This window comes from Haloparvum alkalitolerans (assembly GCF_050122995.1).
Taxonomy (GTDB): domain Archaea; phylum Halobacteriota; class Halobacteria; order Halobacteriales; family Haloferacaceae; genus Haloparvum; species Haloparvum alkalitolerans.
This window is the reverse complement of record NZ_JBNLIA010000004.1, coordinates 217,206-271,186: the sequence shown is the minus strand read 5'-3', so window position 1 is coordinate 271,186 and position 53,981 is coordinate 217,206. Positions and strand designations below refer to the sequence as shown.

The 53,981-nt window shown below is 70.7% G+C and carries 58 protein-coding genes and 1 pseudogene (2 of these 59 cut by a window edge); 37 read left to right on the top strand and 22 right to left on the bottom strand.

Annotation, left to right across the window (positions count from 1 at the left end; all coding sequences use genetic code 11):
* Positions 1–3,061, bottom strand: the 5' portion of a protein-coding gene (gene carB / locus ACQE3L_RS07025; RefSeq protein ID WP_426963057.1) for a carbamoyl-phosphate synthase large subunit. Its footprint begins 284 nt before the window's first position; only the first 3,061 of its 3,345 coding nucleotides appear in the window; the start codon lies at positions 3,059–3,061; its stop codon lies beyond the left edge, outside the window.
* A gap of 141 nt (positions 3,062–3,202) precedes the next feature.
* Positions 3,203–3,547, bottom strand: coding sequence for a DUF5802 family protein (locus ACQE3L_RS07020; protein WP_426963109.1), 345 nt, complete (start codon positions 3,545–3,547; stop codon positions 3,203–3,205).
* 166 nt (positions 3,548–3,713) lie between these two features.
* Between ACQE3L_RS07020 and ACQE3L_RS07015 the strand changes: the two genes are divergently transcribed.
* Positions 3,714–4,163 (top strand): universal stress protein, encoded by a 450-nt coding sequence (locus tag ACQE3L_RS07015; protein ID WP_426963056.1) that lies wholly within the window; start codon positions 3,714–3,716, stop codon positions 4,161–4,163.
* A gap of 45 nt (positions 4,164–4,208) precedes the next feature.
* Here the strand turns inward: ACQE3L_RS07015 and ACQE3L_RS07010 are convergent, their stop codons facing one another.
* The 3 genes from ACQE3L_RS07010 to ACQE3L_RS07000 all read right to left on the bottom strand — a co-directional run bounded on the left by ACQE3L_RS07010 (position 4,209) and on the right by ACQE3L_RS07000 (position 6,189).
* Entirely contained in the window at positions 4,209–4,856 is a 648-nt protein-coding gene (locus ACQE3L_RS07010) for a YqaA family protein (protein WP_426963055.1), read from the bottom strand.
* A gap of 104 nt (positions 4,857–4,960) precedes the next feature.
* The gene (locus ACQE3L_RS07005; protein WP_426963054.1) at positions 4,961–5,521 is read right to left on the bottom strand and encodes a hypothetical protein; all 561 of its coding nucleotides are present in this window, start codon (positions 5,519–5,521) and stop codon (positions 4,961–4,963) included.
* A 101-nt stretch (positions 5,522–5,622) separates the two neighbouring features.
* Entirely contained in the window at positions 5,623–6,189 is a 567-nt protein-coding gene (locus tag ACQE3L_RS07000; RefSeq protein ID WP_426963053.1) for a peptidylprolyl isomerase, read from the bottom strand.
* A gap of 132 nt (positions 6,190–6,321) precedes the next feature.
* Here ACQE3L_RS07000 and ACQE3L_RS06995 point away from each other — a divergent pair, with 132 nt between their 5' ends.
* The 4 genes from ACQE3L_RS06995 (at position 6,322) to ACQE3L_RS06980 (ending at position 10,160) form a co-directional block, all read left to right on the top strand.
* Positions 6,322–6,522 carry a XapX domain-containing protein gene (locus ACQE3L_RS06995; protein ID WP_426963052.1) on the top strand — a complete coding sequence of 67 codons (201 nt, stop codon included), beginning with the start codon at positions 6,322–6,324 and terminating at the stop codon, positions 6,520–6,522.
* 89 nt (positions 6,523–6,611) lie between these two features.
* Complete coding sequence (locus tag ACQE3L_RS06990) at positions 6,612–7,925, top strand: 5'-deoxyadenosine deaminase (RefSeq protein WP_426963051.1); 1,314 nt, start codon at positions 6,612–6,614, stop codon at positions 7,923–7,925.
* 82 nt (positions 7,926–8,007) lie between these two features.
* Positions 8,008–9,297, top strand: a complete 1,290-nt coding sequence (locus ACQE3L_RS06985; RefSeq protein ID WP_426963050.1) for a glucose-6-phosphate isomerase — start codon at positions 8,008–8,010, stop codon at positions 9,295–9,297.
* Positions 9,298–9,338: 41 nt separating this feature from the next.
* Positions 9,339–10,160 (top strand): CPBP family intramembrane glutamic endopeptidase, encoded by an 822-nt coding sequence (locus ACQE3L_RS06980; RefSeq protein WP_426963049.1) that lies wholly within the window; start codon positions 9,339–9,341, stop codon positions 10,158–10,160.
* A 27-nt stretch (positions 10,161–10,187) separates the two neighbouring features.
* Here ACQE3L_RS06980 and ACQE3L_RS06975 read toward each other — a convergent pair whose 3' ends face one another.
* Positions 10,188–10,808, bottom strand: a complete 621-nt coding sequence (locus ACQE3L_RS06975; RefSeq protein WP_426963048.1) for a DsbA family oxidoreductase — start codon at positions 10,806–10,808, stop codon at positions 10,188–10,190.
* A 129-nt stretch (positions 10,809–10,937) separates the two neighbouring features.
* Between ACQE3L_RS06975 and ACQE3L_RS06970 the strand changes: the two genes are divergently transcribed.
* From ACQE3L_RS06970 to ACQE3L_RS06960, 3 genes are read left to right on the top strand one after another with little or no spacing between them, the layout of a single operon-like run.
* On the top strand, positions 10,938–11,498 hold the full coding sequence (locus ACQE3L_RS06970) for a response regulator (protein WP_426963047.1): 561 nt from the start codon (positions 10,938–10,940) through the stop codon (positions 11,496–11,498).
* Positions 11,499–11,550: 52 nt separating this feature from the next.
* The gene (locus ACQE3L_RS06965; RefSeq protein ID WP_426963046.1) at positions 11,551–13,431 is read left to right on the top strand and encodes an ABC transporter substrate-binding protein; all 1,881 of its coding nucleotides are present in this window, start codon (positions 11,551–11,553) and stop codon (positions 13,429–13,431) included.
* Positions 13,428–14,276, top strand: a complete 849-nt coding sequence (locus ACQE3L_RS06960) for a phosphatase PAP2 family protein (protein ID WP_426963045.1) — start codon at positions 13,428–13,430, stop codon at positions 14,274–14,276. Before ACQE3L_RS06965 ends, ACQE3L_RS06960 begins: the two co-directional genes overlap by 4 nt.
* A 43-nt stretch (positions 14,277–14,319) precedes the next feature.
* On the opposite strand, the gene ACQE3L_RS06955 is transcribed toward ACQE3L_RS06960, so the two are convergent.
* Positions 14,320–14,745, bottom strand: coding sequence for a CopG family ribbon-helix-helix protein (locus tag ACQE3L_RS06955; protein ID WP_426963043.1), 426 nt, complete (start codon positions 14,743–14,745; stop codon positions 14,320–14,322).
* Positions 14,746–14,904: 159 nt separating this feature from the next.
* On the opposite strand from ACQE3L_RS06955, the gene ACQE3L_RS06950 reads away from it, so the two are divergent.
* The 4 genes from ACQE3L_RS06950 to ACQE3L_RS06935 all read left to right on the top strand — a co-directional run bounded on the left by ACQE3L_RS06950 (position 14,905) and on the right by ACQE3L_RS06935 (position 18,253).
* Positions 14,905–15,702 (top strand): basic amino acid ABC transporter substrate-binding protein, encoded by a 798-nt coding sequence (locus ACQE3L_RS06950; RefSeq protein ID WP_426963042.1) that lies wholly within the window; start codon positions 14,905–14,907, stop codon positions 15,700–15,702.
* Between the two features lie 3 nt (positions 15,703–15,705).
* The gene (locus ACQE3L_RS06945) at positions 15,706–16,515 is read left to right on the top strand and encodes an amino acid ABC transporter permease (protein ID WP_426963041.1); all 810 of its coding nucleotides are present in this window, start codon (positions 15,706–15,708) and stop codon (positions 16,513–16,515) included.
* 128 nt (positions 16,516–16,643) lie between these two features.
* Complete coding sequence (locus tag ACQE3L_RS06940) at positions 16,644–17,330, top strand: amino acid ABC transporter ATP-binding protein (RefSeq protein ID WP_426963108.1); 687 nt, start codon at positions 16,644–16,646, stop codon at positions 17,328–17,330.
* Positions 17,330–18,253, top strand: coding sequence for an amino acid ABC transporter permease (locus ACQE3L_RS06935; RefSeq protein WP_426963039.1), 924 nt, complete (start codon positions 17,330–17,332; stop codon positions 18,251–18,253). Before ACQE3L_RS06940 ends, ACQE3L_RS06935 begins: the two co-directional genes overlap by 1 nt.
* A 463-nt stretch (positions 18,254–18,716) precedes the next feature.
* On the opposite strand, the gene ACQE3L_RS06930 is transcribed toward ACQE3L_RS06935, so the two are convergent.
* Together ACQE3L_RS06930 and ACQE3L_RS06925 are read right to left on the bottom strand one after the other, a co-directional pair.
* A complete protein-coding gene (locus ACQE3L_RS06930; RefSeq protein ID WP_426963037.1) occupies positions 18,717–19,907 on the bottom strand; it encodes an amidohydrolase family protein in 1,191 nt (396 codons plus the stop codon).
* 100 nt (positions 19,908–20,007) lie between these two features.
* Positions 20,008–21,246, bottom strand: a complete 1,239-nt coding sequence (locus ACQE3L_RS06925) for a carboxylate--amine ligase (RefSeq protein WP_426963036.1) — start codon at positions 21,244–21,246, stop codon at positions 20,008–20,010.
* 120 nt (positions 21,247–21,366) lie between these two features.
* Between ACQE3L_RS06925 and ACQE3L_RS06920 the strand changes: the two genes are divergently transcribed.
* Positions 21,367–21,879 (top strand): DUF5813 family protein, encoded by a 513-nt coding sequence (locus ACQE3L_RS06920; protein ID WP_426963035.1) that lies wholly within the window; start codon positions 21,367–21,369, stop codon positions 21,877–21,879.
* A 386-nt stretch (positions 21,880–22,265) separates the two neighbouring features.
* On the opposite strand, the gene ACQE3L_RS06915 is transcribed toward ACQE3L_RS06920, so the two are convergent.
* Together ACQE3L_RS06915 and ACQE3L_RS06910 are read right to left on the bottom strand one after the other, a co-directional pair.
* A complete protein-coding gene (locus tag ACQE3L_RS06915; protein WP_426963034.1) occupies positions 22,266–22,496 on the bottom strand; it encodes an Lrp/AsnC family transcriptional regulator in 231 nt (76 codons plus the stop codon).
* On the bottom strand, positions 22,496–23,188 hold the full coding sequence (locus ACQE3L_RS06910) for a potassium channel family protein (protein WP_426963033.1): 693 nt from the start codon (positions 23,186–23,188) through the stop codon (positions 22,496–22,498). The genes ACQE3L_RS06915 and ACQE3L_RS06910 overlap by 1 nt, the downstream gene beginning before the upstream one ends.
* 115 nt (positions 23,189–23,303) lie before the next feature.
* Here ACQE3L_RS06910 and ACQE3L_RS06905 point away from each other — a divergent pair, with 115 nt between their 5' ends.
* Both ACQE3L_RS06905 and ACQE3L_RS06900 read left to right on the top strand, forming a co-directional pair.
* Positions 23,304–23,537 (top strand): Lrp/AsnC family transcriptional regulator, encoded by a 234-nt coding sequence (locus tag ACQE3L_RS06905; protein WP_426963032.1) that lies wholly within the window; start codon positions 23,304–23,306, stop codon positions 23,535–23,537.
* Positions 23,538–23,634: 97 nt separating this feature from the next.
* A complete protein-coding gene (locus tag ACQE3L_RS06900) occupies positions 23,635–23,955 on the top strand; it encodes a DUF7991 family protein (RefSeq protein WP_426963107.1) in 321 nt (106 codons plus the stop codon).
* Between the two features lie 25 nt (positions 23,956–23,980).
* Here ACQE3L_RS06900 and tmk read toward each other — a convergent pair whose 3' ends face one another.
* Positions 23,981–24,571 carry a dTMP kinase gene (gene tmk, locus ACQE3L_RS06895; RefSeq protein ID WP_426963031.1) on the bottom strand — a complete coding sequence of 197 codons (591 nt, stop codon included), beginning with the start codon at positions 24,569–24,571 and terminating at the stop codon, positions 23,981–23,983.
* A gap of 115 nt (positions 24,572–24,686) precedes the next feature.
* Here tmk and ACQE3L_RS06890 point away from each other — a divergent pair, with 115 nt between their 5' ends.
* The 7 genes from ACQE3L_RS06890 to thiM all read left to right on the top strand — a co-directional run bounded on the left by ACQE3L_RS06890 (position 24,687) and on the right by thiM (position 31,449).
* A complete protein-coding gene (locus ACQE3L_RS06890; protein WP_426963030.1) occupies positions 24,687–25,583 on the top strand; it encodes a complex I NDUFA9 subunit family protein in 897 nt (298 codons plus the stop codon).
* A gap of 296 nt (positions 25,584–25,879) precedes the next feature.
* Complete coding sequence (locus ACQE3L_RS06885) at positions 25,880–27,058, top strand: tubulin/FtsZ family protein (RefSeq protein ID WP_426963029.1); 1,179 nt, start codon at positions 25,880–25,882, stop codon at positions 27,056–27,058.
* Between the two features lie 18 nt (positions 27,059–27,076).
* Positions 27,077–27,736 (top strand): 2-phospho-L-lactate guanylyltransferase, encoded by a 660-nt coding sequence (gene cofC, locus ACQE3L_RS06880; RefSeq protein ID WP_426963028.1) that lies wholly within the window; start codon positions 27,077–27,079, stop codon positions 27,734–27,736.
* A 76-nt stretch (positions 27,737–27,812) separates the two neighbouring features.
* A complete protein-coding gene (gene cofG, locus ACQE3L_RS06875; RefSeq protein ID WP_426963027.1) occupies positions 27,813–28,991 on the top strand; it encodes a 7,8-didemethyl-8-hydroxy-5-deazariboflavin synthase subunit CofG in 1,179 nt (392 codons plus the stop codon).
* 46 nt (positions 28,992–29,037) lie between these two features.
* A complete protein-coding gene (locus ACQE3L_RS06870) occupies positions 29,038–29,895 on the top strand; it encodes a mechanosensitive ion channel family protein (protein WP_426963026.1) in 858 nt (285 codons plus the stop codon).
* A 71-nt stretch (positions 29,896–29,966) separates the two neighbouring features.
* Positions 29,967–30,623, top strand: a complete 657-nt coding sequence (thiE, locus tag ACQE3L_RS06865; RefSeq protein WP_426963025.1) for a thiamine phosphate synthase — start codon at positions 29,967–29,969, stop codon at positions 30,621–30,623.
* A complete protein-coding gene (thiM, locus tag ACQE3L_RS06860) occupies positions 30,616–31,449 on the top strand; it encodes a hydroxyethylthiazole kinase (RefSeq protein ID WP_426963024.1) in 834 nt (277 codons plus the stop codon). The genes thiE and thiM overlap by 8 nt, the downstream gene beginning before the upstream one ends.
* A gap of 146 nt (positions 31,450–31,595) precedes the next feature.
* On the opposite strand, the gene ACQE3L_RS06855 is transcribed toward thiM, so the two are convergent.
* Positions 31,596–32,324, bottom strand: a complete 729-nt coding sequence (locus ACQE3L_RS06855) for an SDR family oxidoreductase (protein WP_426963023.1) — start codon at positions 32,322–32,324, stop codon at positions 31,596–31,598.
* A gap of 102 nt (positions 32,325–32,426) precedes the next feature.
* On the opposite strand from ACQE3L_RS06855, the gene ACQE3L_RS06850 reads away from it, so the two are divergent.
* The 3 genes from ACQE3L_RS06850 to cruF are packed head-to-tail and all read left to right on the top strand — an operon-like array spanning position 32,427 to position 35,831.
* Positions 32,427–33,926, top strand: a complete 1,500-nt coding sequence (locus ACQE3L_RS06850) for a phytoene desaturase family protein (protein WP_426963022.1) — start codon at positions 32,427–32,429, stop codon at positions 33,924–33,926.
* 4 nt (positions 33,927–33,930) lie between these two features.
* The gene (locus ACQE3L_RS06845) at positions 33,931–34,911 is read left to right on the top strand and encodes a prenyltransferase (RefSeq protein WP_426963020.1); all 981 of its coding nucleotides are present in this window, start codon (positions 33,931–33,933) and stop codon (positions 34,909–34,911) included.
* Positions 34,908–35,831 (top strand): bisanhydrobacterioruberin hydratase, encoded by a 924-nt coding sequence (cruF, locus tag ACQE3L_RS06840; protein ID WP_426963018.1) that lies wholly within the window; start codon positions 34,908–34,910, stop codon positions 35,829–35,831. The genes ACQE3L_RS06845 and cruF overlap by 4 nt, the downstream gene beginning before the upstream one ends.
* A gap of 32 nt (positions 35,832–35,863) precedes the next feature.
* Here the strand turns inward: cruF and ACQE3L_RS06835 are convergent, their stop codons facing one another.
* The 7 genes from ACQE3L_RS06835 to purS form a co-directional block, all read right to left on the bottom strand.
* Entirely contained in the window at positions 35,864–36,439 is a 576-nt protein-coding gene (locus ACQE3L_RS06835) for a DUF7978 family protein (RefSeq protein ID WP_426963017.1), read from the bottom strand.
* Positions 36,440–36,502: 63 nt separating this feature from the next.
* Positions 36,503–37,114, bottom strand: coding sequence for a GNAT family N-acetyltransferase (locus ACQE3L_RS06830; protein ID WP_426963016.1), 612 nt, complete (start codon positions 37,112–37,114; stop codon positions 36,503–36,505).
* 130 nt (positions 37,115–37,244) lie between these two features.
* Positions 37,245–38,168 carry a DMT family transporter gene (locus tag ACQE3L_RS06825; RefSeq protein ID WP_426963015.1) on the bottom strand — a complete coding sequence of 308 codons (924 nt, stop codon included), beginning with the start codon at positions 38,166–38,168 and terminating at the stop codon, positions 37,245–37,247.
* 116 nt (positions 38,169–38,284) lie between these two features.
* Complete coding sequence (locus ACQE3L_RS06820; RefSeq protein WP_426963014.1) at positions 38,285–38,779, bottom strand: CBS domain-containing protein; 495 nt, start codon at positions 38,777–38,779, stop codon at positions 38,285–38,287.
* A 72-nt stretch (positions 38,780–38,851) separates the two neighbouring features.
* Positions 38,852–40,621, bottom strand: a complete 1,770-nt coding sequence (ilvD, locus tag ACQE3L_RS06815; protein WP_426963013.1) for a dihydroxy-acid dehydratase — start codon at positions 40,619–40,621, stop codon at positions 38,852–38,854.
* Between the two features lie 81 nt (positions 40,622–40,702).
* Positions 40,703–41,380, bottom strand: coding sequence for a phosphoribosylformylglycinamidine synthase I (purQ, locus tag ACQE3L_RS06810; RefSeq protein ID WP_426963012.1), 678 nt, complete (start codon positions 41,378–41,380; stop codon positions 40,703–40,705).
* 61 nt (positions 41,381–41,441) lie between these two features.
* Complete coding sequence (gene purS / locus ACQE3L_RS06805) at positions 41,442–41,693, bottom strand: phosphoribosylformylglycinamidine synthase subunit PurS (protein ID WP_058366000.1); 252 nt, start codon at positions 41,691–41,693, stop codon at positions 41,442–41,444.
* A 211-nt stretch (positions 41,694–41,904) separates the two neighbouring features.
* Here purS and ACQE3L_RS06800 point away from each other — a divergent pair, with 211 nt between their 5' ends.
* The 4 genes from ACQE3L_RS06800 to ACQE3L_RS06785 all read left to right on the top strand — a co-directional run bounded on the left by ACQE3L_RS06800 (position 41,905) and on the right by ACQE3L_RS06785 (position 44,599).
* Positions 41,905–42,879 carry a formyltetrahydrofolate deformylase gene (locus ACQE3L_RS06800; RefSeq protein ID WP_426963011.1) on the top strand — a complete coding sequence of 325 codons (975 nt, stop codon included), beginning with the start codon at positions 41,905–41,907 and terminating at the stop codon, positions 42,877–42,879.
* A 55-nt stretch (positions 42,880–42,934) separates the two neighbouring features.
* Positions 42,935–43,090 (top strand): hypothetical protein, encoded by a 156-nt coding sequence (locus ACQE3L_RS06795; RefSeq protein WP_426963010.1) that lies wholly within the window; start codon positions 42,935–42,937, stop codon positions 43,088–43,090.
* Between the two features lie 64 nt (positions 43,091–43,154).
* Positions 43,155–43,592, top strand: a complete 438-nt coding sequence (locus ACQE3L_RS06790; RefSeq protein WP_426963009.1) for an NYN domain-containing protein — start codon at positions 43,155–43,157, stop codon at positions 43,590–43,592.
* Between the two features lie 86 nt (positions 43,593–43,678).
* Complete coding sequence (locus ACQE3L_RS06785; RefSeq protein WP_426963008.1) at positions 43,679–44,599, top strand: sodium:calcium antiporter; 921 nt, start codon at positions 43,679–43,681, stop codon at positions 44,597–44,599.
* Between the two features lie 38 nt (positions 44,600–44,637).
* Here ACQE3L_RS06785 and ACQE3L_RS06780 read toward each other — a convergent pair whose 3' ends face one another.
* On the bottom strand, positions 44,638–45,894 hold the full coding sequence (locus ACQE3L_RS06780) for a tRNA (N(6)-L-threonylcarbamoyladenosine(37)-C(2))-methylthiotransferase (RefSeq protein ID WP_426963007.1): 1,257 nt from the start codon (positions 45,892–45,894) through the stop codon (positions 44,638–44,640).
* 176 nt (positions 45,895–46,070) lie between these two features.
* Between ACQE3L_RS06780 and ACQE3L_RS06775 the strand changes: the two genes are divergently transcribed.
* Complete coding sequence (locus ACQE3L_RS06775; RefSeq protein WP_426963006.1) at positions 46,071–46,256, top strand: DUF5786 family protein; 186 nt, start codon at positions 46,071–46,073, stop codon at positions 46,254–46,256.
* Between the two features lie 609 nt (positions 46,257–46,865).
* A complete protein-coding gene (locus ACQE3L_RS06770) occupies positions 46,866–47,534 on the top strand; it encodes a phosphate ABC transporter permease (RefSeq protein WP_426963005.1) in 669 nt (222 codons plus the stop codon).
* 45 nt (positions 47,535–47,579) lie between these two features.
* Here the strand turns inward: ACQE3L_RS06770 and ACQE3L_RS06765 are convergent, their stop codons facing one another.
* Positions 47,580–48,437, bottom strand: a complete 858-nt coding sequence (locus ACQE3L_RS06765) for a 3-hydroxyacyl-CoA dehydrogenase family protein (RefSeq protein WP_426963003.1) — start codon at positions 48,435–48,437, stop codon at positions 47,580–47,582.
* 194 nt (positions 48,438–48,631) lie between these two features.
* Here ACQE3L_RS06765 and ACQE3L_RS06760 point away from each other — a divergent pair.
* From ACQE3L_RS06760 to ACQE3L_RS06735, 6 genes and pseudogenes are all read left to right on the top strand, one after another.
* Positions 48,632–49,249 (top strand): annotated as a pseudogene (locus ACQE3L_RS06760) (DUF7409 domain-containing protein); the annotation flags it as partial.
* 187 nt (positions 49,250–49,436) lie between these two features.
* Entirely contained in the window at positions 49,437–50,258 is an 822-nt protein-coding gene (locus tag ACQE3L_RS06755; RefSeq protein WP_426963002.1) for a class I fructose-bisphosphate aldolase, read from the top strand.
* Positions 50,258–51,175, top strand: a complete 918-nt coding sequence (locus ACQE3L_RS06750; RefSeq protein WP_426963001.1) for a class 1 fructose-bisphosphatase — start codon at positions 50,258–50,260, stop codon at positions 51,173–51,175. Before ACQE3L_RS06755 ends, ACQE3L_RS06750 begins: the two co-directional genes overlap by 1 nt.
* Before the next feature lie 90 nt (positions 51,176–51,265).
* Positions 51,266–53,065: an acyl-CoA carboxylase subunit beta gene (locus ACQE3L_RS06745; RefSeq protein ID WP_426963000.1), complete on the top strand. Its 1,800-nt coding sequence runs from the start codon at positions 51,266–51,268 to the stop codon at positions 53,063–53,065.
* Between the two features lie 54 nt (positions 53,066–53,119).
* Complete coding sequence (locus tag ACQE3L_RS06740; RefSeq protein WP_426962999.1) at positions 53,120–53,647, top strand: peroxiredoxin family protein; 528 nt, start codon at positions 53,120–53,122, stop codon at positions 53,645–53,647.
* 50 nt (positions 53,648–53,697) lie between these two features.
* Positions 53,698–53,981 carry the 5' portion of a DUF5785 family protein gene (locus ACQE3L_RS06735; protein ID WP_058366132.1) on the top strand. The gene runs 34 nt beyond the window's last position, so the window shows 284 of its 318 coding nt (coding positions 1–284); the start codon lies at positions 53,698–53,700; its stop codon lies beyond the right edge, outside the window.

Below are 53,981 nucleotides of genomic sequence, written 5' to 3'. Positions count from 1 at the left end.
CCGGGAACTCCTCGGCGGAGAGATCGACGACCGCGGTCCCCGACTCGGGGATGGGCTTGCCGGTCGCGTCCTGCGCTTTCCCGTACGCCTTGCCGAAGGAGGTCGCGGTGCCCATCACCTCGCCGGTGGACTTCATCTCCGGGCCGAGCCGCGGGTCCGAGCCGGGCAGGCGGTCGAACGGGAGGACGACCTCCTTCACGCTCAGGTGCTCGGGGATCTGCTCGTCGGCGTCGATGTCCGCGAGCGACTCGCCGGCCATCACGCGCGCGGCGAGCTTGGCGATGGGGACGCCCGTCGCCTTCGAGACGAACGGGACCGTGCGCGAGGAGCGCGGGTTCGCCTCCAGCACGTACACCTCGGCCTCCTCGGCCGGGTCGTGGACGCCCGTCACCGCGAGCTGGACGTTCAGCAGGCCGACCGTGTCGAGCGCGGTCGCGATGTCCTCGGTCACCTCGCGCACGCGGCCGAGGGTCTCCTCCGAGAGCGAGCGCGGCGGGATGACGCACGCGGAGTCGCCGGAGTGGACGCCCGCGCTCTCGACGTGCTCCATCACGCCGCCGAGCAGCACGTCCTCGCCGTCCGAGACCGCGTCCACGTCGAGCTCCACCGCGTCCGCGAGGAACTGGTCGACGAGGATGGGCTTGTCCGGCGAGACGCGCACCGCCTCGTCGATGTACGTCTCCAGTTCCGCGTCGTCCTCGACGACGCGCATCGCGCGCCCGCCGAGCACGTAGGAGGGGCGCACGAGGACCGGATAGCCGACCTCGTGGGCCAGCTCCAGCGCCTCCTCGCGGCTGGTCGCGGTGCCGCCGACGGGCTGGGCGATGCCCAGCTCGTCCATCAGGGCGTTGAACCGGTCGCGGTCCTCCGCGAGGTCCATCGCTTCGACAGAGGTGCCCATGACCTCGCAGTCGAGCCCGCGGCGGTCGAGTTCGGCCTCCAGGGGTTCGCCGACGTTGACGGAGGTCTGGCCGCCGAATTGGACCATCACGCCGTCGGCGCCCGTGGACTCGACCACGTCCGCGACCTCCTCGGCGGTGATCGGCTCGAAGAACAGGCCGTCCGAGGTGTCGTAGTCGGTCGACACCGTCTCGGGGTTGTTGTTGATCACGTGGGCGTCGATGCCCATCTCGCGGAGCGCGCGGACGGCGTGGACCGCGCAGTAGTCGAACTCCACGCCCTGCCCGATGCGGATCGGGCCGCCGCCGACCACCACGACGCTCTCCACGTCGGGGTCGATGCGGAGCTCGTCGTGGTACGCCGAGCCCGCGCTCGCGCCGCCGTCGCCCGCGAGGTACTCCGGCAGCCGCGAGGAGTAGTAGTACGGGGTCGTCGCCTCGAACTCGCCGGCGCAGGTGTCGACCTGCTTGTAGCTGCGGTCCGGCACCGCGGCCTCCACGTCGTCGACGGTCGTGGCCCCCTCGCTGCCCGCTCCGCCCTCGCCGCCGGCCGCCGCGGCGGCGGTCGCTGCGCCGGTCGCCACCTCCGCGGCGGAGCTCTCGCCAGTCGTCGCGCTCGCGGCGACCTCGGCGTCGGTGAACCCGGCCTCCGCGGCCGTCACAAGGTCGCCCTCCGCGGCCGCCTCGGAGGCGTCCGCGACGGTCTCGAACCGCTCGACGTACCACTCCTTGATCCCCGTCAGGTCGACCACCTCGTCGACCGAGAAACCGCGGTCGAACGCCTCGAAGATGGCGTACGGGCGGTCCGGCGTCGGCGTCTCCAGGTAGTCGGTCGCCAGCTCCTCGTCGCTCACCTCGTCCCACTCGACCGCGGGGTCGTACTCCGAGGAGCGCAGCGCCTTCAGCAGGCTCTCCTCGAAGGTGCGGCCGATGGACATCGCCTCGCCGGTCGACTTCATCGCGGTGCCCAGCTCGAAGTCCACGTCGTCGAACTTGTCGATGGGCCAGCGCGGCACCTTCGTGACGACGTAGTCGATGGCGGGCTCGAAGGCCGCGGTCGTCTCCCCGGTGATCTCGTTGTCGATCTCGTGGAGGCGCTTGCCGAGCGCGACCTTCGCGGTGACGCGGGCGATGGGGTAGCCGGTCGCCTTCGACGCGAGCGCGGAGGAGCGCGAGACGCGCGGGTTCACCTCGACGACGCGGTACTCGCCGCCGGGGGTGCCGTCGTCGCGCCACGCGAACTGGATGTTACAGCCGCCCTGAATGCCGAGTTCGCGGATGACGCCGAGCGCGGCGTCGCGCATCTCCTGGTGGCCGTCGTCGGGGATCACCTGCGACGGGGTCACGACCGTCGACTCGCCGGTGTGGATCCCCATCGGGTCGAGGTTCTCCATGTTGCAGATGATGATACAGGAGTCGTCGGCGTCCCGCATCACCTCGTACTCCAGCTCGACCCAGCCTGCGATGGACTCGGTGATCAGCACCTCGCCGTTCCGCGAGAGGCGCAGCCCCTTGCGGACGCGCTCGACGAGCTCGTCGAACTCCTCGACGACCCCGGAGCCGGAGCCGCCGAGCGTGTAGGTCGTCCGCGCGATGACGGGGAGCCCGCCGACCTCGTCGACCGCGGCCTGCACGCGCTCGCGGAACGCCGCCTCGTCGAAGTCGGTGACGGACTCGCCCTCGGAAAGCGAGATGGTCGTGGACGCGGGGACGGGCTGGCCGATGTTCTCCATCCGCTGGCGGAAGAGGTCGCGGTCCTCCGTCGCGTAGATGGTGTCCAGCGGCGTGCCCATGATCTCCACGTCGTGTTCCTCCAGGATGCCCTGCTCGGCGAGTTCGGCGGTGACGTTGAGTCCGGTCTGGCCGCCGAGACCGGCGATCACGCCGTCGGGCTGCTCCTCGCGGATGATCTCCGCGATGGCCTCGGGCGTGATGGGCTCGATGTAGACGCGGTCGGCCATCTCCGGGTCCGTCATGATCGTCGCGGGGTTGGAGTTGACCAGAACGACTCGGGCCCCCTCCTCCTGGAGGGCGCGACACGCCTGCGCGCCGGAGTAGTCGAACTCCGCGGCCTGTCCGATCTGGATCGGTCCGCTTCCGATGAGGAGGATCGTGCGGTCCTCGGACGCCGTACCGTCCTGAGACCCCTTCGAGTCGGTCATCACCTCTCCGTGGTGCGCACATCGTAATAAGGTCGGCGAAAGAGTGCGAATCTCGCAGGAAGATTTCGAATTTCGCAAGGCATGGTGTGACGTAGCACGCTCGGCGCGGTAGCGAGGCGGCCGCGAGGCTGAACGCGGCGGTCAGGCGTTGGTCGCGGGCTCGTACCCCTCCCAGCGGAGGATGTCGGCTGCGCGGTCGGCGTCCGCGAGCAGGACGCTTCGCGCGGCCGGGAGGTCGTCGTCGGCAAGCTCCTGTGGGACCGCGAGCGTCCCGGTCGGCACGTCGTCGTCGCCCGCGACCGGGATGTGGCTCCGGTCGAGCTTCATCACGAGCGGCGCGTCGAGGCGCTCCACGCCCTCGCCGGTGGCGTAGAGCTGTTCGTTGACGCGCTCGTGGTCCGCACGGCGGATGACCGCGCGGTCGCCGTCGTGCGGTTCCACGTACAACTTGCCGAGGTAGTAGCCGCTTGAGAAGCGTTCGAACATGCTGTGCATGTGAGTGTCTACCACGGGTGGGTATAAGCCTTGTCGACAACCCTTATACCGACGTACGAGGCGACCGGTTCCGGACCGCGGGGCCGCCGCGACGGGAGCGATGCGGCCGGGGCGTCCGCCGCGTCATTTATGCGGCTACCGGATGAGTCGAGGAACGATGTACGACAGCATCCTCCTGCCGACCGACGGAAGCGAGGGCGTCGAGCGCGCGACCGAGCACGCCATCGAGACCGCCGAGCGCTACGACGCGACGCTCCACGTGCTGTACGTCGTGGACAGCGACGTGGTGAACGCCTACTCCGGCGACGAGTTCGTCCACGAGTTCGAGGGCGTCGAACAGACGCTGGAGGACACCGGGCTGGAGGCCGTCGGCGACATCGCCGAGCGCGCGGCGTCGGCCGGCGTCGACGAGGTCGTCACCGAGGTCGTTCACGGCGACCCGCACGAGGAGATCCTCCGCTACATCGACGACGAGGACATCGGCCTGACGGTGATGGGGTCGAAGGAGCGCTCCGGCGACTACCGCCGGATGCTCGGCTCCGTCACGGAGCGCGTCGCTCGCGGGTCGAGCAGGCCGGTGACCATCGTGAAGACGAGCGTCGCGTAGCGCGGTCCGCCCCATCGAGACGGTCGCGCGATCCTCGGTCGCGCCTTAGAACACCGCGAGCGCGCCGCCGACGAGCAGGATGGTGACCACGAGGCGACCGAGGCTCCCGAAGAACGTCGCGACCGCGAACTTCCGATAGTCGCGCTCCAGCACCGCGAACGCGTAGATGGAGATCGTGTCGGGGAAGAAGGGGACGCACAGCGCGAGCGCCAGTCCGGCGTAGCCGTACCGGCGCGCGACCGTCACCGTGCGCTTCTGTGACCACTCCACCACGTCGAACCGCGACCGCTCCAGCCACCGGATCACCGGGCCCGCGCGCTTGGCCTCCTGGCCGAGGTGGAACGCGAACAGGCTCCCGAGCGCCTTGCCGGTCGCGCTCACGAGCATTATCAGCCCCAGCACCGCCCAGTAGGGGATCCCGAGGTCCAGCGGCGCCGCCAGCACCACCTCGCTGGGGCCGGGCAGCGCGAAAGCGATCAGGAAGGAGTAGACGAAGATGACCCCGAGCCCGCCCCAGCCGGTTGCCGACTCGACGGCGCTCTGTGACACCGAGACGATCGTCGACCAGATCGTCTCGAACGCCGCGGCCGACAGAAGGGACTCGAGCGCCACAGCGCCTGCGAGACCGTCGAGCGCGGCTATCGTCCGGAGGGCGTCGAGCGTCGCAGCCGGGAGGAGGGTACCCACACCCATTCGCCTCGGCGTTCCCGGCGTGCGGTGTTAAACCTGTTCGATTCGGTCACGCGACGCGCTCGCCCGTCCGCAACCCGCGTCAGCCGGCGGAGCGGTTCCGGTGCTCAACAGGCCGCGTACGTCGCATCGAGCGTCCCGGCGTTCTCGTTGACGACCACCTCGAAGTGCCCGTGGCACTCGCTGGTCACGACGGTCAGCGTCGCGGCCGCGTCGCCGAGCTCGGCCCGTACCGGAAACTCCCGGACACCGTCGTACCGGTCGGCGAGCGTCTCGAACGCGTACGCGACCGTCGTCGCCTCCGGGGGCACCGCGACGGACTCGTCGAACAGGGGCTCGTCCCCGGAGGCTTCCCCGTCGGGCGGTCTCACGACGACGCGGACCTCGTGTGTCTCGTCGTCCCGGTTGTCCAGCCGGAGGCGTTTGTCGTAGTCGGGTTCGTTTGCCGCCTCGTGCCACGGCGCGGCGTCGTCGCTCCCTCCGCTCTCGTCGGTCCCCCCTTCGGCCGACGGCTCCGCGGCGGTCCTCGCGTCCTCCGCGGTCCGCGTACGGGTCGGCGTCGCGGTCGGCCGGTCCGTCCGGTCCGAGCGTCCGTCGATGTCCGCGCAGCCGGCGAGGGAGGCGACGCCGACCGCGGCTGCTGCGAGCACGCGCCGTCTGGAGGGCATACGCCGGCGTTCGTCGGGTCGATAAAGGGCCTTGTGGGTGGGGAGACGGTCGGGGCCCTGATCGGCGACGTGACGGAGAGAGAAACGGCTGCTTCGGCGCCCTACTCGTCGACCGCGACGGACTCGATCTCGACGTCGCGCTGCGGCTTGTCGCGGCGGTCGGTCGGGAGCGAGCCGATCTCCTCGACGACGTCCATTCCGTCGATGACCTGCCCGAAGACGGCGTGCTTGCCGTCGAGGTGCGGCGTCGCGTCCAGCGTGATGAAGAACTGCGAGCCGTTGGTGTTCGGGCCGGAGTTCGCCATCGAGAGGATCCCCGGGCCGTCGTGGGTGAGGTCGTCGTGGAACTCGTCGTCGAACTGGTAGCCGGGGCCGCCGCGACCGGTCTCCTCGGGGTCGCCGCCCTGGATCATGAAGTCGTCGATGACGCGGTGGAAGACGATGCCCTCGTACAGCGAGTCGCCGCGGACCTCGCCCGTCTCGGGGTCCTCCCAGGTGTTCGTGTCGACCGCGGGCTCGGCGTCCGCGGCGGGGTCGTGACGCGCGAGGCCGAGGAAGTTCTCGACCGTACGCGGCGCGCGGTCCTGGAACAGCTCGACCGTGATGTCGCCGTAGTTCGTCGACAGCGTGACCTGTGGGTTGTCGGGGTTGGAAACCTCTCGTGCCATGAGCGACGGGAGGCGGGCCGGGCGGAAAACCCTGCCCATCGCGGGTCGCGTGCGGTCGATCGTCTCGCGGTTTTCACACGGAGCCGACCGAACGCGGAGCCCTTTTGTCCGCGGGCGGGCGATGGGCGGGAAATGGCTTCCACAGCGACGCTGACGGTTCTCGCGACGCTCACGGGGCTGGCCGTGGGGTTCCTGTTCGCCTTCCTCCGCGTGCCGATCCCGGCCCCGCCGGAGCTGCCCGGTATCATGGGGATCGTCGGGATCTACCTGGGCTACAAGCTCGTCATGCGGCTGGACGTGGGGTTCGACCTGCTGGAGTCGCTCGGTCTCTGAGCGGCGGCCGCGAACGGAGGTCCGGTTTCGGACCGCGGCGACCGCGAACGGACACCCTCTTGTAGCCCCGCGGTCTCGAACGGACGGACATGTTGATCGCAGGCACCGTGGTCGCGGACGCGGACACGGTCATCGAGGACGGCGCGGTCGTGACGGAGGGATCGCGGATCGCCGCCGTCGGGGAGCGGGCGGACCTCGCCGAGACGTATCCGGACCACGAGCGGCGCGAGGCCGACATCGTCGCGCCGGGACTGGTGGGCGGGCACGTCCACTCGGTGCAGTCGCTCGGGCGCGGCATCGCCGACGACACCGCCCTGCTCGACTGGCTGTTCGAGGCGGTCCTGCCGATGGAGGCGGCGATGGACGCCGACGCGACGCGGGCGGCCGCGGAGCTGGGCTACCTGGAGTGTCTGGAGTCCGGCACCACGACCGTCCTCGACCACCTCTCGGTCCACCACGCCGAGGAGGCGTTCGAGGCCGCCGTCGAGACCGGGATCCGCGGTCGGCTCGGGAAGGTCCTGATGGACCACGACTCGCCGGAGGGGCTCGAACAGGACGCCGAGGCGGCGCTCGCGGAGAGCGAGGCGCTGATCCGGGAGTACCACGGCGCGGCCGACGGGCGCGTGCGCTACGCGATGACGCCGCGGTTCGCGGTCTCCTGCACCGAGGAGTGCCTCCGCGGCTGCCGGGAGATCGCGGACCGGCACGACGGCGTCACGATCCACACCCACGCCAGCGAGAACGAGGACGAGATCGCGGTCGTCGAGCGCGACACCGGGATGCGCAACGTCCTGTGGCTCGACGAGGTCGGCCTGACCGGGCCGGACGTGACGCTCGCCCACTGCGTCCACACCGACGAGGCCGAGCGCGAGGTGCTCGCGGACACGGACACAGTCGTCACGCACTGTCCCTCCTCGAACATGAAACTCGCCTCGGGGATCGCGCCGGTGCAGGACTACCTCGACCGCGGGATCACGGTCGCGCTCGGCAACGACGGCCCGCCCTGTAACAACACGCTCGACCCATTCACCGAGATGCGGCAGGCGAGCCTGCTCGGGAAGGTCGACGCGCGGGAGCCGACCCGGCTTCCGGCTTCGACCGTCCTCCGGATGGCGACCGAGGCGGGCGCCCGCGCGGCCGGCTTCGAGCGCATCGGCGCGCTCCGCGAGGGGTACCGCGCCGACCTGATCGGCCTCACCACGGACCTGACGCGTGCGACGCCGCTTCACGACCCGCTCTCCCACCTCGTGTACGCCGCCCACGGCGACGACGTGACGTTCACGATGGTCGACGGCGAGGTCCGCTACGCGGACGGCGAGCACGTCGGCATCGACGCGGCCGCGGTCCGCGAGCGCGCGACCCGCCACGCCCGGCGCATCGGCGAGGAAGCGGGCGTGCTCTGAGGGCGCCGCACCCGCTGCCGGCGATCCGGACCCCGGCCCCGCGACAGCAACCGATAAGTCGCGCTCGGCCGCCGGTTGAGGCATGCAAGTAGACCTCGGCAACGCCCTCGGCACGACGCCCGGGCTCTCGGAGGGGACGCTCGACCGACTCGACGACCGCGTGGCCGACGCCCACGAGCGGATCGCGGCCGGCCGCGCGGACCGCGAGTTCGGCTACGCGAGCCTCGCGCTCCCGGAGACCGCGGACCCGGACGCGATCCGTGCCGCAGTCGAGCCGTTCGGCCGTCCCGCGGCCGTGATCAACGTCGGCATCGGCGGGAGCGCGCTCGGGGCGGCGACCCTCTCGAACGCGCTCGACTCGCCGACGGACGCCTACTTCCTCGACAACGTCGACCCGGAGCACGTCGACGGGCTGCTGGCCGACCTCCCGCTCGAGGACGCCGTCGTCAACGTCGTCTCCAACTCCGGCACGACCGCGGAGACGCTGGCGAACTTCCTCGTCGTGCGCGAGGCGATGGCCGACGCGGGCGTCGACTGGACCGAGCGCACGTTCGTCACCACCGGGCCGGAGGGGAACCTCCGCCGCCTGGCCGAGAGACACGACCTCCCGGCGCTGGACGTGCCCGCGGGCGTTCCCGGTCGGTTCTCCGCGCTCTCGACGGTGGGACTCGCCTGCGCCGCGCTACAGGGCCACGACATCGAGGCGGTACTGGCCGGCGGCCGCGACGCGATGGGCGGGCTGTCGGGGTCGCTGTTCGAGACGCCGGGATACGCCTACGGCGCGGCGACGTACGCGCTCGCGGAGCGCGGCGCGGCGACGAACGCGGTGATGCCCTACGCCGAGTCGCTGGAGACGTTCGCCGAGTGGTTCGCCCAGCTGTGGGCCGAGAGCCTCGGCAAGGACGGAGTCGGCCAGACGCCGGCCCGCGCGCTCGGCGCGACGGACCAGCACTCCCAGCTCCAGCTCTACCGCGCCGGCCCGCCGGACAAGCTCGTGACGATGGTCCGGCCGCGCGATCGCTCGGACCGCGCCATCCCCGAGACGGACCTCGAGGGGCTCTCGTACCTCGGCGGGGCCTCGCTCGGGGAGCTGCTGGACGCCGAGTTCGAGGCGACGGAGGCGAGCCTCGCGGCCGCGGACGTGCCCAACGTCCGCGTCGAGATCGACCGCGTCGACGAGCGCTCGCTGGGCGAACTGCTGTACGGGATGGAGGCGGCCTGCGTGCTCTACGGCGAACTGGCGAGCGTGGAGACGTTCACCCAGCCCGCGGTCGAGTGGGGGAAGAAAGCGGCCCGCGGCCTGCTCGGCGGCGGCGACTTCCCGGAGGCCGACGCGGTCGCCGAGAAGCGGGAACTGCTGGTCGGGGAGTAGTTCCGGAGCGCCTATACGCCGCCTCGCCCAACCGAGGGGCAATGACGCAGGCGGACGAAGGCCCCGACGCGGCCCCCGGGACGGCGTCGAGCGACGCCGCGACCGACGCGCGAGTCGGGGGTCCGGAGTCGGAGGAACTCGTCACCGACCCCGCCGCGGCCGCGTTCCGGCTCGGGCAGGCCGTCCTCGTCGTGCTGGGGGCGTTCTTCGCCGCGGTCGCGGTGACCGGCTGGGGAACCGACGCGCTCGTCGGCCTCGGCCTCCTGACGCCGGAGACGTCCCTGCACACGATCGCCCAGACGGTCCTGCAGTTCCTCGGGTTCGGGATCGGCGTCGCCGGCTTCCTCGCGCTCGCCGACGAGCCGGGGCTGATCAGGGTCCGCGCGCTCGACCGGCGGGACGCGCTGTTGATCGGCGGCGGGGTCGTCGTGCTGCTTGTCCTCCAGTTCGCGCTGCTGTACGCGCTCCAGGTTCTCGGCCTGTCGACGGGAGAGAACCGGGCGATGCTGCCCGGCCGCGAGGACCCGACCTACTTCCTCTACATGGTGGTCGTCTCGGTGCTCGTCGTCGGCCCGGCCGAGGAGCTGCTGTTCCGGGGCGTCGTGCAGGGGCTGCTCCGGCGGGCGTTCGCCGCGTGGCCGGCGATCCTCATCGCCGGCACCGTCTTCGGCCTGATCCACTTCCCGTCGGTGCAGGGGGGCACGGTCGAGGCGCTGCTGTACGGCGTCGTCGCGACGCTGCTCGGCTGTCTGCTGGGGTACCTTTACGAACGCAGCGGGAACCTCGCCGTGCCGTCGCTCGCGCACGGGCTCTACAACGCGACGCTGTTCGGGATCCAGTACGCGGCGGCCGTCGGGGTCTGAGCCCGTTCTCGAAGCGCCCGGGGCGCGTCAGGCGCCCTCGACCAGCCGCTCCAGATGCTCCGGCGGGACGGCGCCGCTCGCGGCGTACTCGTCGTAGACCCACGTCGGGACGCCGGTGACGCCGGCGCGCTTCGACTCCTCGAAGGCCGCCGCCAGCCGGTCGTGCCACTCCTCGTCGGCGACCGCCTCGCGGATCTCCTCGGGGTCGAGGCCGACGTCCGCGGCCACGTCGACGATCACGTCGGGGTCACCGATGTCGCGACCGTCCTTCCAGAGGGCGTCCAGCAGCGCCTCGTCGAACGCCCGCCAGGACTCGGGATGGGTCTCGCGGACGTACAGCGACGCCTGCTGGGTGTTCCACGAGTCCACGTCCTTGCGGAGCTCCTGGGCCATCTCGGCGTCGTAGCGGTCCTGGAGCTTCCGGACGTTCTGGCGCGCCTGTTCGTAATACTCCTCGTCCTTCCCGTCGTCGGCGGCCGCGTCGATCTCGCCGTCGGGGCCGCGCTCGCGCCCGCGGAGGTCGAAGGGGTGCCACTCCAGCTCGAGCGGCTCCTCGCGCTCCTCCTGGTAGCGGTCGAGCGCGACGCGACCGAGGTAACAGAACGGACAGACGTAGTCGGAGTAGACTTCGAGGGTGGTCTCGCTCACGTTCGATCAAGGGGGTCGACGCCCGAAAAGGCGTTCGTGGTCGGCGCGCCGCGCGCACGACCGCGCGGGAGTCGGCGAACGGCCACCTCCTTTTTGAGGATGGGGTCCCGATGATGTTCGATGAGGAACATGAGTTCCACACGCGACCCCGTCGTGCTGGCGGTCGACGACGATACGGAGGTGCTCGAGACGTACCGCCTCTGGCTCCGTGACGGGTTCGAGGTGCGGACCGCCCCGGACGGGGAGACCGCACTGGAGACGCTCGGCGACGACGTCGACGTGGTCCTGCTCGACCGCATGATGCCCGGCCTCTCCGGCGGCGAGGTTCTCGACCGGATTCGGGAGCGGGAGGTGGACCCGGCCGTCGTGATGTTGACCGCGCTGGATCCCGACTTCGACGTGGTCGAGATGCCGTTCGACGCGTACCTCACCAAGCCGACGACGCGGGAGGAGCTCCGCGGCGCCGTCGAGACGCTGATCGAGCGCGAGAACTACAGCGCGAAGCTCCGTGCGTACTGCTCGCTCGTCGAGCGCCGGGCGACCCTGGAGGCGAACAAGTCCGACGCCGAGCTACGCGACCACGAGGGGTACGCGAGGCTGCAGAACCGGATCGACCGGTTGGAGTCCGAGCTCGGCGAGGACCTGGAGCTGGACCACGAGGGGTTCGTGGCGGTCGCACAGGAGCTGTAGCCCCGTTTGGACCGCAGGACTGTTATACGACCGCGGCGGAGTTACGGGGAGAATGACGCCCTCCCCCGCCACGACCCGTCGGGCGGTGATCGCCGGCTCGCTCGCCGGACTCGGCACCGCGAGCGCCGGCTGTCTCGGCCGCGTGCGCAACATCGCCGGGCGTGACGGGAGCACGCAGATGACCCTCGATGTGTACACGACGCCCGCGGACGCGGACCCGCACGGGATCCGCGTCGCCCGCCACCTCGAGGAGCACCTGCGCGCGGTCGGCATCGACACCCGCGTGAACACGATGGCGGAGGCGGACCTCTACCGTCGTGTCCTCATAAACCAGGACTTCGACATTTACGTCGGACAGTTCCCCGCACAGCAGCGGATCGACCCGGACGCGCTCTATCCCTTCTGTCACTCCGAGTTCAACCCGGAACCGGGGTGGCAGAACCCCTTCGGCGTCACCGACCTCACCATCGACGACCTCCTCGAGGAACAGCGCGGCGCGGCGTCCGACGACAGGCCGGCCGTCGTCGACGATCTGCAGCGCGAGATCGCCCGTCAACAGCCGTTCGTGACGGTCGCGTTCCCGGACGCCCTCACCGCGGTCCAGCGAGGGCGCTTCGAGGGCTGGCGACGCGGCGGGCGGGTCGCGAAGCCGATGCGGCTTCTCTCCCTCTCGCTGTCGGGGGACGACGAAGGGGCGGACGGGACGGACGACGGTGACGCGACCGGGGGCGACGGGTCGGATCGGCCCACGGAGACGACCGCGGAGGCGACCGCGGACGGCGGGGCCGCGGCGGACGCGACGCTCCGGCTCGTGACGACCGATCCCCGCGTGGCGGAGAACAGGAACCCGATCGCTGCGGAGTACCGCCGGCACGGCACGTTCACCGAACTGCTGTACGACTCCCTGATCCGGACGCGCGGGGACGAGCGGATCCCGTGGCTTGCGCGGGACGTGTCGTGGCTCGACGAGGAAACCGTGCGGGTCTCGCTCCGGGAAGCGACCTGGCACGACGGCGAGCCGGTTACCGCCGCGGACGTCGCCTTCACCTACGCGTTCCTCTCGGACACCTCGATGGGGAACGCGGAGGCGCCGATCCCCGCGCCGCGCTTCCGCGGTCGGTCGACGCTCGTCAGGACGACCGATGCCGTCGACGACCGGACCGTCGACGTGACGTTCGCGGACGCCAACCCCCGGGTCGGCCTGCGGGCGCTGACGGTCCCGATCCTGCCGGAGCACGTCTGGAGCGAGCGGACGAACGTCGCCGCCATCGCGGGGATCGAAGTCGACGAGCAGACGACCGACGCGCTCGTGTGGGACAACCCCGACCCGGTCGGGAGCGGTCCGCTCCGGTTCGTCGAAGCGTCGCCCGGCGAGCGTGTCGTCTTCGCGCGCAGCGACGACCACTTCCTCGACCGCGATCCCGACGGCGTTCCGGCGGACCTGCGGGGGAAGCCGGCGTTCGACGAACTGCTGTTGAACCTCGTTCCGTCCGACATCGCGGCGGTCGAACACGTCGCCGACCGCCGCGCCGACGCCACCGTCTCGAACCTCGGCCCGGAGGCGGTGCCGCGGATCGGACGCGAGCCTGACGCGACGCTGGTGAGCCGGCAGTCGGCCGCGTTCTACCACGTCGGGTTCAACGTCCGCAGCGAGCCGCTGTCGAACCCCCGCTTCCGCCGCGCGGTCGCCGGCCTGATCGACAAGGCCCACGTCGTCGACGAGGCGTTTCAGGGGTACGCACAGCCCGCCGCCTCGCCGCTCGCGAACGCCGACGAGTGGCTCGCCGACGACCTCCGGTTCGACGGACGCGACCCGGAGACCCCCTTCTTCGGGACGGACGGCGCTCTCGACGTGGAGGCGGCCCGGGAGGCGTTCCGCGAGGCGGGGTACCGCTACGGCGACGAGGGCGCGCTGCTCGTGAGGGAGCCGTGATCGAACGCTCCGCGGTGCTGCTGTCGGTCGTGGCCTACCTCGCCATCTCGACCGTGTCGCTGTGTCTGATCGTCGGCGTCGCGACCATCGGGCCGGGCCGGCTCTACCGGCTCCGGCACGACGCACTTCCCCGGATCCGAGAGGTCAGGCCGCAGATCCTCCTTCTGGTGGCGGTACTCCTCGTCAGCGCGGTCGCCCGCGAACGCCTCCAGGTCGTCTCGCAGCTCTACGGCCTCTACCTCACCGGCGCCATCTTCGCGTTCGAGGGGGAGTTCGTCGCGTGGCTGCAGGCGACGTTCGCGACGCCGCTTCGCACCCTCTACTTCTCGTGGGTGTACGTCTACGGCTACGTGTTCCTGCTCGTGTTTCCGTTCGTCGCCTACGGCGTCCTCGACGAGTCGACCACGCTCAAGCGGCTGATGACGGCGTACGCGCTCAACTACGCCATCGGGCTGGTCTGTTACACCGTCGTCTACGCTCACGGGCCGCGCAACATCATGCCCGACATGGTGCAGCCGCTGCTGTTCACGTTCAACCCGGACGTGCTGGCGCTCACGAGCGAGATCAACGAGAACACGAACGTCTTCCCGTCGCTGCACACCTCGCTGGCGGTCACGGTCGCGCTGTTCGCGCTGCTGACGCGCCGCGAGTACCCGGGGTGGGCGGCGATCGCCACGCCGCTGGCGCTCTCCGTGGTGATCGCGACGATGTACCTCGGGATCCACTGGCTCGTGGACGTGATCGCCGGGACCGCGCTGGCGGTGGGCTGCGTGGTCGCCTCCTACCGGTTCGTCGCGCCCGCGGCCGGCGAGACGACGGAGGACACGGCGTCGGTCGTGGAGTGACGGGACGGCGTCACGTGGCCGTCTCACTCCCGACGCTCGGTGATCACTCCGCGCCGACCGGTCCGAACTCGTCGACGGGCATCACGCTGTAGTCGACCGAGAGGGTGTCCTTCGTCGCGCGGATCCGGCCGACGAACGAGGAGATGTCCTCGAGCCGGCCCTCCAGCACGAACAGCTCCATGCAGTAGTGCGTGCCGACGTGGCTGTGGAAGTTGGCCGCCACGAGCGACTCGTGTTCGTGGCGGAGGTGCATCATCCGCTCCTCCACGCTCGTCGTCTCGTAGTCGAAAAGCACCGTGACGACGGCCATCAGCTCGCGGTCCTCCAGCTTCGCGTCCTCGAACTCCCCGAGCAGGTTGCGGGAGGCCTCGCGGACCACTTCGCTGCGGCCGGTGTAGCCGTGGTCCTCCGCGAACCCGTCCAGCCGCTCCAGCAGTTCCTCCGGCATCGAGACGCTGACGACGGTCATGTATTAACATCTTCGGCAAATGTTGTTAATCCTTGTGGTCTATACGCTCTCGAGACGCCAGCTGTTCACAAGACCGCGGACGGTGGGGCGGTGTCGGCGACGATTGCCGGACGCGTCCGGGAGGAAACCTTGAAACCGGTGCTCGCCAACGTGAACAGTATGTCACGCCGCACGCAGACGGACATGAGCCGCCGGACGTACCTGCAGATCACCGGCGCGTCGGCCGCGACCGGACTGACCGCCACCGCCGGCTGTATCGGCGGGGGTTCCGCCGGAACGATCACGCCGGGGACCGCCCCCGGGTTCGCCCCGTTCGAGATGAAGCAGGACGGCGAGCTCGTCGGGTTCGACGTGGACCTCATCGAGGCCGTCGTCGGGGAGACCGACTACGAGCTGGGCTCGTGGGAGGAGTTCGAGTTCGACTCGCTCATCCCCGCGCTGACGAACGAGCGGATCGACGTGATCGCGGCCGCGATGACGATCACCGAGGACCGCCAGGAGACGATCTCCTTTTCGGACCCCTACTGGGAGTCCGACCAGTCCGTCCTGGTCGTCGAGGACGGCGACTTCCAGCCCTCCGGCTGGGAGGACTTCGAGGGCCGCACCGTCGGCGCGCAGTCCGGGACGACCGGCGCCGACCAGGTGCAGTCGAACCTCATCGATCCGGGGATCATCTCCGAGGACGACTACTCCTCGTACGACAACTACGTGTTCGCGGTCGAGGACCTCGAGAACGGCAACATCGACGCGGTCGTCATCGACCTTCCCGTCGCCGAGACGTTCGAGTCCCAGCGCGACGTGACGATCGCCTTCATCGAGGAGACAGGCGAGCAGTTCGGGTTCGGCGTCCGGCAGGACGACGACGACGTGCGCGAGGCGCTCAACAGCGGGCTCGCGACCGTCCGCGAGGACGGCACCTACGAGGAGATCACCAACCGCTGGTTCGGTCAGGAGTAGGCGATGAGCGCCACGTCGACGCTCGCGCTCGTCGCGGCCGACAGCCCCGCGTCCGCCGGGACCGTCGCGGCGGCGCTCACGGCGCTCGTGGACGGCGCCGCGGCGCCGCCGCTGCAGATCGGCGAACTCGAGGACTGGGCGTTCGTCCTCAGAAACGCCGACTACCTCCTCGTCGGCGCGCTGATGACGGTCGGGCTGACGGTCGCGTCGATCCTGCTCGGCTTCCTCGTCGGCTTCCCGGCGGGCGCGGTCGAGACGTACGGGGAGGGGCTCCCGAAGCGGCTCGTCGAGAGCGTCGGCGTCGTCCTGCGCGGGACGCCGATCGTGGTGATCCTCGTGTTCATGTACTTCGTGCTGGGAGTGCCGTCGATCGACCTCGGCGTCGTGACGCTCTCGGGCGCGGTGATGTCGGGGATCCTCGGACTCGGGCTCCGCAGCGCCGCCTACCAGTCGCAGATCTTCCGCGCGACGCTCGGCAGCGTCGACGACGGCCAGCTGGAGGCGGCGCGCGCGGTCGGCATGTCGCAGTTCGAGGCGATCCGCCACGTCGCCGTGCCGCAGGCGCTTCGCCGCTCCGTGCCCGGGTTCCAGAACGAGTTCACCATCGTCCTGAAGGACACGAGCATCGTCTTCGCCATCGGGCTGGCCGAGCTGTTGACGCGCAGCTACGACCTGTTCGTCGAGCGGACGACCGCGGTGCTCGAGGTCATCATCTTCATCAGTGCCATCTACTTCGTCCTCACGTTCACGACGAACCGCGCGCTCGACTACCTCGGCGACTACTACGCGATCCCCGGAGGTGAGTCGGCGTGAGCGACGCTGACGCCGACGCGTCCGGGGCCGACGCGGCCGACGCGACCGACGCGAAGGTCGGCGATGCCGACGCCGGCGACGACTACCTCCGCGTCGCGGACGTCTCGAAGTGGTACGGCGACGAGCAGGTGCTCGACGGCGTCTCCTTCGAGATGGCCCGCGGCGACGTGACCGTCCTGATCGGCCCCTCCGGGTCCGGTAAGTCGACGATGCTGCGCTGCGTCAACCGCCTCGCGGAGGCGCAGGAGGGCGCCATCTTCCTCGACGGCGAGGAGGTGACCGCGCCCGACGTGGACGTCGACGAACTGCGGCGGGAGGTCGGGATGGTGTTCCAGGACTTCAACCTGTTCGCGCACCTCACCGCGCTCGACAACGTCGCGCTCGGGCCCCGCCGCGTGCTCGACCTCTCCGAAGCGGAGGCGGAGGAGCGCGCGCACGCCCAACTCGAGCGCGTCGGCCTCGCCGACCAGACGGACTCCTACCCCGCGGAGCTGTCCGGGGGACAGAAGCAGCGCGTCGGCATCGCCCGCGCGCTGGCGATGGAGCCGAAGCTGATGCTGTTCGACGAGCCCACGAGCGCGCTCGACCCCGAGCTCATCGGGGAGGTGCTGGAGGTGATGCACGACCTGGTCGCGGACGGGATGACGATGCTCGTGGTGACCCACGAGATGAGCTTCGCGCGCGCGGTCGCCGACGAGATCGTCTTCCTCGATAACGGCCGCGTCGTGGAGCGCGGTCCGCCCGAACAGCTGTTCGAGAACCCCGAGATGGAGCGGACCGCCCGCTTCCTCGACCGCATCGCGAGCCACGACTGATGGCCGACACCACCCGCCCCGCGGACGTGAGCGAACCGGGAGAGGGGGTCCCCTCCGCGGGCCGCGTCCTCTTCGTCGCGGCCGGCGTCGTCTTCTGGGGCTGGCTCCTCGCGACTTGGGTGAACCGCTGGCTGGGCGGTCCCGTGGTTCCCGTCGGGGAGCCGTTCGTCGCCCCCGGAACCGTCGAGAGCGCGCTCGCTGTGGTCCCCCTGCTGTCGGCGTACGCCGGCGACCTGGCGTTCGTGACGAGCATCTCGCCGGAGGTCGCCCGCGGGCTGTGGCTCACGGTCGTGATCACGGTCGTCAGCCTCGCGGTCGGCTTCTTCATCGCCGTCCCGCTGGCGGTCGCGCGCGTCTACGGCCGCGTCACGGCGTACGTCTCGCTCGCGTACACCGAACTGCTGCGCGGGACGCCGCTCCTGGCGCAGCTGTTCGTGCTCCACTTCGGGCTGGACATGGGACAGTACGTCCCGGACGCGCTCTCGGGCGTGTTCGCGCGCAACGTCGTCTGGGTCGCGATCCTCGGGTTCGTGCTCAACGGCGCCGCCTACCAGGCGGAGTACATCCGCGGCGCCATCGAGAGCGTCGAGGAGGGGCAGCTGACGGCCGGCCGCGCCATCGGGCTTTCGAAGGCCGAGACGATCTACTACGTGGTGCTCCCGCAGGGGCTCCGCTACGCGATCCCCTCCTGGACCAACGAGTTCGTCTACCTGATCAAGTACTCCTCGCTGGCGGCGTTCATCACCGTCCCCGAGCTCTACTACCGGGCGTTCGAGATCGCCTCGGACACGTTCCGCTACCCGATGATCTTCGCGGTGACCGGCCTCGCGTACCTCTGTCTGGTGTTGACGGCCTCCGAGCTGATGGCCCGCGTCGAGGACCTGGTCGCGATCCCCGGCGTCGGCGGCGATAGAGAACGGTGAGAGGTGGGTGGCCGAGCACCGGAGTTTGACCGCTCGGTCGACGTCGGGTTTTGCGTGATCAAGCGTGCTGCTTCGCTTATCGGTACCAGCCAGACAGCCTTCGACCGGCCTCGTCCTTTCAGTCCACCAGGACGTGGTTTGCGGAACAGGTCGTTGCGAGCAGTTGCTCGGTGGGTCTCTGTTCCGGCTGTCGAGTCAAGCGTAGCCTCACGCCTCCCCAGCCTCAGCCGGCCGCGGCCTCCGCGGTGCTCCGGCCACGGCCGGGTTTCCCTCGCGCGCGTCGGGGTCACGCGCGCCAAGTGTGGGACAGCCGGCGAGGCGACGTGTCGAAGAACGAGCGATCACGCTGCACTCACGGCGGGAGTTGCGCCTCATCTGTGAAAAACGTCCGTTCGGCGGCGGTGCGGTGCTGTTGCGGTGCGGTGCTGTTGCGGTTGGCGCGCGCCGCGGCGACCGCGACGACCTACCAGGCGTATTCTTCCCGCGGGTCGACCGCGTCCCGCTCGCGGTCGAAGACGTGCTCGCCGTCGACGAACACGTGCTGGGTGCGGCTGCCGTTCTCGTGGAAGACGCCGTCCCAGACGGCCACGTCCGCGTCCGTCCCCTCCTCGAGGGTGCCGACGCGGTCGTCGATGCCGAGGATCTCGGCCGGAACGCGGGTGACGGCCTCCAGGGCCGCGCTCTCGGGGAACCCCTCTCGGACCGCGAGTCCGACGCACACGTCGAGGTGGTGCTGCGGGACGACGGGCGCGTCGGTCTGGATGGCCACGTCGACGCCGGCCTCGTGGAGGATCGCGGGCGTCTCGAAGGTGATGTTCCGGAGCTCGTACTTCGCACCGGAGTAGAGCGACGGGCCGACGACCGCGGGGACGTCGCGCTCGGCGAACTCCTCGGCGACCAGGTGGCCCTCGGTGGCGTGCTCGATGGAGAGGTTCTCGACCCCGAACTCCTCGGCGATCCGGAAGACGGTCATGATGTCGTCCGAGCGGTGGGCGTGGACGCGGAGCGGGAGCCCCTCGGTGAGCACGCGGGCGAGGTTCTCCATGCCGAGGTCGCGCTCGAACGGTTCGCCCTCGTTGCGGGCGTGTTCGCGGCGGTCGACGTAGTCCTCCGCGTCCATCAGCGCCTGCCGAAGCGTCGCGGCGACGCCCGGTCGCGTCGCGGGCTGGCGGCCCTGCTCCTCGCCGTGGAAGCGCTTCGGGTTCTCGCCCATCGCGGCCTTCATGCCGTCCTCGCGGATCAGCATCCCGTCGGCGGTGCGGCCGTACGTCTTCATCGAGCAGATGACGCCGCCGACGACGTTGCCCGACCCCATCCGCGCGGAGACGGCGGTGACGCCGTTCTGGAAGGCGTGTTTGAGCTCCTCGTCGCGCGGGTGGAAGCCGTCGAGCGCGGAGACGTGCGGCGTTACCGCGTCGGTTCCCTCGTTGATGTCGCCGTCCTCCGGTTCGCCCCACTCGGCCATGCCGGCGTGGCTGTGCGCGTCGACCAGTCCGGGCGTGACGTGGGCGCCGGCCACGTCGATCTCGGTCGCGTCCGCGGGCGCGTCCACGTCGCCGACCGCCGCGACCTCGCCGTCCGCGATCAGGAGGTCGCCCTCGACCGTCCCGGTCTCGGTCGCCGTGTGGATCAGCCCGTTCGTCAGGAGATACATACCCGACACTGCCGGGCGGGGACACAAAACGTTCCGGTCGGGGCCGGCACGGCCGGTTCCGGTTCGACCCGAGGGGCCGGACCCGCGCCCCGCGACCGCCTCAGCAGGAGCAGTAGTACTCGCGGTCGGTGAACTCCGTCTCGATGAGCTTCGCGGCCGGGTCGGGGTCGGAGGGACGGTAGACGCCGGTCGTGAGCGTCCCGGACTCCTCGAACCCGCCGGACAAAAGCGATGCCCAGTCGGTCGTCGAGAGGACGTCCCAGAAGGCGTCGTCCGTGGCCAGCAGCGAGAGGTAGTCGCGCAGGTAGACCCAGCGCGCGTCCTCGATCCCCTCGGACTCGTAGGTCGCGTCGGTGACCGCCGCGTACGCCGCCATCGGGAGGTTCGCGCCCGCTGCGACGGGCATGGAGATCCACTTCCACGGGCGCGTGTTCACGTCGAGCAGGAGGTACTCCTCGCGGTCGGCGTCGTAGACGAACTCGGCCTCGCTGATGCCGTAGTAGTCCGCCTCGTCGAGGACCGACAGCGCCCGGTCGCGCAGTGTCGGGTCCTCGACGCGCTCGACCAGACACGAGGTGCCGAACGACCGCGGGAAGCGGACGCGGGCGTTGCCGACGACCGCCAGCGCGTCCTCGACGCCCGAGGGCGGGACGTACGACGCCAGCGATCGGTCCTCGCCGGTCGCGACGTTCACGCGCTTCTGGGCCATCACCTCGACTCCTTCGGCCTCGGCGGCCTCGACCACGTCCGCGAACTCCTCGCGGTCCGCGACCTCGATCACGTTCGTGCCGAACGCCTCCTCGAACTCGCGTTTGAGCGCCGGCTTGACGACGAGCGGGAAGCCGAGCGCCTCGGCGGCCTCGTCGACGCTCGTCTCGGAGAGGCGGTGCGTCTCCGGATACGGAACGCCCAGCTCCTCGCACGTCGCGTAGAGCCGGGACTTGTTCAGAACCGCGTCGAGCACGTCGGAGTCGGCGAACGGGAGCCGCACTCCCTCGGGCTCCGCGGCCGCGTACGACAGCGCCCACTCGTCCATGCAGCCGAACGCGACGACCTCACGGCCGACCGCGTCGACCACCGCCTCCACGTCCTCGCGGAAGCCCTCGAGGTCGTCCAGTGGGAACGTCACCTCGCCGGCGAAGTCGATCGCGTCCGACGGCGGCGCGACGCCGTCGCCGTTCCTGTCCAGCGCGATCACGGGCACGCCGTGCTCCGAGAGCGCCCGGGCGACGCTCAGACCGGTGATGTGCGCGTTGCTGACGAGCGCCGGCGGTCGGTCGAAGGTGACTCCCTCCAACTCGTCGCGGAGGGCCGCCGTCGAAAGAAACTCCTCTGCCATGGCCCAACTTGGCCGTCGCCGCCCAAAAGCGCACCAGATCCGGACACCCCTGCCACCGTCGGTGACGGCCGACGAGTCGCGGCGCGACGCCCTTTTGAGCGCCGACGCCCTTCCTGAGGTATGAGCGACACGACAGGTGCGCCCGACCGGGCCCGACGGGCCTTCTCCGACCACGGCTCCTTCGAGGCGGCCGGCGAAGGCGACCGCTACGTCTCCACGAGCACCGCGTTCGACGGCGCCGTGACGCCGGCCGCGGCCGAGGACGGCCGGATCCGCTTCGACGTGACCGTCACCGTGCCGACGCTCGGCGCGGCCGCGGCCGATCACGTCGCGGACGTCGTCGAGGACGGCTGGTTCGACACCTTCGCGCAGCGGGTCGCCGATGTGGGCGGGGTCACTCGCAAGTCGCGCGAGTTCGACGTGGACGTGACGCGGCACGAGGAGACGGTCGTCGTGGAGACGTCGCTGGTCGACATCAACGAGGGGCGCGGCGTCGACGACGCGGCGGCCGTCATCGACTTCGTCGAGGGGACCTACGTGCAGGGGATCGTTCCGGGCTACGAGTACGAGGGCCCGGCCGCGTCGCTGCTGTCGAAGGCGCGCCGTCAGGGACAGGCCGGCGGCGCGCCGTAAGACGGGGAGCGCGTTTCCGCACGAGTGCGCGGACGGACGTGGGAGCTCACAGCTGACGGAATGGCGAACAGGCGGCGGGACGCCCCGCGTCTCCGCGGCGCGGCGGCTCCGGGTCGGGTCGCCGCACGACCGCCTCGTTCGACCCGGGCGAACGGTCAGAGCACGCGCCGTCTGGCGCGGCATGGGTCAAAAGGGTACGCCGACCCGTCGCCCCCGGGTACAGAGCGCGTCCGCGCTCGGGCGAGGCGCATTTGGGCGAGACGCGTTCGGGCGAGGCGCATTTGGGCGAGACGCGTTCGGGCGAGGCGCATTTGGGCGAGACGCGTTCGGGCGAGGCGCATTTGGGCGAGACGCGTTCGGGCGAGCCACGCTCGGGCGAGGCGCGATCAGTCCATCGCGATGTACGTCTGCGTGTTCTCGACGCCGCTGATGCCCTGAATGCCGGTCGCGGCCACCTCCTTGACCGCGCCCGGCGAGTCCACGTTCACCTTCACGACGAAGTCCACGTCGCCCGCGACGACGTGGACCTCCTCGACGCCGTCGAGGTCGCTCATCGACGCCTTCAGCCGGTCCGCCTCGCCGGTGTTCACCTTCACCATCACGTAGGCGACGACCATCAGGCCTCACCTCCCGTCACCGAGGTGACCGCGTCCGCGTCGCCGACGAGGAGCTGGCGCACCTCGTCCAGCACGGAGAAGTCCGCGAGGACGGCCACGCGGTCGCCCACCTCCAGCGAGTCGTCCGCGAGGGGCACGCCGAGCGGGTCGTCGCCCTTCCCGAACGCGAGGATCCGCGCCTCGGCGGGGAGCGCGACCTCCGAGAGCGTGTAGCCGGCCATCGGCGACTGGTCGGTGACGGTGAACAGGAGCACCTGCAGGCTCTGGGCGATGTCGGCGATCGCCTGCACGTTGCCGCCGAGCAGGGCGTTCTTCGCGCCGATGGCGCCGAGCCGCTCGGGATAGACGATCTCGTCGACGTCCGATGCGTACTTCTGGTAGATCTCCTCGCGGTAGTCCTCGTCGATGCGCATCACGGTCCGACAGCCGTGATGTTTCCCGATCATGCAGGCGGCGAAGTTGACGTTGAGGTCGCCCGTGAGCGCGCCGAGCGCGTCCGCATCGTCGATTCCCGCGCTCTCCAGCGTGTCCTCGCGGGCGCCGTCGCCGACGACCACCTCGAAGCCCGCCGACTCCGCCCGCTCGGCGGTCTCGGGGTCGAACTCGACGACGGTGACCTCGTGGTCCTCCTCGCGCAGGACTCGCGCGGTACGGAGGCCGACCCGCCCGGCTCCGACGATGACGTACTTCATGGAGTATGGTAACGACCCCCTCGACAATAACCGTGTCCCCGGTGAGCCGGGGTTCCGCCGACACGGTGTCCCCGACGGGGGGAACGCTTTTGAGCATTGTGAGAGAAGAGCACGCATGGTTCACGCGTACGTGCTGGTCAAGGCGGACGTGGGCGCGGCCGCCGACCTCGTGGAGACGATCCGCGGGGTCGACGCGGTCGCGGAGGCGCACGTCGTCGCGGGCGACTGGGACCTGATCGCCGAGGTCGACGCGCCGGAGGTGTACGACGTGCTCTCGACGGTCTCGGAGCAGGTCGGGCGCCTCGACGGCGTCGTGGACACGAAGACGTACGTCTCCATGGAGGAGTAGCCCGGCTTCGCGGCCGGCGCGGGGCCGGACCGAGTCGCACGAAGGAACGGCGCGACGAAGCCGACAGGGGGAAATGCGCCGCGCCCGTAACGCGCTCATGGCCTCGGTGCTTCAGGTCGTCCTCCTCGTCGGACTCGTGGCGGCGCACACGCTGGCCGCCGCGGTGATGACCCGCTTCTTCCGGCTGCAGCTGGAGACCGACTGGGGGACGGCGATATACGCCGTGACGCTCGTTCCGATCGTCTTGCTCGTGTCCACGCTGGTCTTCACGGGGCCGTTCGGGATCGGCGTCGATCTGGGGAGTTCGGGCGCGGTCTTCGCGGTCCTCGTGTTCATCCCGGGCGCGCTGGGCGCGGCCGTGGACTTCCTCTACGTCGAACCGCCGGAGGAGTACGAACTGCCCGACGTGGAGTCGTAGTCCCGCAGTTTCGGCGGCCCTGCGCCTACCCGTCCGCGAGCGCGTCGGCGACCACGCGCTCGACGCGGTCGATCACCTCCTCGGGCGACCGCGTGGCGTCGACGCGAACGAACCGACCCGGCTCCGCCTTGATCAGTCGCTCGTAGTTGGCCTGCACCGTCGAGAGGTACTCGCGCTGCTCGAACTTGTTCGTCGCGCCCGACCGCTCGGCCGCGCGCTTCGCGTCGAGATCGAGGTAGATCGTCAGGTCCGGCTTCCGAGAGAACGCCTGATGGATGCCGCGGACGTACTCCAGCGGGCGTTCGATCCCCGACTCCGCGAGCGACGCCGCCTGGTACGCGAACCGCGAGTCGGAGTAGCGGTCGGAGATCACCAGCTTCCCATCCGCGATCGCCGGACGGACCGTCTCCGAGAGATGGGCCGCGTGGTCGGCGGTGTAGAGGAACAGCTCCGCGAGGGGGTCGGCCGCGTCGTCCTCGATCGAGCGGTAGACCGCCTCACCGTACCAGGTGTCCGTCGGCTCGCGGGTGAACACCGCCTCCGGGTGCGAGGCGTGAAGCGCCTCCCACACGGTGGTCTTGCCGCTCCCGTCGAGCCCCTCCAGCGTGATCAGCATATCCGTCTCTCGCGGGGCGGCCCCCATAATCGGGTCGGTTCGGCGGTCGCTTGCGGGTCGGTTCGGCGGCCGTCCCCGCGGTAGGTTTACGGCGAGTCCGCCCCAACGCGAGTGCATGCAGGTGCTCGTAGCCGGCGGCACGGGATTCATCGGGTCGTACCTCTGTCGCGAACTCCTCGACCGGGGCCACGAGGTGACCGCGCTGGCGCGCTCGGCGGAGGGTGCGCCCGAGGGCGTCGACGTCGCGGTCGGTGACGTGACCGACCCGGAGACACTCGACGAGGCGGTCGCCGGCCACGACGCGGTGGTGAACCTCGTCGCCCTCTCGCCGCTGTTCGAGCCGTCGGGCGGCAACGAGATGCACGACCGCGTCCACCGCGCCGGGACGGAGAACCTCCTCCGCGCCGCCGAGGAGGCGGGCGCCGACCGCTTCCTCCAGATGAGCGCGCTGGGGGCGGACCCGGACGGCGACACCGCCTACATCCGCGCGAAGGGGGCGGCCGAGACCGCCGTCCGCGCGAGCGACCTCGACTGGACGATCTTCCGGCCGTCCGTGGTGTTCGGCGACGGCGGCGAGTTCGTCTCGTTCACCACGCGGCTGAAGGAGCTGTTCGCGCCCGGCGTTCCGGTGTATCCGCTGCCGGGCGGCGGCCGCACCCGGTTCCAGCCCATCCACGTGGAGGACCTCGCCCCGATGCTCGCGGACGGCGTCGAGAAGGACGAACACGTCGGCGAGACGTACGAGGTGGGCGGCCCGGAGGAGTTGACGCTCCGCGAGATCACGGACCTCGTCTACGAGGCCGAGGGAACGGGGATCAGCATCCTCCCGCTCCCGATGCCGATGGCCAAACTCGGCCTGACGGTTCTCGGCGCGATCCCCGGGTTCCCGATGGGTCCCGATCAGTACCGGTCGCTGAAGTTCGATAACACGACCGACGACAACGACATCGGGGCCTTCGGCGTCGACGAGGACGACCTCACGACGCTCGGCGAGTACCTCGGCGTCGCGTAGCGGTCGCGCCCGGTCCGCGACCGCTCGTCGACCGCCCGTCGCCGAGCGACCACGCCGCGCGCCCGTCAGACAACGACCGTGATCGGGGCGTGATCCGCCCGAGACGGGGGGTCTCTGGGATGCCATACCGTCCTCGGTCCCCGTCAACGCCTCCCTACTGCCACTCTCACGCCGTGATAATCGGGCCTTTCCGGGCGTCTAGACGGCCATATTGCCCGAATACGCCGATTTGAGCCATCACAAGGTTTATATCCGCGATCCTACTGTGCTTCCTTCAAAGACCATCAGGGGACATCATGAAACTGGCAATGATCGGATTCGGACAGGCGGGGGGCAAAATCGTCGACAAGTTCCTGGAGTACGACAAGCGGACCGGTTCCGAGATCGTCCGCGCCGCGGCCGCGGTCAACACCGCGAAGGCGGACCTCATGGGCCTCGAGCACATCCCGGAGGACCAGCGCGTACTTATCGGCCAGTCGCGGGTGAAGGGCCACGGCGTCGGCGCGGACAACGAACTCGGCGCGGAGATCGCCGAGGAGGACATCGACGAGGTGCAGGGCGCCATCGACTCGATCCCGGTCCACGAGGTGGACGCGTTCCTCGTCGTCGCCGGGCTCGGCGGCGGGACCGGTTCCGGCGGCGCGCCGGTACTGGCCAAGCACCTCAAGCGCATCTACACCGAGCCGGTGTACGGACTCGGCGTGCTCCCCGGTAGCGACGAGGGGGGCATCTACACGCTCAACGCGGCGCGCTCGTTCCAGACGTTCGTCCGTGAGGTGGACAACCTCATGGTGTTCGACAACGACGCGTGGCGGAAGACGGGCGAGTCCGTGCAGGGCGGCTACGAGGAGATCAACGAGGAGATCGTCCGGCGGTTCGGCATCCTGTTCGGCGCCGGCGAGATCCAGCAGGGGCAGGAGGTCGCCGAGTCCGTCGTCGACTCCTCCGAGATCATCAACACCCTCTCCGGCGGCGGCGTCTCCACCGTCGGCTTCGCGGAGGAGGAAGTCGAGGAACAGAGCTCCAGCGGGCTTCTCTCGCGGCTTCGCGGCGGGGAGGGGGACGAGGAACTCGACACGGCGCACACCACCAACCGAATCACCAGCCTCGTGCGCAAGGCCGCGCTCGGCCGGCTCACCCTCCCGTGTGAGATCGAGGGCGCCGAGCGGGCGCTGCTCGTGATGGCTGGCCCGCCGCAGTACCTCAACCGGAAGGGGATCGAGCGCGGCCGGAAGTGGCTCGAGGAGCAGACCGGCTCGATGGAGGTCCGCGGCGGGGACTACCCCTACCGCGGCGCGGGCTTCGTCGCGGCGGTCATCCTGCTCGCGGGCGTGACCAACGTCCCGCGCATCAAGGAGCTCCAGCAGGTCGCCATCGAGGCCCAGGACAACCTCGAGGAGATCCGCGAGGAGAGCGACGACAACCTCGAGACCCTCGTCAACGACGACGAGGACGAACTCGAGTCGCTGTTCTAAGGCCCGGGTTCCCCGCCCGTGGACGTTTTCCTCCCGTTTTCGACCGACCGCCCCAAGAGCCGGCTGGCCGACACGCTGACGCCGACCGAGCGTGAGTCGTTCGCCCACGCGATGCTGGCGGACGTGCTCGACGCGGTGGCGGCCGCGGGCGGCGATCCCCACCTCCTCGCCACGGCGCCGCTCGACCGCGACCGCGTACCCTCACCGGCTGGCGCCGACGTATCGGTCACGGTCGACGACCGCGCACTCACGCCGGCGGTGAACGCGGTGCTGCCGGACGCTCCCGGCGACGGTCCGGTCGCGGTCGTCGTCAGCGACCTCGCGCTGGCGACGCCCGACGCGGTCGAACGCCTGTTCGACGCGGCGCCCGACGGCGGCGTGGCGATGGCGCCCGGTCGCGGCGGCGGGACGAACGCGCTCGTCGTCGCCGACCCCGCCTTTCGGGTCGACTACCACGGCGCCTCCTGTCGCGACCACCGGCGGATCGCCGGCGAGGCCGGCGCGGACCTGCGGGAGGTCGACTCCCGTCGGCTCGCGACGGACGTCGACGAGCGCACGGACCTGGCCGAGGTGCTGCTCCACGGGGAAGGCGCCGCCCGCGACTGGCTCGTCGACGCGGGGTTCGAACTCAGGATCGACGGCGGCCGCGTCGGCGTGGATCGCGCCGACGACCGGTAGCCGACCGACCTCGGTCCGCTCGCCCGCGCGTGCCGGGACTGATACGCTTTTGAGGGTCGCCCGACGAGGTGGGGGCGTGTTCGAGGGCGTCGACGCGTACGACATCGATATCTCGGTCGACGGGGAGGCCGTCGAGCGGTTGCTGGCGGTCGGCCCCGGCGACGTCGAGGCCGCCGACGCGCTCACCTTCTCGCGGAACGTCTTCATCCCGCTGACGACGGCCTGCCGGTACACCTGCACGTACTGCACCTACTACGACGTCCCCGGCGAGGCGAGCCTGATGAGCCCGGAGGAGGTCCGCGAGCAGTGCCGGATCGGCGCCGACGCCGGCTGCACGGAGGCGCTTTTCACCTTCGGCGACGACCCCGACGACCGCTACACCGCGATCCACGACCAGCTGGACGCGTGGGGGTTCGACTCGATCCACGACTACCTCTACCGCGCCTGCGAGATCGCCCTGGAGGAGGGGCTGCTCCCCCACTCGAACCCCGGCGACTGCACCGAGGAGCAGTTCGCCGACCTCCGCGAGGTGAACGCCTCGATGGGCGTGATGCTGGAGACGACCGCGGACGTCGCCGCCCACAGCGGCGGCCGCCGGAAGACGCCGGGCCAACGCCTCAACACGATCCGGGCGGCGGGCCGGCAGGGGATCCCCTTCACGACCGGAATCTTGGTGGGGATCGGCGAGACGCCCCGCGACCGCGCGGAGAGCCTGCTGGCGATCCGCGACCTCCACGAGCGCTACGGGCACGTACAGGAGGTGATCGTGCAGAACGTCGTGCCGAACGAGCGATCGGACTTCGCGAAGCCCGACCTCGACACGATGCGACGGACGGTCGCGATGGCACGGGCGGCGCTCCCGGAGGCGGTGTCGGTGCAGGTGCCGCCGAACCTCTCGCCGGCCGCGGAGCTGGTCGACTGCGGCATCGACGACCTCGGCGGCGTCTCCCCCGTGACGGACGACTACATCAACCCCGAGTACGAGTGGCCGGCGATCCACGAGCTTCGGGACGTGGCCGACGCCGGCGGCGTGCCGCTCCACGAGCGGCTCCCGACCTACGACCGCTACCTCCCGGCGGACCTGCGACGGGACGAGGCCGACACGGCTCCCTCGCCTGCGGCCGCGGGTCGGGACGAGTGGGTCCCCGGATCGGTTCGCGATCGGATCGAGCGCGACGACCCGCACGGCCGCCGACTCCGCGCGGTCGCCGCCCGCGACGCACCGCTCCCGGTCCGTCCGAGACCGACCGACTGATGTCGCTGCCACCAGACTCTTTATAAATGCGTCCTACCCTCTCGGTATGGTGTCACTCCTGCAGCTCGGTGCCGTACTGGACGCCGTCGACCTCGGGTCGATAGCCGTCTCGGCGGCGCTGTTCGTCGCCGGGTTCGTCGTCGTCTACCTGCTCGGCATGGCGCTGTTCGTGCCGGCGGTTCGGCGGCTGCTCGGTTCGAAGGGCTTCGACGAGGCGGTTCGCAGCCTCGCGACGAGCGTCGCGCGGGCGGTCGTCTGGGTGGGCGCGGTCGCGATCGCGTTCACCGTCGCCGGCTTCGGCGCGTTCCTGTCGGCGTTCGCGGTGTTCGGCGGCGCGATCGCGCTCGCGATCGGCTTCGCCGCGCAGGACCTGCTCGGCAACTTCGTCGCCGGCGTCTTCATCCTGAAGGACAAGCCGTTCGAGGTCGGCGACTGGATCGAGTGGGACGGCAACGCCGGCCGCGTCGAGGACATCGACCTGCGCGTCACCCGCGTCCGCACGTTCGACAACGAGCGGGTCACAGTCCCGAACGGCGACCTCGCTAACGACGCCGTGACGAATCCGGTCGCCTACGAGACGCTGCGCCAGAAGTTCGTCTTCGGCATCGGCTACGAGGACGACATCGACGCCGCGACGGACATCATCATCGAGGAGGCCGAGGCCCACGCCGACATCCTCGACGACCCCGGGCCGTCCGTCCGACTGGTCGAACTCGGCGACTCCGCGGTCGGCCTCCAGTCGCGCTGGTGGATCGAGGACCCGGATCGCGGCGACTTCGTCCAGGTGCGTTCCGAGTACGTGCAGCGTGTCAAGGAGCGGTTCGACGCCGCGGGCATCGACATGCCGTACGTGCACCGCGAACTCACCGGCAGCGTCGAGGTCCTCGAGCGCGCCGCGGAGTGACGAGCGGCGGCTTCCGCCCCACTTCGAGCGGAGCGGAAGTTCCAAGCTCGACAATCGGGTAGTACCACCTGATGAACCCTACGGACTGGCGAACGTACCTGGTGACGCAACGCTCCCTCTCGTCGGGTCGAACGACGGAGGCGGTCGTGGAGGCGGCGCTGGACGGCGGCGTCGACGTCGTCCAACTGCGCGAGAAGGACGCGGACGCGCGAACGCGCTACCGGCTGGGCCGACGGCTCCGCGAACTGACCGCCGCGGCCGAGGCCGACCTGATCGTCAACGACCGCGTCGACCTCGCCGCGGCGCTCGACGCGGACGGCGTCCACCTCGGCCAGTCGGACCTGCCGGTCGAGGTCGCACGGGAGCGACTCGGCGACGACGCCGTCGTCGGCTGTTCGACCTCGACGGTCGAAGAAGCCGAGGCCGCGGTCGCCGCGGGCGCGGACTACCTCGGCGTCGGCGCGGTCTACGGCACGTCGTCGAAGGACGTCGCGGACGCGAAGGACGGCGTCGGTCCCGAGAGAGTCGGCGAGATCGCGCGCGCGGTCGACGTCCCCGTGGTCGGTATCGGCGGCATCGACGCCTCGAACGCGGCGCCGGTCGTCGAGGCCGGCGCGAGTTCTGTGGCCGTCATCACCGCGATCACGGGCGCAGACGATCCCGCGGCCGCCGCTCGCGACCTGCGTGAGGCCGTCACAGCTGCTCACGGGGGGCGTGGCGATGACTGATCCGACCGACGGACCGGTCGCCGCGACGCTGGCGGCGGTCGCGGACGAGGGGCCGCTCGTCCAGCACCTCACCAACGAGGTGACGATGAGTGAGACGGCCAACGTCACGCTCCACTGGAACGCGCTGCCGGTGATGGCTGACGCGCCGAGCGAGGCGGCGGAGATGGCCACCGGCGCGGACGCGGTGCTCCTCAACACCGGTCGCGCGACGGCCGACGAGGTGGACGCGATGGTCGAGGCCGGAGCAGCCGCTAACGACGCCGGGACGCCGGTCGTTCTCGATCCGGTCGGCTACGGCGCGACGAGCCATCGAGTCTCGTCGGTCGGACGCATCCTCGACGCGATCGCCGTCGACGCGATCAAGGGAAACGCGGGCGAGATCGGCGGATTGGCGGCCGAGCTGGTCGGAACCGACGCGACGGCGGAGATGCGGGGCGTCGAGTCGGTCGGGACGGAGACCGACCTCGCCGACGCGGCGCGAGCGCTGGCGACGGAGACGGGAGCCGTCGTCCTCGCCTCCGGTGCGGTCGACGTGGTCGCGGACGCGACGGCGGCGTACGCCGTCCGGGCCGGCCACGAGCGGATGGGGACGTTCGTCGGCTCGGGCTGCATGCTCGGGAGCACGGTCGCCGCTTTCGCCGCGGTCGCGCCGCCGCTGCGGGCGGCCGTTCACGCGAGTGCGGTCTACGGATTGGCGGGCGAGCGCGCGGCCGCCGAGGCGAGCGACGGACCGGCGACCTACCGCACGGCGTTCATGGACACCGTCGCCGCGGTCGCGGATGATCGTCCCGCGGTCGATCTCGACGAGCGAATCGAGCGCGCGTGAGGCGAACAGGCGGCGCGTCGACGAACCCGGGCCGGCGCGCCGCGCTCCCGCCGTGACCGACCCGGGCGAGCCCTCAGGTCACGGCGGCGGCTGGTTCGTTCCGGTACAAAAGGGTCCGTGCGAAGGGTCCGTGCGAAACCCGTCCGCTACCGGGTTGCCGCCTTCCACTCGCGGAGCCCGACCCGCTCGCAGTCGAGTTCCTCGGCGGGCGCCTCGGTCGCCGCCCAGACGAACAGCGGAGCCACGCTCTCGGGGTCGCGCGCGTTCCCCTTGCCGGTGAGGTCCGTGGCGACGACGCCGGGATCGACGACGCCGACGGTCGCGTCGAGGTCGGCGGCGAAGCCGCGGGCGATCCCCTCCGCCGCGGCCTTCGAGACCGCGTAGGGACCCATCCCGCTCCGGCTCTCGGCGGCGACGGCGCCGGACGGAACGATGATTCGGGCGTCGTCCGCGAGGTGTGGGACCGCCTCGACGACCGTGGCGAAGACGCCGCGGGCGTTCGTCCGCATCGCGTCATCGAAGTCGGCGTATGAGGTCTCCTGGAGCGGGACATCGCCCGGCGCGCCGTGGATGACCGCCGCGTTGGCGAGCACCACGTCGAGGGGGCTGCCCTCGCGGACGGCGCCTTCCAAGAATCGCTCCACGTCGAACTCGTCCCGAACGTCCGCGCGCATCCCCCACGCGCGGCCGTCGGGATCCGCGTCGGCGTCCGCGTCGGCGTCTGCGTCCGCGGCGTTCAGGTCGTCGACCGTCGCGTCGACCGCATCGGCGTCGCGCCCGCAGACGGCGACGAACGCCCCGGCCTCGACGAACGCCGCGGCGACGGCCCGTCCGATCCCGCTCGTGGCTCCGGTAATGACGACCGTCGTGTCCATGCCCGCCGTTGGCCCGTCCGGACCTTAGTGATGCCGTCGCCTCCCGGGGTCGCCCGTCGAGCCGCGGCCGAGGTTTATACCTGCGACGGTCGAAGGAGCGGTATGGACGTGGCCCCCGACATCGACTCCCTCGCGGGCGAATCCGTCGCGGTGATCGGCGGCGGGTTCGGCGGGCTCTCGACCGCCTGTTACCTCGCGGACGCCGGCGCCGACGTGACGCTGTTGGAGAAGAACGAACAGCTCGGCGGGCGCGCGAGCCGGCTGGAAGCCGAGGGGTTCCGCTTCGACATGGGCCCCTCGTGGTACCTGATGCCTGACGTGTTCGAGCGCTTCTTCGGCCACTTCGACCGGGCGCCGTCGGACTACTACACGCTCTCGCGGCTGGACCCGCACTACCGCGTCTTCTGGAAGGACGGGGACAGCGTCGACGTCCTGCCCGACCTGGAGGCGAACAAGGAGCTGTTCGAGTCCTACGAGCCGGGCGCCGCCGAGGCGCTGGAGCGTTACCTCGAGAAGTCCGAGCGCAACTACGAGGTGGGGATGGAGCACTTCGTCTACGAGGACCGGCCGAACCTCCGCGACTACGTCGACCTCGACGTGTTGCGCCACTCGTGGGGGCTCTCGCTGCTCGGGACGATGCAGGGGCACGTCGAGAACTACTTCGAGCACCCGAAGCTCCAGCAGCTGATGCAGTACACGCTGGTGTTCCTCGGCGGTTCGCCCACCAACACGCCCGCGCTCTACAACCTGATGAGCCACGTCGACTTCAACATGGGCGTCTACTACCCCGACGGCGGGCTGGGCGCAGTCGTGGACGGCGTGGTCGACCTCGGGGCGGAACTCGGCGTCGAGTACGTCACCGACGCGGAGGTGACCGCCATCGAGGGTCGGCGCGGCGGCTTCGCGCTCGACGCCGCGAACGGCGAGCGGCACCTTGCGGACATGGTCGTCTCGGACGCCGACTACGCCCACACGGAACAGGCGCTGTTGCCGCCGGAGAAGCGCCAGTACACCGAGGCGTACTGGGAGTCGCGGACGTACGCCCCGTCGGCGTTCCTGATCTACCTCGGCGTGGAGGGCGACCTGCCCGAACTCGCCCACCACACGCTGGTGCTCCCGACCGAGTGGCAGTCGCACTTCGACACCATCTTCGAGGACCCCGGCTGGCCCGAGGACCCGGCCTACTACCTCTGTGTCCCCTCGGAGACCGACGAGACGGTCGCGCCCGAGGGACACAGCAACCTGTTCGCCCTGGTCCCCATCGCGCCCGGCCTCGACGACACGCCGGAGATGCGCGAGCGGTTCCGCGACCTGGTGCTCGACGACATCGCCGAGAACGCGGGGACGGACCTCCGCGACCGCATCGTCTTCGAGGAGACCTTCTGCGTCAGCGACTTCGCGGACCGGTACAACAGCTATCAGGGCTCCGCGCTCGGGCTGGCCCACACCCTGCGCCAGACCGCGCTGTTGCGGCCGCCGCACCACTCCGAGGCGGTGGACGGGCTCTACTTCACCGGCTCGACCACGACCCCCGGAATCGGCGTGCCGATGTGTCTGATAAGCGGCCAGCTCACGGCCGAGCGCGTGAGCGAGACGCACTGATCCGATGAGCGACGCATCGGGGGGCGACGCCGACGCGGACGCCGGCGGATCGGGGTGCGGCCGCTCCGACGCCGACCGGTCGCCCGGCGAGAGCCTCCGCTACCTGCTGACGCTCTCCCGCCCGCGGTTCTGGCTCTACCTCGCCGGTCCGGTGGCGGTGGGGGTCGTCTACGCGGCCGAGACGCCGGCGGACCTGCTGGCGCCCGCCGCGGTCGGAATGTTCGCCTACTTCCTGCTTCCCGCGAACGTCCTGCTGTACGGCGTCAACGACGCCTACGACGCCGAGATCGACGCCCGGAATCCCAAGAAGGCGAACGGCGACGCGGCGGGCGCGAACGCCGACTCGACGGCTCCGGGCGAGGCGGCGAAGGAGGCGCGCTGGCGCGGGGACCCGCTCGCGGCCGCCGCGGTCGCCGCTTCGGGGCTGCTCGGGCTGGCGACGTTCGCGCTCGCGCCGCCGCTCGCGTGGCCCTACCTCGCCGGCTTCTTCCTGCTCGGCGTGGAGTACAGCGCGCCGCCGCTCCGGTTCAAGACCACGCCGCTTCTGGACTCGGTCTCGAACGGCCTCTACATCCTGCCAGGCGCGGCCGCCTACGCGACGGTCGCCGGCGCCCACCCGCCCGCGCTCGCGCTCGTGGGGGCGTGGCTGTGGACGATGGCGATGCACACCTTCTCCGCGGTCCCCGACATCGAACCGGACCGCGCGGCGGGAGTCACCACGACCGCGACGGCGCTCGGCGAGGCACGCACCTACGCCTACTGTCTGGTCTGCTGGACCGGCGCGGCGGCCGCGTTCGCGGCGCTCGACATCCGGTTCCTGTTCGCGTTCGGCGTCTACCCCCTCTTCCTGTCGTGGGTGGCCACGAGCGACGTGGCCGTCGAGCGCGCCTACTGGTGGTTCCCCCTGGTGAACGGCGTCGTCGGCGCGGGGATCACGATGGGCGGCCTGTGGCTGCTCGTTCCGGCGACGGAGGTGATCGCGTGAGCGGTGACGGGGCCGGGTCCGCGAGCGCGCAGGCCCCGGACGCCGACGCGGACGCGTCGAGCGCCTCGTCCGCGGACCGCCTCCGCGCCGCCGTCCCCGACTCACGTGCCGCATTCCAGGCCCGCTTCGACCGCCTCGTCCGCGAGAACCGGTTCACCATCGCGGTGCTGTTCCCGGCGGTGGGGGCGGTGACGCTCGTCGCCAGCGCGGCGGGGTGGCTCCCGGACCCGCTCGCGTTCAACCCGTGGTTCGTCCTGTTCGGCGTGCTGGTGATGCGCTCGCCGCTCGTGGCGGGCGTGCTCCCGCTCGTGGACCGCCGGGCCGCCGGGTGGATCGGCCTCCTGACCGCCTACACCTACGCCATCGAGACGGTCGGCGTCCGGACGGGGTGGCCCTACGGCGGCTTCTCGTACGGCGTCGACCTCGGACCGATGCTCGGCGGCGTCCCGCTGGCGCTGCCGGTGTTCTTCCTCCCGCTCGTGGCGAACGCCTACCTGCTGTGTCTGCTCCTGCTCGGCGGCCGCGCCGCGCGGGCGCTCCCGCGGCTGCTCGTGGTCATCGGCGCCGTCGTGACGATGGACGTGGTGTTAGACCCCGGCGCGGTCGCGCTCGGGTTCTGGCGCTACGACGCGGCGGGCGCCTTCTACGGCGTCCCGCTCTCGAACTACCTCGGCTGGGTGCTCTCCGCGACCGTCGCCGTGGGCGCGCTCGACCGCGCGTTCGACCGCGAGGCGCTGACGGAGCGCCTCCGCGACTGCGAGTTCATGCTCGACGACATGGTGAGCTTCGTGATCCTCTGGGGTGGGATCAACCTCTGGTTCGGGAACTACCTGCCGGCGCTGGTCGCGGCCGGGTTCGGCCTCGCGCTCGTCCGCGCGGACCGGTTCGACGCCGCGGTGCTGGACCCGCGCGGTCGGTGAGGGCGTCGGAAAAGGCGGCCGGGGGCGGTCGGTCAGTCCTCGCCGAGTCCCGCGACGACGGCGACTCCGCCGCCGACCGCACCGAGCGCGAGGGGGTAGACGACGCCCGCCAGTAGCACGGCGGTCACCGCGTCCGGCGCGATGGATCCGTCGTACGAGAAGAGGAACGCGCCGACGACGGCGAGCGGGAGGTAGCCGACGACCGCCGCGGCGCCGGCGAGCGCGCCGTCGGCCGGTTCGTCGGCGCCGTCGAGGGCCACGACCGCGAGGCCGGCCCCGACGAGCAGGACGACCGGCACGAGGTACAGCAGCGCCAGCGAGCCGCCCTCCGCGGCGGCGATGAAGTTCTCCGAGCGGGGACCGCCCAGGCCGCCCTCGAAGCGCGTGCGAACGAAGTGCGCGTTGTAGAACAGCCAGCCGACGGCCTTCCACACCGGGATCGGATCGCTTCCGAACAGGTCCGCGAGGAAGTTGACCCCCTGCAGGCGCTCCTCGACAGAGCCCGACTGCCAGACGTAGGTGACCAGGTAGCCCAGCAGGTAGGCTGCGGCGCCGGCGGCGGCACCGGCGGCGAGCGGAACGCGGTCGGAAAGCGATCTTTCAGTCATACTTGCCGGGTTCGGGCGCCGCGACTAATGGCTGACGGCCGAGCCCGGGCCCTCCCGGCTCGCTCACAGGATGTCGGTGCCGCCGTCGGTCGCCTCGCGCCACTCCGACCGCGAGATCGTGTAGCGGACCTCGTCGAACACGCCGCCGTCCACGTCGACGAGCGTGTTGCGGAGCCGGCCCTCGCGACGGCCGCCGAACCGGTCGACGTACTTCCCGATGGCGCGTTCGGACTGTTCGTTGTCCGGATGGTGGGAGACCGCGACGACCTCCAGGTCGAGGCGGTCGAACGCGAGTTCGCAGAGCGCGGCCGCGCGCTCGCCGGAGTAGCCGCGGCCCCAGAACCGCTTGCGGAGCCAGAGGCCGAGGACGGCGGTCTGCCGGTCCCACTTCAGGGCGATGCCGGTCGTGCCCGCGATCTCGCCGGCGCCGTCCTCGCCCTCACGCGGCCGGAGCACGTAGCCGGCCGCCTCGCGATCGTCCCACTTCGAGCGGCCGCGGTCGAGGAACTCCGCGGTCTCCTTGGGCGTCTCGTGGGGGCTCCACGAGACGTACTCGGTCACCTCCTCGATGCCGGGGTCGCTCGAACAGATCTCGTACAGCTCGTGAACGTCGACGCGCTCGGACCACCGCGGCTCGAACCGGAGGCGCTCCGTCTCGAACGTCTCGGGGAACATGCGCCGAGGGTGACGCTCCGGAACATAAAGACTACTCCGGGAGTGAGAAGGACCCGCACGGTTTCGTCCGCCGCGACGCCGTCGCTCGAGGGGTGCGAGGCCGGTAGACGAGAACCGCGACGCCGACCGACTACGACCGCGACGCCAGGTACCGGCCCCACTCCTGGCGGATGGCCTCCCGCTTGACCAGCAGGAAGCCGCCGAAGATGAGGACGAAGCCGACGACGGTCGGCACCGCGATCACCTCGTCGAGGAAGAGCCAGCCGGAGAGGGCCGCGAACACCGGGGCGACGTAGGAGACGAGGTTGATCTCGATGGGGCCGAGGCGGTCGAGCAGGTCGAAGTAGATCAGGAAGCCGGCCGCGCTGGCGGCGACGGAGAGGTACGCGAGCGACGCGACCGCCTCCCACGTCCAGGCGATGTCGGAGACGGACTCGCCGAGGCCGAACGCGAGCAGGTGCATCAGGGCCGCGCCCAGGAGCATCGACCACGCCTCCATCGTCTCGATGGGGAGGTCCGCGTCGACCGCCCGCGTCAGCACCGATCCGAGCGCGAAGGCGGCGGCCGCGAGGAACACCAGCAGCTTCGCGCCGGTCCCCTGGCCGAGCAGGTTCCCGGGGTTCGGCTGCGAGAGGACGACGACGCCCGCCAGTCCGATGAGGAGGCCGACCGTGCCGATCAGGGTGAGGCGCTCGCTCGGGAGGAACGCCCGCGCGAAGACGGTCGTGAGGACCGGCGAGAGGCTCACGAGGACGGCCGCGACGGCGCTCGTCACGTTGGGGTCGGTCTCGCCGATGAACAGGAAGGCGTGGTAGGCGGCGATGAGCAGCGTCGCGCCGAGCGCGACGAGCGTCCACTCGCCCCGAGTTCGGGGGATCGGGTCGTCGACGACGACCGCGGCGTACGCGAGCATGATCACGCCGGCCACGTCGTAGCGGATCGCCGCGAACAGCACCGGCGGGAAGAACTCCAGCCCCGCCTTGATCGCCATGAACGCCGATCCCCACACCGCCGCGAGGACCAGGAACAGCGCGAGGTTTCGGTGTCGGCTCACAGTGTCCGTCCACGCCCGGGCGTCCTTACGGTTTCGAAGCGCGACGGCGTTGCCGCGGGCGGGGGACGGGATCGCTTCCGGGCGGTCGGCGGGTCAGGCGGCGCCGCCCTCCGACCTCACTCCAGCCGCCGGTCCCGGAACGCCCGGATCACGTCCTGTCTGGCGACGATCCCGACGATCCGCCCGTCCTCGTCGACCACCGGCAGGCGGTTGATGTTCGGGTCGTCGCCGGAGAGCAGGTCGAGGATCTCGCCGACGTCGGCGTCGGGTTCGACCGTGATCACCTCGGTCGTCATCACCTCCGAGATCTCGCGGCCCGTGTCCCGCACGAAGTCGAGCCCGACGTCGAGGTCCTCCCACGGCGGATCGACTTGATAGGTGAGCGTGTCGACGAACGGCGGCAGACCCACGGGGATCCAGAGGGTCTTGTCCTCGGGTTCGAACAGGTCCACGAGGTCGGACTCCGTGACGACGCCGAGGACGTATCGGTCCTCGTCGACGACCGGAAACCCGGAGAACTCGACGCGGGCGAACCGCTTGAGCACGTCGGCCACGTCGTCGTCGGGGGCCACCATCTGCACGTCGGTCGTCATCAGGTCGCGCGCTTGCATGCGCAGAAAATCGCCCGCCCGGGACGTAAGTCGTTCGGCGGCGTTCGTTCCGCTTTCCGGTTCGCCGCCGATCTACTCGCGCCGCAGCGCCGGGTTCGTGACCGCGCCGCGGGCCGCGGAGCCGAAGTCGCGACCGTACTTCGCCAGCACGCCGCCGTCGTAGACCGGCTCCGGCGGCTCCCACTCCGCGCGGCGGGCCGCCAGCTCGTCGTCGTCGACGGCCACGGTCAGGTCGCGGTTCGGGATGTCGACGGTCACCTCGTCGCCGTCCTCGAGCAGCGCGATCGGGCCGCCGTCCGCCGCCTCGGGCGCGACGTGGCCGATCATCGGGCCGCGCGTGCCGCCGGAGAAGCGCCCGTCGGTCAACAGCGCCACGTCGTCCTCGTGGCCGGCGCCGACGACCGCGGCCGTGACGCCGAGCATCTCGCGCATCCCCGGGCCGCCGGTCGGCCCCTCGTTGCGGATGACGATCACGTCGCCCGAGGAGATCTCGCCGGTCTGGACGTACTCCATCGCGTCCTCCTCGTTCTCGAAGACGCGCGCGGGTCCCTCGTGGTAGAACTCGTCCTGTCCGGTCGCCTTCAACACGGCGCCGTCGGGGGCGAGGTTCCCCTTCAGGATCTTGATGGCGCCCTCGGGCTGTTTGGGCTCCTCGACCGTGTAGAGGAACTCGGCGTCGATCTCGTCGTCGTCGGGCAGGTCGAGGCGGTCGAGCTCCTCCTCGATGGTCCGTCCCGTCACGGTGAGCTGGTCGCCGTGGATCAGGTCCGCCTCCAGCAGGCGCCGGAGGACGATCGGGACGCCGCCGACCTCGTGGAGGTCGTTCATCACGTGAGCGCCGCCGGGCTGGAGGTCCGCGATCTTCGGCGTGCGGCGGGAGATCTCGTCGAAGTCCTCGATGGTCAGGTCGACGCCCGCCTCGCCCGCGAGCGCGAGCAGGTGCAGCACCGCGTTCGTGGAGCCGCCGACCGCGGTCTGGAGCGCGATAGCGTTCTCGAACGACTTCCGGGTGAGGATGTCGGAGGGGCGGCGGTCCTCCTCGACGCACTCCAACACGAGGTCGCCCGCGCGCTCGGCCACCTCGTAGCGCTCGGGGTCCTCGGCGGGCGCGGACGCGGAGCCGAGCGGCGCCAGCCCGAGCGCCTCGGAGATGGAGGCCATCGTGTTGGCGGTGAACATCCCGCCGCACGAGCCCGCGCCGGGGCAGGCCTGCCGCTCCAACTCGTCCAGCTCGTCGGCGTCCATCTCGCCCTGCGCGTACGTGCCGACGCCCTCGAACACCTGCACGATGGTCACGTCGCGGCCGTCGTGCTGACCGGGCATGATGGAGCCGCCGTAGAGGAAGACGGAGGGGAGGTCGGTCCGGATGGCGGCCATCAGCATGCCGGGCAGGTTCTTGTCACAGCCCGCGACCGTCACCAGCGCGTCCATGCGCTCGCCGAAGGAGACGAGTTCGACGGAGTCGGCGATGACCTCCCGCGAGATGAGGGAGGCCTTCATCCCCTCGGTCCCCATCGAGATGGCGTCCGAGATGGTGATGGTGCCGAACTCGATGGGCATCCCGCCCGCGGCGTCGACGCCGTCGAGCGCGGCGTCGGCCACGTCGTCGAGGTGCACGTTACAGGGCGTGATGTCGGCCGCGGGGTTGGCGATGCCGACCATCGGCGAGGAGAGGTCGGCGTCGTCGAACCCCATCGCGCGGAACATCGCGCGGTGCGGCGCCTTGTCCGCCCCTTCGGTCACGTCGCGGCTCCGGAGGGATTCGTCCTTCTCGCCGGCGAACCGGTCCTCGTCGCGGTCGTCCGGGTCGTTCCCGTCGCCCCGCGGCTGCTGCTGGCTCATACGGGAACCTCGCGCTCGGTCCGGTTAAATCGTCGCAAGGAAACAAGGGTTGCAAGCGTCGGGGAAGCGCCCCCGATCGACTCACGCGAACGCTTCGAGAACTCCCGCCCCGTCGGTGCTCGTCGCCACGTCGGGCAGCGTCGCGCGCTCCGGGTGCGGCATCAGCACCGCGACCGTCTCGCGCTCGCCGAGGACGCCGGCGACGTTCCCCGTGGAACCGTTGGGGTTCGCGGCGTCGGTCGCGTTCCCGTCCGCGTCGCAGTACCGGAACAGGACGCGGTCGTCGGCGACGAGGTCGTCGTAGGCGTCGTCGCCGATCTCGAAGCGCCCCTCGCCGTGGGCGATGGGGACCTCGATCACGTCGCCCTCGTCGTAGGCCGCGGTCCACGGCGTGTCCGCGCGCTCGACGCGGAGGTGGACCGGCTCGCACTGGAAGCGCGCGGAGGCGTTGGTGGTGAACGCGCCCGGCGTCAGTCCGGCCTCGGAGCCGATCTGTGCGCCGTTGCAGACCCCGAGCACGGGGACGCCCTCGGCGGCCGCCTCGCGGACTTCCTCCATGATCGGCGCCCGCGCGGCCATCGCGCCGGCGCGGAGGTAGTCGCCGTAGGAGAAGCCGCCCGGGAGGACGATCCCCTCGGTGTCGTCCGGCAGGCCGTCCTCGTGCCAGACGCGCTCCGCGTCGACGCCGAGGTGGTCCAGCGCGCGGACGGCGTCGCGGTCGCAGTTGGAGCCGCCGAACTGGACGACCGAAACCGTCACGCTGAACACCCCGCGTGGGCGGCGTCAGTGACGGTTTCGATCGTCGCGACGACCGAGACCGTCATCGTTCCTCGACCGCGACCTCGTAGTCGTGGATGGTCGGGTTCGCCAGGAGGCGCTCGGCCATCTCGTCGGCGCGCGCGGCCGCGGCGTCCGCGTCGTCGGCCGACAGGTCGATCTCGAAGCGGTCGGCCGACCGGAGCCCCGACAGCTCGAAGCCGAGCCGCTCCAGCGCGTCCTTCGTCGTCTCGGCCTCCGGGTCGAGGACGCCCCGCTTCAGCCGGACGGTGACGGTCGCGGTGTAGTCGGTCATCAGGATGTAGTGCGGGGTCGTGTGCAAAAACCGTTTTGGAAACGCGCCGATATGCACGTACCTGTGTATCTGCGTCGGAGCGCGGGCGGTCGAGGTCCGGAGCACTCGGCCGATGGGATGCCGTGGCAGACCTGGCGCGGAGCGAAAGGGGCTAAACCGTCCGGTGCCTCGGTAGGTCCATGGTTCCGCTCGAACCGACGGAGGTGGTCGCATGACGCGCGAACTGACCGAGATCACCGTGGTCGGAGGAGACAAGACGGGACTCATCGCGCGGGTCACCACCCTCCTGTTCGAGCGGTCGATCAACATCGAGGACCTCGACCAGGCGGTCCGGGACGGGCTGTTCCGGATGACGATGCGGGTCGACGCCTCGGACCTGGACACCTCCCGCGAGGAGCTCCGGCGCGCGCTGGCGGACCTGGGCCGCGAGCTGGACGTGGACATTCAGGTGCGGTTCCCGAACGACCGCGAGTCCCGGCGGATTGCGCTGCTCGTCACGAAGGAGAGCCACGCGCCCGAGACGCTGCTGGAGGCCGAGCGAAACGGCGACCTCGCGGAGGACGGGGAGGCGGAGATCCCGGTCGTCATCGGCAACCGCGGCGACCTCCGCGGCCTCGCGGAGCGGTACGACAAGCCCTTCTACGACGTGGGCGACGGCAACGGCTCGCCGGACGAGGACCGCATCCTCGACCTGCTGGCCGAGTACGACGTCGATCTGGTGGTGTTGGCGCGCTACATGCGCATCCTCGGGCCGAACGTCGTCTTCCGGTACGAGGGGCGGATCCTCAACATCCACCCCTCGCTGCTGCCGGCGTTCCCCGGCGCGCAGGCGTACCGACAGGCGAAGGAGGCCGGCGTCCGCGTCGCGGGCGTCACCGCCCACTACGTGACGACCGACCTCGATCAGGGGCCGGTCGTCACGCAGCGCGCGTTCGACGTGCCCGACGGCGCGAGCGTCGACGACATCAAGGCCCGCGGGCAGCCGCTCGAGGCCGAGGCGCTGCTGGAGGCGGTCCGGCTCCACCTCGCGGACGCCGTCTCGGTCCACAAGGGCCGCGTCCGCCTGCGCGAGGACGCCGACGTGGACGCACAGCTCGGGCTCCCGACCTCGGCTCGCGAGGCGAACCCGGACTCGCCGGTCGACGGCGAACCCGTGCGGTCGCCGCCCGCTCCGTCCGACGACTGAGCCGCACCGCTTTACGACGACGCCTTTTTGCCTGCTTCACGCGACCCCCGACCCGATGAGAACTGGGCCCGGGAATCGCGGCAGGAGCGAAATGGTCGTCCTCCTGCTGTTGGCCCTGCTGGCGGTCGTCGCGCTCGCGGTCTTCCTCTACTACGTCTTCGTCGTACTCTCGGGGCTGCCGAACCCGGTTCCGACTCCGACGACCGGGTGAACGGCCCGGATCGACCGGGGCGGGGAACCAGCAGCCCTTTGCCGGTCGGGGAGGTACGCGGGGTATGGACGCGGAGGAGGGGCCGGCAGGCGTCGCGTTGTTCGTCGACGGCCCGAACGTGTTGCGCGAGGAGTTCGACGTCGACCTCGACGACGTGCGCGAGGCCGCCGAGGCGGAGGGGCAGTTGGTGACGACGCGGCTCTACCTCGACGAGCACGCCACGCCGGGACTCATTCAGGCGGCGGAGGCGCGCGGCTACGAGGTCGTGGTCACGAGCGGCGACGTGGACGTGAAGCTCGCGGTCGACGCCACCCGGTACGCCGCGGAGGAACGAGCGGGCACCATCGCCATCGCCTCCCGCGACACGGACTTCAAACCGGTCGTCGAGACTGCCAACAGCTACGGCATCCGGACGCTCGCCATCGCGCCGGGGACGTTCGGGCGCTCGGACGCGCTCCGCAACGCCGCCACGGAGTCGGTGACGCTCGACGGCGACGCCTGACGGACAGCCTTTTCAGACGGTCACACGAGGACGGGAACGACTCGGGGTCGGACCAACGGACCGGGGCCGGACCACCGGACACCACGATGAGCCTCCACGCCGCGGTCGCGGCCGTCGCCGGCGGGCTCGCCCTGCTGGTCGCCGGGAGCGACCGCACCGTCGCGGCTGCGGGGACGCTCGCGGACCGGATCGGCTTCTCGACGTTCCTCGTCGGCGTCACCGTCGTCGCCGTCGGCACCTCGCTGCCGGAGATCGCCACCGCCGCGTACGCGGCGGCGTACGGCGTCGGTTCACTGGCGGTCGGCCACATCGCCGGCTCCGCGACCGCGCAGATCACGCTCGGGATCGGGCTCGTCGCGGTCGTCGCCTCCTTCGAGGTCGCCCGCGAGAACGTCCGGCGCTACGGCGGCGGAATGCTGGCCGCGATGACGGTCATGCTCGTGGCGGTCGGGTCGGGCGACGTCTCCCGGATCGAAGGCGTCGCCATGGCGGCGCTGTACGTCGGCTTCCTCTCGCGGCGCGTCGACGCCGAGGTGTACGTCGAGCGCGCGCCCGGCACCGAGGAGACCGAGACCGTCGCGCACCCGGTCGCGTGGCTCCTAGTGGGACTGGCGGCGGTCGCGGTCGGCGGCCACCTGCTCGTCACCGGCTCCCGGGAGCTCGCCGCGACGCTGGGTGTCTCCGCGCACGCGCTCGGCCTGCTCACCGGCATGGGGACGACGTTCCCGGAGGTCGCGGTCGCGCTCGCGGCGGTCAGACGCGGCCGCGGCGACATCGCTGGCGGCACGCTCCTCGGGTCGAACATCACCGACCCCCTGTTCTCGCTCGGCGTCGGCGCCGCGGTCGGCGGCATCACGCTCGGCGACCCCCGGACCGCGACGCTCGCGACCGCCTACATGCTCGTCGCCTCCGCGGTCGTCGTCGCGCTGCTGTACCGCCGCGAGTCGCTGACGCGACTGCACGGCGTCGGCTGCATCCTGCTGTACCTGCCGCTCGTGGCGGTGTGAGGAGCCCTCTCGGCGACAGCGGTTGAGAAAAACGGCGGTCAGGCGTCGACCGGGTCCGCGAACGCGTAGACGGTGTTGTGGCCGGTCACCTCGACGTCGAGAACGTCGCCCACCTCGACGCCGCGGTCGGGCGCGTTCTGGACGATGATCTGTCTGTAGGCGGAGTCCCGGCACTTCACGGAGTCTCCGGTGCCTTCCTCGACGACCAGTACCTCGCGTTCGGTGCCGACCATCGACTCGTAGGCCTCGCCGACGACCTCCATCTTGAGCTCCGACATCGCCTTCGAGCGCTCCTTCTTGACGGTGCCGCCGAGGCCCTTCATGTCCGCGGCGTCCGTGCCGGGGCGCTTCGAGAAGCGCGTGACGTTGATCTTCTCGGGGCGGACCTCCCGGAGCAGGTCCATCGACCGCTCGTGGTCCGCGCTCGTCTCTGTGGGGAAGCCGACGATGAAGTCCGTCGAGAGCGTCCACTCGTCGAGGCGGTCGTCGAACGTCTCGACCACCTCGCGGAACTTGTCGACGCGGTGCTGGCGGCGCATCGACTCCAGCACCTCGTCGGAGCCGGACTGGACCGGCGCGTGGACGAAGTCGTAGAGCTTCTCGTTCTCGGCGAAGACGTCCGCGAGCTCCTCGTGGATGCCGTGGATGCCGCCGGGGTTGGCCATCCCGAGGCGGACCCGGAACTCACCGTCGATGTCGCAGATGCGGTCGAGCAGTTCGGGGAGCTTGCGCTCGCCGTCGTCCCAGCCGTAGACGCCGGTGTCCTGTCCGGTGATCCGGATCTCCTTCGCGCCGGCGTGGACGAGCGCGCGGGCCTTCTCGACGTTCTCCTCGACGGAGGGCGAGTCGACGCGCCCGGTCGCGAACTTCGTGATGCAGTACGAGCAGTTGCTCATGCAGCCGCGCGCGATGGGGAGGATGCCGACGACGCCGTCGAGCACCGGCTCGGTGTCGGGCGTGACCGTCGGGCACTCGCCGTTGAGCACGTGGTCGGGGACCTCGTCCCAGTGGAGCACCTCGGCGTCGATGCCGGCTTCGCGGAACTGCTCGCCCTGCGCGAGCGCCATGCAGCCGGTGACGACCAGATCCGCGGTCTCCTCCTGGAGCTCCTCGGCGCGCCGGAGCATGTTCCGCTCCGTCTTCTCGACGACCGTGCAGGTGTTCAGAATGGCGACGTCGGCATCGGCCGGTCCCTCGGCGGGGTGGTGGCCGCCGTCCCGCAGTGCGCGCTCGATCTCGCGGCTCTCACCCCGGTTAGAGGTGCAGCCGTACGTCTCGATGTGGTACGTCGCCATCGCTTACCCGATGTAGCGCGCCCGCGGGCAAAAGGACGACGGATTCCGGCTGGCTCTCGACCGCTCCCGGGCGCGAATGCGGGACCGAGCCACGCTACCGGTCCGCAACCGCGCCAGCCGTTGTCGCGGCGCTCCGCGGCCGGACGAGTTTTCCGTGGGGGGTCGAACCGATACACATGGGCTTTGGCAGCTACGATGAATCCGAGCAGGAAACGGGGAACCAAACCGACGAGGACGACGATTCCGAGGCCGTCAGCGTCCACGAGCACGACCACGAGGGCGAGGTCTCCTTCGAGAGCGAGGCATCCACCGACGACCTGGTCGGTCGCCTCTCGGAGATGCGCGACGAGGACGAGGAGTAGGAACTCGACGGTCGCTCGGTGTACGCCGCCGTTTCCGACCGTAACGCTGCGTTTTGACCTTCTGGACCAGCAACAGCCCGATACTGAGTGATGCAGACCGATTCCGAAATCTCGCTTTTCTGAAACTCGTGGCGGTGCGGTGCTGTTGCGGTGTGGTCGTGAGCGGTTGCGGTGCCGTGCTGTCGGCGCGCGCCGCGGCGACCTTGTGTCGCCGCGACCGCGCGAGGGAGGCGGCGGCGCGGCCGCCTGCCGTGCGGTTTCGCGGCCGCGCCGCCGCCGAGGTTGGGGAGGTGCGAGGCCTGCGGTGCGGTTGCGGTAGGTGGGACTGAAAGGGGCAGTCGGCTCGATCCGGCCCCGACGACGTAAGCACTCGCGCCGGGCGGTGCTGAGAGGCGCGAGCGCGCAGCGAGGCGCGGCCGGTCGAGCCGACTGGGGCTTTCTGGACGTTGCTGTCCTGATCAGCAGGATCGACCACAGACACAGAAACAACGAATTCTGACAGGAAAAAGACAAAACCACGCCGCTCCACTCAGTATCGCCCTCGAACACGACCTTGGTTGGGAGTCCGAAGCTCCGAGTTTTAAGTGAACGCACGGAAACCGACCAACCATGTTCGAGATCGCACCGGTTGACGCCGGGCTGATCGTCGCCGGTCTGTTGCTGGCGTTCGTCGGCGCGGCGGTGTCGGTCTACGCCGTGACGCTGACCGGACTGCTCGTGGGGGCGGGCGCGGGGTACGCGCTGGCGCCGACGCTGACGGGGTTCCTCGCTGTCGAGGGCGCGGTGCTCTCGGCGGTCGCGGTGCTGGGCGGCGCGGCGGTCGGCGCGTTCCTCGCGTACTCCGGACTGTCGTTCGCGGTGCTGGGGATCGGCGCGGTCGTCGGCGGGTTCCTCGGCCGGTTCGTGGCGGGGCCGCTGTACGCCGGCGGGGCGGGCGGGCTGGAGGGGACGCTCCTGCTCGCGGGCGCCACGCTCGCGGGGGTCGCGGTCGGCGCCGTGTTCGGCTTCGTCCTCACGCGCTCGACGCTCGTGTTCTCCACCGCGTTCATCGGTGCCGCGTTCGCCACTCGGTCGCTGACGGTCGCGTCGTTCGAGGCGGCCGGGAGCGAACTCGCGCTCGAACCCCTGCTGTTCGACCCGGTCGCGCCCGCCTTCCTCGGGGTGTTCGCCCTCGGCGTGCTCTCGCAGTTCGGGCTGTTCAAGCTCGGCTACGTGACGAAACTCGTCGCGCTGGTGCCCGGCGCGCGCCGCTGGACCGCGAGCGACGACGACAACTGACCGGGGTGGTCCCCGCGCCGGCACACGGCGGCGGTGCGCGCGGGCTCAGTCGTACTCGTAGAAGCCGCGGCCCGTCTTCTTGCCGAGGTCGCCCGCGTCGACCTTCCGCTTGACCAGGTAGGCGGGCTTGTAGCGGTCGCCGAGCTCCTCGTGGAGCGTCTCGCTGGCGTCCAGCACGACGTCGAGCCCGATGTGGTCGGCGAGTTCGAGCGGGCCCATCGGGACGTTCGTGCCGAGTTTCATCCCCGTGTCGATGTCCTCCTTCGTGGCGACGCCCTCGTCGTACGCGCGGACGCCCTCGTTGATCCACGGCATCAGGATGCGGTTGGTGACGAACCCCGGCTTGTCGTCGGACTCCCACGTCTCCTTGCCGAGCGCCTCCGCGAACGCGTGCGCGAACGCGACCGCCTCCTCGGCCGTGCGCTCGCCGGTGACCACCTCGACGCCGGTCATGATCGGGACCGGGTTCATGAAGTGGAGGCCGACGACGCGCTCGGGGCGCTCCGTCGCGCTCGCGATGGTCGTGATAGAGAGCGTGGAGGTGTTCGTCGCCAGCACCGCCTCCGCGTCGACCACGTCCTCCAGGTCCGCGAAGATGTCCTGCTTGATCGCCATGTCCTCGACCGCCGCCTCGACGACGAGGTCCGCGTCCGCCAGGTCCGCGAGGTCGGTCGTCCCCGCGATCCGGTCGCGGATCGCCGCCGGGTCCTCGTCCAGCTCGCCCTTCTCGGCGAGCCGGGAGAGGCTCGACTCGATGCTGTCGAAGCCGTTCTCGACGTACGCCGTCTCGATGTCGCGCATCACCACGTCGTAGCCCGCGGTCGCGGCGACCTGCGCGATCCCGTTGCCCATCGTGCCGGCGCCCACGACGCCGACCGTCTCGATGTCGTCCAGCCCTCGCATGGGTGTCCCTGCCGACTCGGGGGTGGTAAGCGTACCGGAGCGCCGGTTCTTCCTGTCGAGAATCGCGGAGAAAGCTTCAAGTGCCGGATCCGCGAACGGCCGACAACGGGTGACAGAGCTTGGCCGACGACGCCGACGCTGACGCCGACGCTGGCTCCGACGCTGATGCCGACGACCAGCCGAGCGGCGAACCTGTCCCGACCGACCTGAAGTGGGTCGGTCCAGCGACGGCAGACGCGTTCGCGGACGCCGACCTGACGGCCGCCGACGTGACCGACAAGCGCGTCTCCTACCGGATCCTCGTGGAAGCGGGCGTCAACCCCGGCGTCGCCGCGAAGATCCGCCGCGAGCACTCGCTGTCGTGGTCCTTCGAGGCGGGCGACGGGCTCGCCAGCCGGTCGACGCAGGTCCGCGGCTTCGGCGACGAGGAGGCCGCGTGGGTCGCCGCCTCCTCGGGCGACTGGGAGGAGCGAGCGGACGCGGCGGCCGAGGAGCGATCGGCCGAGGACGCGAATGCGGACGAGGCGGCGTGGGTCGCGGACGCGATGGGCGGCGGCGCGGACCCCGCGGAGACGGACGGGAGCGGCGACCCGACCGCCGCCGAGGCGGCGTGGCGCGAGCGCTCGGCGCCGACCCCGACGACGGACCTCGACGCGGTCGACGAGGCGGCGGCGGACCTGCTGGCGGAAGCCGGCATCACCTCGGTCCGGAGCCTCGCGACCGCGGACCCCGAACACGTCGCCGACGTGCTCGAACTCGACCCCGACGACGTGACCGCGTGGTACGAGGCCGCTCGCCGCGCCGACGACTGAGCGGATGACGCCCGACCGCCGCCGGGCCGTCGAGGACCGACTATTTACTCATCGAGTAGTAAGCGTTTTTGTACTCGTAAGGAGCGTTCACAGGGACCGAGAACCGCTCTGGAGAGCGCTACGACATTCGTTCTAAAAACGGTTCCCACCACAGTCTTTTTATCCGATCTTACCGCAGTTCGAACCGATGATACCCCACGCGGACGAGGCGATAACGCGCGACGGGAAGGCGCTGATCCTCGCGTACGACCACGGGCTCGAACACGGGCCGGTCGACTTCGACCCCAACCCGGCGACTGCCGACCCAGAGCGGGTGTTCGAACTCGCGGGCCACGATGCGGTGACCGCGCTGGCCGTACAGAAGGGCGTCGCGGAGGCGCACTACGACGACTACGCGGACGACGTCTCGCTCCTCCTGAAGCTCAACGGTACCTCCAACCTCTGGATGGGCGAACCGGACTCCGCGGTCAACTGCTCGGTCGAGTACGCGGACGAACTCGGCGCCGACGCGGTCGGGTTCACGCTGTACGGCGGCTCCAACCACGAGGTCGAGATGGCCGAGGAGTTCCGCGACGCACAGGAGGCCGCCCGCGACCGCGACCTGCCGGTGGTCATGTGGTCGTACCCCCGCGGCCAGGGGCTGAAGGACGACACCGCGCCGGAGACGATCGCTTACGCGGCCCGACTCGGACTGGAACTCGGCGCGGACATCGCGAAGGTGAAGTATCCCGGTTCGCCCGAGGCGATGGAGCAGGCGACCAGCATGGCCGGCCCGACGAAGGTCATCATGTCTGGCGGTTCCAAGACCGACGACCTCGCGTTCCTGCAGACGGTGAAGGGGGCACTCGACGGCGGCGCGAAGGGGCTCGCCGTCGGGCGGAACGTCTTCCAGCGCGAGAACCCCGAGCAGATCCTGGACGCGCTGGAGGCGGTGATCTTCGGCGGGAGCGAGCCGCGCGAGGCGCTCCGGGAGGCCAACGGCGAGGTTCACGACGCCGCGCTCGACTGATGGGGGAGGACGTCGTCCCCGACCGCGAGCGCGTCGTCGAGGCCGTCTTCGACGCGGTCGCCGAAACCGCTCCCGAGGTCCGCGCCGCGCTCCCCGGCCGCCGCGTCGAGAGCGGGACCGAGAACCCCTCCGGCGAATCGGTGCTGGCGGCCGACGAGTACGCCGACGACCTGCTGGCGGAACGGATCGCCGCCGTCGACGGCGTCGGGACCTACGCCAGCGAGGAGCGCCCGGAGCCGGTCGACTGCGGCGAGGGGCTCAGCGTCGCGGTCGACCCCCTCGACGGCTCCTCGAACCTCAAGTCGAACAACGCGATGGGGACCGTCGTCGGCGTCTACGACGCCCCGCTCCCGGCGCCCGGCACCGCGCTCGTCGGCGCCGGGTTCGTGCTCTACGGCCCGATCACCACGATGGTCGTGGCGACCGAGACGGGCGTGCGCGAGGAGGTGATCGGCAACGGCGCGGGCGCGGACGCCGCGACCGACGCGGGCGCCACGCCCGCGTCCGGCGTCTCCCGCGAGGTCGTAACGGCGGACCTGACGCTCCCGGAACGACCCACCGTCTACGGCTTCGGCGGGCGCGTGCCGGACTGGCCCGACGACTTCCGCGCGTTCGCCCGCGGGGTCGAGGAGGACCTCAAGCTCCGGTACGGCGGTGCGATGGTCGGCGACGTGAACCAGGTGCTCACCTACGGCGGAGTCTTCGCGTATCCGGCGCTCGCGGACGCGCCGGACGGGAAGCTCCGGCTCCAGTTCGAGGCGAACCCGATCGCCTACGTGGTCGAGCGGGCCGGCGGCGCCTCCTCGGACGGCGAGCGGTCGGTCCTCGAGGTGCCGGCCGGGGACCTCCACGAGCGCGTCCCGCTCCACGTCGGCAACGAAGCCCTGATCGACCGGCTGGAAGCGGCGCTCGGGTAGGCGGTCCGCCGGTACTCGCGGCGGTCGGTATCCCCGAGCCCGCGGTCGTGCATGGAAAACCATTTGCGATCCGGCACAAATTTTGCGCGCATGAAGGTGCACGTAGGCGAGGGCGCGACCGCGGACGAGGCGGCCGCCATCGCGCAGTCGCTGGCCGACCACCTCGGCGCCGACGTCGAGGTGTACGTCGGCGAGGCGGCCGACCCCGCCGCGACCGCCGCGCCGAGCGAGCCGGAGTACCCCCTCGACGACGGCCGCGGTCCGACCGACCGCGAGCGGGACCTGCAGGCGGAGATCGACGACATCCTGCAGGGCGGTCCCGAGAAGTACAAAGAGCGGCTCCCCGAGCAGGGGAAACTGTTCGTCCGCGACCGGCTGGACCTCTGGTTCGGCGGCGAGGGCGGGACGGGCGGACCGGGCGACGCGGCCGCCTCCGAGGGGGCGCCCACCGGCCTGCGGTTCGAGGACGGGAAGTTCGCCGCCTTCGACGACTGGCACCCCAGCTCGCCCGACGGCGACGAGTACGACGAGGGCGACCGCGTCCCCGGCGACGGCCTGCTGACCGGCGCCGCGGAGTTCGAGGGCCGCGACGTCCACTTCATGGCCAACGACTTCACCGTGAAGGCGGGGTCGATGGCCGCGAAGGGCGTCGAGAAGTTCCTGCGGATGCAACAGCGCGCGCTCAAGACGGGGAAGCCGGTGCTGTACCTGATGGACTCCTCGGGCGGCCGGATCGACCAGCAGACCGGCTTCTTCGCCAACCGCGAGGGGATCGGGAAGTACTACTACAACCACTCGATGCTGTCGGGCTACGTCCCGCAGATCTGCGTGCTCTACGGCCCCTGCATCGCGGGCGCGGCGTACACCCCCGTCTTCGCGGACTTCACCGTCATGGTCGAGGGGATGTCCGCGATGGCGATCGCCTCCCCGCGGATGGTGAAGATGGTCACCGGCGAGGAGATCGAGATGGCCGACCTCGGCGGGCCGCGGATTCACGCCGAGGAGTCCGGTTCCGCCGACCTCGTCGCCCGCGACGAGGAGCACGCCCGCGAACTCGTCTCCGAGCTGATCACCTACCTCCCCGACCAGGCCGGCGAGAAGCCGCCGCGGGCCGAGACGAAGCCGCCGAAGTTCTCGCCCGAGGGAATCGACGAGCTGATCCCCGAATCGCCGAACCGCGCCTACGACGTGCACGACCTGCTCGACCGGATCGCGGATGCGGAGTCCGTCTTCGAGCTGAAGGGGTCGTACGGCAAGGAGATCGTCACCGCCTTCTGTCGGATCGACGGCCGCCCGGTCGGCGTCGTCGCCAACCAGCCGACCGAGCGCTCGGGGGCCATCTTCCCGGACGCCGCCGAGAAGGCCGCGGAGTTCATCTGGACCTGTGACGCCTACGAGATCCCCCTGCTGTACCTCTGTGACACGCCCGGCTTCATGGCCGGCTCGCAGGTCGAGAAGGACGCCATCCTCGAGAAGGGGAAGAAGATGATCTACGCCACCTCCTCCGCGACCGTCCCGAAGCAGACCGTCGTCGTCCGGAAGGCGTACGGCGCGGGGATCTACGCGATGGGCGGGCCGGCCTACGACCCCGAGAGTGTCATCGGGCTCCCCTCGGGGGAGATCGGAATTATGGGTCCGGAGGCCGCGATCAACGCGGTGTACGCCAACAAGCTCGACGCGATCGACGACCCCGAGGAGCGCGCGGAGCGCGAGCAGGAACTCCGCGAGGAGTACCGCCGCGACATCGACGTCCACCGGATGGCCAGCGAGGTCGTCATCGACGAGATCGTTCCGCCCTCGGAACTGCGCGCCGAACTCGCCGCCCGCTTCGACTTCTACGCGGACGTGGAGAAGGACCTGCCCGACAAGAAACACGGGACGATCCTCTGAGGCGGCGCCGCGGCCGACCCCACACCTTTTGTCTCGGCGCCGCGACCGCCGAGCATGGTCACCGTCGGGAACAAGGCCCCGGACTTCATCGCGCCCGCGGTCGCCGACGGAACGGCGGTCGAGTTCGAGCTGTTCCGGCGCGTCGAGGCGAGCGAGGCCGTCCTGATCTACTTCTACCCGGCCGACTTCGTGCCGACCTGCACCGCGGAGCTGTGCGGCATGCGGGACGCGGGATGGGCCGCCGTCGACGGCCTGTCGGTGGTCGGCGTGCGCGGCGACTCGCTGTACGCCGGCGTCGCATACGCCGACCGGTTCGAGCTGCCCTTCCCGCTCGCGATGGACGAGAGCGGGCGCGTCGCGGCCTCCTACGGCCTGCTCGCGGACGCGTGGGAGGGGCACACCGACGTCCCGCGACGGGCCGCGGTCGTGGTCGACGGCGACTGGACGGTCCGGTTCCGGGAGGCGGCCGGCGACGCGCTCGACAGGCCGGCGCCCGGTCCGGTCCAGAACGCGACCGCGACGCTGCGCGAACTCGGCCTCGACGCGGACCGGCCGCGGGTGAACTACGACGGGCCGTGGTGAGGCGTGACGGGGAACGTAACGACTATCCCACCCGCTCGCGAACCTCGAGTATGGACTGGCCACACGACCCCGACGGCGAGCAGGGGAGCGAGGGCATGCGGAATTACGGTCACGCGGTGCTCGCGAAGAAGATCGACGAAGAGGAGGACTTCCCGCTCTCGGCGGCCGACTACGTCGAGGAGTTCGGGGACCACCCCATCCGGATCGACTACGAGACGGTCGTCTCCGTCGAGGAGATCTTCGAGCACGTCGAACAGGAAGAGTTCGCCGACTTCGTGGAGTTCCACCAGGAACTCGGCCGCGCGATGCGCGAGGCCGGCTACTGGTTCTACGA

Coding starts and splice junctions, on each gene's coding strand:
- ACQE3L_RS07020 (WP_426963109.1), bottom strand. CDS start 3,547: ATGTTCGAACGCTTCTCAAGCGGCTACTACCTCGGCAAGTTGTACGTG.
- ACQE3L_RS07015 (WP_426963056.1), top strand. CDS start 3,714: ATGTACGACAGCATCCTCCTGCCGACCGACGGAAGCGAGGGCGTCGAG.
- ACQE3L_RS07010 (WP_426963055.1), bottom strand. CDS start 4,856: ATGGGTGTGGGTACCCTCCTCCCGGCTGCGACGCTCGACGCCCTCCGG.
- ACQE3L_RS07005 (WP_426963054.1), bottom strand. CDS start 5,521: ATGCCCTCCAGACGGCGCGTGCTCGCAGCAGCCGCGGTCGGCGTCGCC.
- ACQE3L_RS07000 (WP_426963053.1), bottom strand. CDS start 6,189: ATGGCACGAGAGGTTTCCAACCCCGACAACCCACAGGTCACGCTGTCG.
- ACQE3L_RS06995 (WP_426963052.1), top strand. CDS start 6,322: ATGGCTTCCACAGCGACGCTGACGGTTCTCGCGACGCTCACGGGGCTG.
- ACQE3L_RS06990 (WP_426963051.1), top strand. CDS start 6,612: ATGTTGATCGCAGGCACCGTGGTCGCGGACGCGGACACGGTCATCGAG.
- ACQE3L_RS06985 (WP_426963050.1), top strand. CDS start 8,008: ATGCAAGTAGACCTCGGCAACGCCCTCGGCACGACGCCCGGGCTCTCG.
- ACQE3L_RS06980 (WP_426963049.1), top strand. CDS start 9,339: ATGACGCAGGCGGACGAAGGCCCCGACGCGGCCCCCGGGACGGCGTCG.
- ACQE3L_RS06970 (WP_426963047.1), top strand. CDS start 10,938: ATGAGTTCCACACGCGACCCCGTCGTGCTGGCGGTCGACGACGATACG.
- ACQE3L_RS06965 (WP_426963046.1), top strand. CDS start 11,551: ATGACGCCCTCCCCCGCCACGACCCGTCGGGCGGTGATCGCCGGCTCG.
- ACQE3L_RS06955 (WP_426963043.1), bottom strand. CDS start 14,745: ATGACCGTCGTCAGCGTCTCGATGCCGGAGGAACTGCTGGAGCGGCTG.
- ACQE3L_RS06950 (WP_426963042.1), top strand. CDS start 14,905: ATGTCACGCCGCACGCAGACGGACATGAGCCGCCGGACGTACCTGCAG.
- ACQE3L_RS06945 (WP_426963041.1), top strand. CDS start 15,706: ATGAGCGCCACGTCGACGCTCGCGCTCGTCGCGGCCGACAGCCCCGCG.
- ACQE3L_RS06935 (WP_426963039.1), top strand. CDS start 17,330: ATGGCCGACACCACCCGCCCCGCGGACGTGAGCGAACCGGGAGAGGGG.
- ACQE3L_RS06930 (WP_426963037.1), bottom strand. CDS start 19,907: ATGTATCTCCTGACGAACGGGCTGATCCACACGGCGACCGAGACCGGG.
- ACQE3L_RS06925 (WP_426963036.1), bottom strand. CDS start 21,246: ATGGCAGAGGAGTTTCTTTCGACGGCGGCCCTCCGCGACGAGTTGGAG.
- ACQE3L_RS06920 (WP_426963035.1), top strand. CDS start 21,367: ATGAGCGACACGACAGGTGCGCCCGACCGGGCCCGACGGGCCTTCTCC.
- ACQE3L_RS06915 (WP_426963034.1), bottom strand. CDS start 22,496: ATGGTCGTCGCCTACGTGATGGTGAAGGTGAACACCGGCGAGGCGGAC.
- ACQE3L_RS06910 (WP_426963033.1), bottom strand. CDS start 23,188: ATGAAGTACGTCATCGTCGGAGCCGGGCGGGTCGGCCTCCGTACCGCG.
- ACQE3L_RS06905 (WP_426963032.1), top strand. CDS start 23,304: ATGGTTCACGCGTACGTGCTGGTCAAGGCGGACGTGGGCGCGGCCGCC.
- ACQE3L_RS06900 (WP_426963107.1), top strand. CDS start 23,635: ATGGCCTCGGTGCTTCAGGTCGTCCTCCTCGTCGGACTCGTGGCGGCG.
- tmk (WP_426963031.1), bottom strand. CDS start 24,571: ATGCTGATCACGCTGGAGGGGCTCGACGGGAGCGGCAAGACCACCGTG.
- ACQE3L_RS06890 (WP_426963030.1), top strand. CDS start 24,687: ATGCAGGTGCTCGTAGCCGGCGGCACGGGATTCATCGGGTCGTACCTC.
- ACQE3L_RS06885 (WP_426963029.1), top strand. CDS start 25,880: ATGAAACTGGCAATGATCGGATTCGGACAGGCGGGGGGCAAAATCGTC.
- ACQE3L_RS06870 (WP_426963026.1), top strand. CDS start 29,038: ATGGTGTCACTCCTGCAGCTCGGTGCCGTACTGGACGCCGTCGACCTC.
- thiE (WP_426963025.1), top strand. CDS start 29,967: ATGAACCCTACGGACTGGCGAACGTACCTGGTGACGCAACGCTCCCTC.
- thiM (WP_426963024.1), top strand. CDS start 30,616: ATGACTGATCCGACCGACGGACCGGTCGCCGCGACGCTGGCGGCGGTC.
- ACQE3L_RS06855 (WP_426963023.1), bottom strand. CDS start 32,324: ATGGACACGACGGTCGTCATTACCGGAGCCACGAGCGGGATCGGACGG.
- ACQE3L_RS06850 (WP_426963022.1), top strand. CDS start 32,427: ATGGACGTGGCCCCCGACATCGACTCCCTCGCGGGCGAATCCGTCGCG.
- ACQE3L_RS06845 (WP_426963020.1), top strand. CDS start 33,931: ATGAGCGACGCATCGGGGGGCGACGCCGACGCGGACGCCGGCGGATCG.
- ACQE3L_RS06835 (WP_426963017.1), bottom strand. CDS start 36,439: ATGACTGAAAGATCGCTTTCCGACCGCGTTCCGCTCGCCGCCGGTGCC.
- ACQE3L_RS06830 (WP_426963016.1), bottom strand. CDS start 37,114: ATGTTCCCCGAGACGTTCGAGACGGAGCGCCTCCGGTTCGAGCCGCGG.
- ACQE3L_RS06820 (WP_426963014.1), bottom strand. CDS start 38,779: ATGCAAGCGCGCGACCTGATGACGACCGACGTGCAGATGGTGGCCCCC.
- ilvD (WP_426963013.1), bottom strand. CDS start 40,621: ATGAGCCAGCAGCAGCCGCGGGGCGACGGGAACGACCCGGACGACCGC.
- purS (WP_058366000.1), bottom strand. CDS start 41,693: ATGACCGACTACACCGCGACCGTCACCGTCCGGCTGAAGCGGGGCGTC.
- ACQE3L_RS06800 (WP_426963011.1), top strand. CDS start 41,905: ATGACGCGCGAACTGACCGAGATCACCGTGGTCGGAGGAGACAAGACG.
- ACQE3L_RS06795 (WP_426963010.1), top strand. CDS start 42,935: ATGAGAACTGGGCCCGGGAATCGCGGCAGGAGCGAAATGGTCGTCCTC.
- ACQE3L_RS06790 (WP_426963009.1), top strand. CDS start 43,155: ATGGACGCGGAGGAGGGGCCGGCAGGCGTCGCGTTGTTCGTCGACGGC.
- ACQE3L_RS06785 (WP_426963008.1), top strand. CDS start 43,679: ATGAGCCTCCACGCCGCGGTCGCGGCCGTCGCCGGCGGGCTCGCCCTG.
- ACQE3L_RS06780 (WP_426963007.1), bottom strand. CDS start 45,894: ATGGCGACGTACCACATCGAGACGTACGGCTGCACCTCTAACCGGGGT.
- ACQE3L_RS06775 (WP_426963006.1), top strand. CDS start 46,071: ATGGGCTTTGGCAGCTACGATGAATCCGAGCAGGAAACGGGGAACCAA.
- ACQE3L_RS06770 (WP_426963005.1), top strand. CDS start 46,866: ATGTTCGAGATCGCACCGGTTGACGCCGGGCTGATCGTCGCCGGTCTG.
- ACQE3L_RS06765 (WP_426963003.1), bottom strand. CDS start 48,437: ATGCGAGGGCTGGACGACATCGAGACGGTCGGCGTCGTGGGCGCCGGC.
- ACQE3L_RS06755 (WP_426963002.1), top strand. CDS start 49,437: ATGATACCCCACGCGGACGAGGCGATAACGCGCGACGGGAAGGCGCTG.
- ACQE3L_RS06750 (WP_426963001.1), top strand. CDS start 50,258: ATGGGGGAGGACGTCGTCCCCGACCGCGAGCGCGTCGTCGAGGCCGTC.
- ACQE3L_RS06745 (WP_426963000.1), top strand. CDS start 51,266: ATGAAGGTGCACGTAGGCGAGGGCGCGACCGCGGACGAGGCGGCCGCC.
- ACQE3L_RS06740 (WP_426962999.1), top strand. CDS start 53,120: ATGGTCACCGTCGGGAACAAGGCCCCGGACTTCATCGCGCCCGCGGTC.